Origin of the sequence: Salinirussus salinus, from assembly GCF_009831455.1 — an archaeon.
GTDB lineage: Archaea > Halobacteriota > Halobacteria > Halobacteriales > Haloarculaceae > Salinirussus > Salinirussus salinus.
The window spans coordinates 710,293-766,311 of sequence record NZ_WOWO01000003.1 but is presented as its reverse complement, the minus strand read 5'-3'; the positions used below and the strand labels follow the sequence as shown (position 1 = coordinate 766,311).

General features: G+C 60.2%; 59 protein-coding genes and 2 pseudogenes (2 of these 61 cut by a window edge). 30 read left to right on the top strand and 31 right to left on the bottom strand.

Annotated elements, in window-relative coordinates:
• From GN153_RS13840 to GN153_RS17715, 16 genes and pseudogenes are all read right to left on the bottom strand, one after another.
• A protein-coding gene (locus GN153_RS13840; RefSeq protein ID WP_159903771.1) for a type B DNA-directed DNA polymerase crosses the window boundary here: on the bottom strand, positions 1–1,449 show its 5' portion. Its footprint begins 684 nt before the window's first position; the window shows 1,449 of its 2,133 coding nt (coding positions 1–1,449); its start codon is at positions 1,447–1,449; its stop codon lies off the left edge, out of view.
• Positions 1,450–1,720: 271 nt separating this feature from the next.
• Positions 1,721–2,416, bottom strand: a complete 696-nt coding sequence (locus tag GN153_RS13835) for a hypothetical protein (protein WP_159903769.1) — start codon at positions 2,414–2,416, stop codon at positions 1,721–1,723.
• Positions 2,416–2,703: a hypothetical protein gene (locus tag GN153_RS13830; RefSeq protein ID WP_159903767.1), complete on the bottom strand. Its 288-nt coding sequence runs from the start codon at positions 2,701–2,703 to the stop codon at positions 2,416–2,418. Before GN153_RS13830 ends, GN153_RS13835 begins: the two co-directional genes overlap by 1 nt.
• Before the next feature lie 213 nt (positions 2,704–2,916).
• The gene (locus GN153_RS13825) at positions 2,917–3,927 is read right to left on the bottom strand and encodes a Cdc6/Cdc18 family protein (RefSeq protein WP_159903765.1); all 1,011 of its coding nucleotides are present in this window, start codon (positions 3,925–3,927) and stop codon (positions 2,917–2,919) included.
• A 213-nt stretch (positions 3,928–4,140) separates the two neighbouring features.
• Positions 4,141–4,329, bottom strand: a complete 189-nt coding sequence (locus GN153_RS13820) for a hypothetical protein (RefSeq protein WP_159903763.1) — start codon at positions 4,327–4,329, stop codon at positions 4,141–4,143.
• A gap of 236 nt (positions 4,330–4,565) precedes the next feature.
• Positions 4,566–4,778, bottom strand: a complete 213-nt coding sequence (locus GN153_RS13815; protein WP_159903761.1) for a YgaP-like transmembrane domain — start codon at positions 4,776–4,778, stop codon at positions 4,566–4,568.
• 99 nt (positions 4,779–4,877) lie between these two features.
• Positions 4,878–5,072: pseudogene (locus GN153_RS17885) on the bottom strand (RNA-guided endonuclease TnpB family protein); the annotation flags it as partial.
• A 136-nt stretch (positions 5,073–5,208) separates the two neighbouring features.
• On the bottom strand, positions 5,209–7,200 hold the full coding sequence (locus tag GN153_RS13805) for a VirB4 family type IV secretion system protein (protein WP_159903759.1): 1,992 nt from the start codon (positions 7,198–7,200) through the stop codon (positions 5,209–5,211).
• Positions 7,197–8,207 (bottom strand): hypothetical protein, encoded by a 1,011-nt coding sequence (locus GN153_RS13800; RefSeq protein ID WP_159903757.1) that lies wholly within the window; start codon positions 8,205–8,207, stop codon positions 7,197–7,199. Before GN153_RS13800 ends, GN153_RS13805 begins: the two co-directional genes overlap by 4 nt.
• A complete protein-coding gene (locus GN153_RS13795) occupies positions 8,204–9,583 on the bottom strand; it encodes a hypothetical protein (RefSeq protein ID WP_236544818.1) in 1,380 nt (459 codons plus the stop codon). The genes GN153_RS13800 and GN153_RS13795 overlap by 4 nt, the downstream gene beginning before the upstream one ends.
• Positions 9,580–11,253, bottom strand: coding sequence for a hypothetical protein (locus GN153_RS13790; RefSeq protein WP_236544817.1), 1,674 nt, complete (start codon positions 11,251–11,253; stop codon positions 9,580–9,582). The genes GN153_RS13795 and GN153_RS13790 overlap by 4 nt, the downstream gene beginning before the upstream one ends.
• Positions 11,254–11,287: 34 nt before the next feature.
• Entirely contained in the window at positions 11,288–11,533 is a 246-nt protein-coding gene (locus GN153_RS13785) for a hypothetical protein (protein WP_236544816.1), read from the bottom strand.
• 329 nt (positions 11,534–11,862) lie between these two features.
• The gene (locus tag GN153_RS13780; protein ID WP_159903755.1) at positions 11,863–12,144 is read right to left on the bottom strand and encodes a hypothetical protein; all 282 of its coding nucleotides are present in this window, start codon (positions 12,142–12,144) and stop codon (positions 11,863–11,865) included.
• A gap of 126 nt (positions 12,145–12,270) precedes the next feature.
• The gene (locus tag GN153_RS13775) at positions 12,271–13,431 is read right to left on the bottom strand and encodes a hypothetical protein (RefSeq protein WP_159903753.1); all 1,161 of its coding nucleotides are present in this window, start codon (positions 13,429–13,431) and stop codon (positions 12,271–12,273) included.
• A gap of 54 nt (positions 13,432–13,485) precedes the next feature.
• The gene (locus tag GN153_RS13770) at positions 13,486–14,421 is read right to left on the bottom strand and encodes a transcription initiation factor IIB (RefSeq protein WP_159903751.1); all 936 of its coding nucleotides are present in this window, start codon (positions 14,419–14,421) and stop codon (positions 13,486–13,488) included.
• 113 nt (positions 14,422–14,534) lie between these two features.
• A complete protein-coding gene (locus GN153_RS17715; RefSeq protein ID WP_236544822.1) occupies positions 14,535–14,696 on the bottom strand; it encodes an SWIM zinc finger family protein in 162 nt (53 codons plus the stop codon).
• Between GN153_RS17715 and GN153_RS17710 the strand changes: the two genes are divergently transcribed.
• On the top strand, positions 14,682–14,825 hold the full coding sequence (locus GN153_RS17710) for a hypothetical protein (RefSeq protein ID WP_236544823.1): 144 nt from the start codon (positions 14,682–14,684) through the stop codon (positions 14,823–14,825). The genes GN153_RS17715 and GN153_RS17710 overlap by 15 nt on opposite strands.
• Before the next feature lie 186 nt (positions 14,826–15,011).
• Here GN153_RS17710 and GN153_RS13760 read toward each other — a convergent pair whose 3' ends face one another.
• Complete coding sequence (locus tag GN153_RS13760) at positions 15,012–15,425, bottom strand: winged helix-turn-helix domain-containing protein (protein ID WP_159903747.1); 414 nt, start codon at positions 15,423–15,425, stop codon at positions 15,012–15,014.
• Positions 15,426–15,683: 258 nt separating this feature from the next.
• Here GN153_RS13760 and GN153_RS13755 point away from each other — a divergent pair, with 258 nt between their 5' ends.
• Positions 15,684–17,048 (top strand): restriction endonuclease, encoded by a 1,365-nt coding sequence (locus GN153_RS13755; RefSeq protein ID WP_159903745.1) that lies wholly within the window; start codon positions 15,684–15,686, stop codon positions 17,046–17,048.
• Between the two features lie 12 nt (positions 17,049–17,060).
• On the opposite strand, the gene GN153_RS13750 is transcribed toward GN153_RS13755, so the two are convergent.
• A complete protein-coding gene (locus tag GN153_RS13750; protein WP_159903743.1) occupies positions 17,061–17,630 on the bottom strand; it encodes a hypothetical protein in 570 nt (189 codons plus the stop codon).
• A 365-nt stretch (positions 17,631–17,995) separates the two neighbouring features.
• Here GN153_RS13750 and GN153_RS13745 point away from each other — a divergent pair, with 365 nt between their 5' ends.
• The 11 genes from GN153_RS13745 (at position 17,996) to GN153_RS13695 (ending at position 25,807) form a co-directional block, all read left to right on the top strand.
• Positions 17,996–18,424 carry a CopG family ribbon-helix-helix protein gene (locus GN153_RS13745; protein WP_159903741.1) on the top strand — a complete coding sequence of 143 codons (429 nt, stop codon included), beginning with the start codon at positions 17,996–17,998 and terminating at the stop codon, positions 18,422–18,424.
• 180 nt (positions 18,425–18,604) lie between these two features.
• Complete coding sequence (locus GN153_RS13740; protein ID WP_159903739.1) at positions 18,605–19,630, top strand: ABC transporter substrate-binding protein; 1,026 nt, start codon at positions 18,605–18,607, stop codon at positions 19,628–19,630.
• Positions 19,630–20,472, top strand: coding sequence for an ABC transporter permease (locus GN153_RS13735; RefSeq protein WP_159903737.1), 843 nt, complete (start codon positions 19,630–19,632; stop codon positions 20,470–20,472). The genes GN153_RS13740 and GN153_RS13735 overlap by 1 nt, the downstream gene beginning before the upstream one ends.
• A complete protein-coding gene (locus GN153_RS13730) occupies positions 20,469–21,251 on the top strand; it encodes an ABC transporter ATP-binding protein (RefSeq protein ID WP_201287906.1) in 783 nt (260 codons plus the stop codon). Before GN153_RS13735 ends, GN153_RS13730 begins: the two co-directional genes overlap by 4 nt.
• Positions 21,252–21,348: 97 nt before the next feature.
• On the top strand, positions 21,349–21,756 hold the full coding sequence (locus tag GN153_RS13725; protein ID WP_159903733.1) for a CopG family ribbon-helix-helix protein: 408 nt from the start codon (positions 21,349–21,351) through the stop codon (positions 21,754–21,756).
• A 115-nt stretch (positions 21,757–21,871) separates the two neighbouring features.
• Positions 21,872–22,552, top strand: a complete 681-nt coding sequence (locus tag GN153_RS13720; protein ID WP_159903731.1) for an energy-coupling factor ABC transporter permease — start codon at positions 21,872–21,874, stop codon at positions 22,550–22,552.
• Positions 22,552–22,872, top strand: coding sequence for a cobalamin transport operon protein (locus GN153_RS13715; protein WP_159903729.1), 321 nt, complete (start codon positions 22,552–22,554; stop codon positions 22,870–22,872). Before GN153_RS13720 ends, GN153_RS13715 begins: the two co-directional genes overlap by 1 nt.
• Position 22,873: 1 nt before the next feature.
• The gene (locus GN153_RS13710; protein WP_159903727.1) at positions 22,874–23,686 is read left to right on the top strand and encodes an energy-coupling factor transporter transmembrane component T family protein; all 813 of its coding nucleotides are present in this window, start codon (positions 22,874–22,876) and stop codon (positions 23,684–23,686) included.
• 68 nt (positions 23,687–23,754) lie between these two features.
• Complete coding sequence (locus tag GN153_RS13705) at positions 23,755–24,558, top strand: energy-coupling factor ABC transporter ATP-binding protein (protein WP_159903822.1); 804 nt, start codon at positions 23,755–23,757, stop codon at positions 24,556–24,558.
• The gene (locus tag GN153_RS13700; RefSeq protein ID WP_159903725.1) at positions 24,539–25,252 is read left to right on the top strand and encodes a DUF1405 domain-containing protein; all 714 of its coding nucleotides are present in this window, start codon (positions 24,539–24,541) and stop codon (positions 25,250–25,252) included. Before GN153_RS13705 ends, GN153_RS13700 begins: the two co-directional genes overlap by 20 nt.
• A gap of 165 nt (positions 25,253–25,417) precedes the next feature.
• Positions 25,418–25,807 (top strand): CopG family ribbon-helix-helix protein, encoded by a 390-nt coding sequence (locus tag GN153_RS13695; RefSeq protein ID WP_159903723.1) that lies wholly within the window; start codon positions 25,418–25,420, stop codon positions 25,805–25,807.
• A gap of 20 nt (positions 25,808–25,827) precedes the next feature.
• Here the strand turns inward: GN153_RS13695 and GN153_RS13690 are convergent, their stop codons facing one another.
• Positions 25,828–26,115 (bottom strand): amphi-Trp domain-containing protein, encoded by a 288-nt coding sequence (locus GN153_RS13690; protein WP_159903721.1) that lies wholly within the window; start codon positions 26,113–26,115, stop codon positions 25,828–25,830.
• Between the two features lie 116 nt (positions 26,116–26,231).
• The gene (locus GN153_RS13685; protein WP_159903719.1) at positions 26,232–26,663 is read right to left on the bottom strand and encodes a CopG family ribbon-helix-helix protein; all 432 of its coding nucleotides are present in this window, start codon (positions 26,661–26,663) and stop codon (positions 26,232–26,234) included.
• A gap of 98 nt (positions 26,664–26,761) precedes the next feature.
• On the opposite strand from GN153_RS13685, the gene GN153_RS13680 reads away from it, so the two are divergent.
• The 10 genes from GN153_RS13680 (at position 26,762) to GN153_RS13635 (ending at position 35,979) form a co-directional block, all read left to right on the top strand.
• Positions 26,762–27,979, top strand: coding sequence for a GTP-binding protein (locus tag GN153_RS13680; protein ID WP_159903717.1), 1,218 nt, complete (start codon positions 26,762–26,764; stop codon positions 27,977–27,979).
• On the top strand, positions 27,979–29,301 hold the full coding sequence (locus GN153_RS13675) for a GTP-binding protein (protein ID WP_159903715.1): 1,323 nt from the start codon (positions 27,979–27,981) through the stop codon (positions 29,299–29,301). Before GN153_RS13680 ends, GN153_RS13675 begins: the two co-directional genes overlap by 1 nt.
• Positions 29,298–29,891, top strand: a complete 594-nt coding sequence (locus tag GN153_RS13670) for a MogA/MoaB family molybdenum cofactor biosynthesis protein (RefSeq protein ID WP_159903713.1) — start codon at positions 29,298–29,300, stop codon at positions 29,889–29,891. The genes GN153_RS13675 and GN153_RS13670 overlap by 4 nt, the downstream gene beginning before the upstream one ends.
• 54 nt (positions 29,892–29,945) lie before the next feature.
• Entirely contained in the window at positions 29,946–30,266 is a 321-nt protein-coding gene (locus GN153_RS13665; protein ID WP_159903711.1) for an ASCH domain-containing protein, read from the top strand.
• Between the two features lie 415 nt (positions 30,267–30,681).
• On the top strand, positions 30,682–32,259 hold the full coding sequence (locus GN153_RS13660; RefSeq protein WP_159903709.1) for a metal ABC transporter substrate-binding protein: 1,578 nt from the start codon (positions 30,682–30,684) through the stop codon (positions 32,257–32,259).
• Positions 32,256–32,477, top strand: a complete 222-nt coding sequence (locus GN153_RS13655; protein WP_094495650.1) for a DUF7511 domain-containing protein — start codon at positions 32,256–32,258, stop codon at positions 32,475–32,477. Before GN153_RS13660 ends, GN153_RS13655 begins: the two co-directional genes overlap by 4 nt.
• Positions 32,474–33,247, top strand: a complete 774-nt coding sequence (locus GN153_RS13650; RefSeq protein ID WP_159903707.1) for a metal ABC transporter ATP-binding protein — start codon at positions 32,474–32,476, stop codon at positions 33,245–33,247. The genes GN153_RS13655 and GN153_RS13650 overlap by 4 nt, the downstream gene beginning before the upstream one ends.
• 5 nt (positions 33,248–33,252) lie before the next feature.
• The gene (locus tag GN153_RS13645; RefSeq protein WP_159903705.1) at positions 33,253–34,305 is read left to right on the top strand and encodes a metal ABC transporter permease; all 1,053 of its coding nucleotides are present in this window, start codon (positions 33,253–33,255) and stop codon (positions 34,303–34,305) included.
• Entirely contained in the window at positions 34,302–35,594 is a 1,293-nt protein-coding gene (locus tag GN153_RS13640) for an FAD/NAD(P)-binding protein (RefSeq protein WP_201287905.1), read from the top strand. Before GN153_RS13645 ends, GN153_RS13640 begins: the two co-directional genes overlap by 4 nt.
• A 1-nt stretch (position 35,595) precedes the next feature.
• Positions 35,596–35,979, top strand: coding sequence for a DUF7124 domain-containing protein (locus GN153_RS13635; protein WP_159903703.1), 384 nt, complete (start codon positions 35,596–35,598; stop codon positions 35,977–35,979).
• A gap of 42 nt (positions 35,980–36,021) precedes the next feature.
• On the opposite strand, the gene GN153_RS17585 is transcribed toward GN153_RS13635, so the two are convergent.
• The 9 genes from GN153_RS17585 to GN153_RS13595 form a co-directional block, all read right to left on the bottom strand.
• On the bottom strand, positions 36,022–36,174 hold the full coding sequence (locus GN153_RS17585) for a C2H2-type zinc finger protein (RefSeq protein ID WP_201287904.1): 153 nt from the start codon (positions 36,172–36,174) through the stop codon (positions 36,022–36,024).
• Positions 36,175–36,334: 160 nt separating this feature from the next.
• Entirely contained in the window at positions 36,335–37,042 is a 708-nt protein-coding gene (locus GN153_RS13630; protein WP_159903701.1) for an NAD(P)/FAD-dependent oxidoreductase, read from the bottom strand.
• 11 nt (positions 37,043–37,053) lie between these two features.
• Complete coding sequence (locus GN153_RS13625) at positions 37,054–38,808, bottom strand: ABC transporter ATP-binding protein (protein ID WP_159903699.1); 1,755 nt, start codon at positions 38,806–38,808, stop codon at positions 37,054–37,056.
• 4 nt (positions 38,809–38,812) lie between these two features.
• Positions 38,813–39,700: a nickel transporter permease gene (gene nikC, locus GN153_RS13620; RefSeq protein WP_368372791.1), complete on the bottom strand. Its 888-nt coding sequence runs from the start codon at positions 39,698–39,700 to the stop codon at positions 38,813–38,815.
• Positions 39,697–40,644, bottom strand: coding sequence for a nickel ABC transporter permease (gene nikB, locus GN153_RS13615; RefSeq protein WP_159903695.1), 948 nt, complete (start codon positions 40,642–40,644; stop codon positions 39,697–39,699). The genes nikC and nikB overlap by 4 nt, the downstream gene beginning before the upstream one ends.
• A 3-nt stretch (positions 40,645–40,647) precedes the next feature.
• Complete coding sequence (locus tag GN153_RS13610) at positions 40,648–42,171, bottom strand: ABC transporter substrate-binding protein (protein WP_159903693.1); 1,524 nt, start codon at positions 42,169–42,171, stop codon at positions 40,648–40,650.
• Between the two features lie 171 nt (positions 42,172–42,342).
• A complete protein-coding gene (locus tag GN153_RS13605; protein ID WP_201287903.1) occupies positions 42,343–43,050 on the bottom strand; it encodes a hypothetical protein in 708 nt (235 codons plus the stop codon).
• 56 nt (positions 43,051–43,106) lie between these two features.
• Positions 43,107–43,367: a hypothetical protein gene (locus GN153_RS13600; RefSeq protein ID WP_159903689.1), complete on the bottom strand. Its 261-nt coding sequence runs from the start codon at positions 43,365–43,367 to the stop codon at positions 43,107–43,109.
• A 2-nt stretch (positions 43,368–43,369) separates the two neighbouring features.
• Positions 43,370–44,638 carry a GTP-binding protein gene (locus GN153_RS13595; protein WP_159903687.1) on the bottom strand — a complete coding sequence of 423 codons (1,269 nt, stop codon included), beginning with the start codon at positions 44,636–44,638 and terminating at the stop codon, positions 43,370–43,372.
• A gap of 52 nt (positions 44,639–44,690) precedes the next feature.
• Between GN153_RS13595 and GN153_RS13590 the strand changes: the two genes are divergently transcribed.
• Genes GN153_RS13590 through GN153_RS13575 form a run of 4 tightly spaced genes read left to right on the top strand, consistent with a single transcriptional unit; the run spans position 44,691 to position 48,155 of the window.
• Positions 44,691–45,851: an NAD(P)/FAD-dependent oxidoreductase gene (locus GN153_RS13590; RefSeq protein ID WP_394350933.1), complete on the top strand. Its 1,161-nt coding sequence runs from the start codon at positions 44,691–44,693 to the stop codon at positions 45,849–45,851.
• 2 nt (positions 45,852–45,853) lie between these two features.
• Positions 45,854–46,039, top strand: a complete 186-nt coding sequence (locus GN153_RS13585) for a 30S ribosomal protein S14 (RefSeq protein WP_159903683.1) — start codon at positions 45,854–45,856, stop codon at positions 46,037–46,039.
• Positions 46,032–47,741, top strand: coding sequence for a nucleoside recognition domain-containing protein (locus GN153_RS13580; RefSeq protein ID WP_159903681.1), 1,710 nt, complete (start codon positions 46,032–46,034; stop codon positions 47,739–47,741). The genes GN153_RS13585 and GN153_RS13580 overlap by 8 nt, the downstream gene beginning before the upstream one ends.
• Before the next feature lie 3 nt (positions 47,742–47,744).
• Positions 47,745–48,155: a DUF7124 domain-containing protein gene (locus tag GN153_RS13575; RefSeq protein ID WP_159903679.1), complete on the top strand. Its 411-nt coding sequence runs from the start codon at positions 47,745–47,747 to the stop codon at positions 48,153–48,155.
• 66 nt (positions 48,156–48,221) lie between these two features.
• Here the strand turns inward: GN153_RS13575 and GN153_RS13570 are convergent, their stop codons facing one another.
• Positions 48,222–48,599 carry a cupin domain-containing protein gene (locus GN153_RS13570; RefSeq protein WP_159903677.1) on the bottom strand — a complete coding sequence of 126 codons (378 nt, stop codon included), beginning with the start codon at positions 48,597–48,599 and terminating at the stop codon, positions 48,222–48,224.
• 198 nt (positions 48,600–48,797) lie between these two features.
• On the opposite strand from GN153_RS13570, the pseudogene GN153_RS13565 reads away from it, so the two are divergent.
• The 3 genes and pseudogenes from GN153_RS13565 to GN153_RS13555 all read left to right on the top strand — a co-directional run.
• Positions 48,798–49,844, top strand: a pseudogene (locus GN153_RS13565) (transposase); the annotation flags it as partial.
• 46 nt (positions 49,845–49,890) lie between these two features.
• Positions 49,891–50,891, top strand: a protein-coding gene (locus tag GN153_RS13560) for an IS630 family transposase (RefSeq protein ID WP_159903675.1) whose coding sequence is annotated in 2 segments (ribosomal slippage) — positions 49,891–50,383 and positions 50,383–50,891 — 1,002 coding nt in all. Because the reading frame shifts where the segments join, the coding sequence is not laid out codon by codon here.
• A 667-nt stretch (positions 50,892–51,558) separates the two neighbouring features.
• Complete coding sequence (locus GN153_RS13555) at positions 51,559–55,317, top strand: ATP-binding protein (RefSeq protein ID WP_201287901.1); 3,759 nt, start codon at positions 51,559–51,561, stop codon at positions 55,315–55,317.
• Positions 55,318–55,320: 3 nt separating this feature from the next.
• Here the strand turns inward: GN153_RS13555 and GN153_RS13550 are convergent, their stop codons facing one another.
• Positions 55,321–56,019: the 3' portion of a Cdc6/Cdc18 family protein gene (locus tag GN153_RS13550; RefSeq protein ID WP_159903673.1), read on the bottom strand. Its footprint extends 99 nt past the window's final position; only the last 699 of its 798 coding nucleotides appear in the window; the start codon falls outside the window, past its right edge — the gene reads right to left on this strand; its stop codon occupies positions 55,321–55,323.

Here is a 56,019-nt window from a genome sequence, read left to right as displayed (position 1 = left end):
CACGGGCTGAACCCACAGACTATCCACAATTCCATGAACCACCCGCCACCCACCCTCCTCGAGTCGCTCCTTTGCATCCAGCAGGATCTCCCGCGCGAAGGCGTTGATCGCTTCATGGCACTCGATGCGACCGAATTTCGCGTTCCGATACCCCTGATAGCCGAAACAGGAGACGAGGATCCACTTCAGTGCATCCGAGCGGGCTTCCAGGCGCTCGCGTTCGTCGGGATCCTCGGTGGTCGCGAGGTCGTCCTTAATCGACGCCCGGTCGCTGATGATAGGCTCTAAGACATCGGGGATGAAGCCCGGGCGGTCACAGATGCTGTACCCGATGCCCGGCACGTCAGCGGTCTCATGACAGTCACAGCAGACTGTCTCCGGGCTGATGTTGTACTCGACCATGATATTGGGATAGAGGGAGCCGAAATCTACCTCGACGACGTCCTCGTGGATGCCAACATCTGGGGCGAAGGTGAACCCGCCGCGGTCGGCGGTATGGAGCGTTTCAACACGCTTGAACGCCTCTGGGTCCCACTTATTCCAGGGGATAAGAATGCCCCGTTCGAGCGCCTCACGGACCTGGATGGCGGTGAGGATCGTGCCGATACTGCCCCAGGCAGTCTCTTGCAGCGGGCGCCACGACCGCTCGACCAGGTCAAGGAGACCGGGGATCCCAGATTCGTTTAGGAGAAAGCTGTTCGCCCGGTCGATGGTTGCCCGGCCGGGTACCCGGTAGCGGGCGGGTGAGTGGCCGACCTGGCCGTAGCTCTCGTAGGTGTTTGACCCAGCCAGCTGCTTGTAGCCGGGGACACGACCCAGCTGGAATGCATCGATACCGTGCTCGGTTGCTTGCTGGTAACAGAAGGGGATCACCTGGGCAGTCGAACAACAAAGGACGTCGGGGTCGCGCTCGGCGAGGCGTCGATTGAGTGTCTCCAAGACGGAGCCGGGGGCATCCCCGAGCGAGTCTCCGTCAGCGGTGAGTGCGGTAATATCACCATCTCGGAGTGCTGTCTCTGGGACAGCCAGGTCAAGGACGTCCAAGTCCCGCGCCGGGACGGGCCTGGTTCCGGTCTCGACACAATAGCGGAATTGTGGTGCAAGGTCGACGTTATAGAGACGAAAGGTCCCAGGAGCGACGTCCGCCGGTTCGTGTTGGTGGCGGATCTCCTGGGCCAGCGCCCGGACCTCCGTCGCTCGCTCCAGGTCGACCCGGAGGACGGACGTCCGCTCCCGGGCCGCAAGCGAGGGATACCACTCCTCGAAGCCAGTGCTCGTCACCTTCGGGTCGGTCCGAAGCCTGGTCCGAAGTCTGTCGAGCGCATCGGTGGGCCCATCGACGTAGCAGGCCGGTGTGTAGTCGTCGGTCGTCCGCTGCTCGACACCATCCGCCGTCGCGTGCCACTCCCGGACGGTCCCATCGTCAAACTCGCAGGTGAGCAGCGGCATGATTACCGTCGGCCCCCGTCCGTCGACTCGTCCACTTGCTCTCGGAGCTGGCGGAGTTCGTGCTCATGGGCCAGCAGGATCGACAGGAGTACCGCTACCTCGGGGTTGGTGGCGTTGTGATACCCGGCCGCGTCAGCGTGGGCCCGGGCATGGTCGAATAACCGATCAAAGTCTGCGGTGTATTCTCGCCGGAGTCCACGTCGGAACCCCTGATGGTGCTCGGCGAACCGGTCGAGGAAGTCCCGGTAGGTAGGGTTGGTCCGCCCCATCGTTAGCCCTCTACCGCGAAGCGCGTGGTCTGGGGATCCAGAGTGATCCCCGACGTCTCGTCGACGGCGCCGACCAGCTCGACCCAGTAGGGGATGGTCGTCTGCCAGGCCCCATCCTGCCAGTAGACGGTCGTCTCGACATCATCACCCTCGAAGCGATAGCCCATGCCCGTCTGCTCACACTGAATCCGCTGGTCGGCGTGTGCCTGGAGCTGGTCGGCAAGTGCGTCAGCTGGCCCGGCGTCGGTCACCAGCACGGGGATGTCGTAGGCGTCGGCGACCGCCGCGAGCGCCTCAAGCACACTCTCGACGAGTGGCTCGGCCTCGTGGTCGGGCATGTCATCGTCGCGGTACAGCGACGCGAGATTCGGGATGATCAGCCCGCCCGTCCGAGGGCTGACGGTGTTGACGATGCGCTCGATCAGCGAGACGTGCTGGTAGGCGGTAAACGCCCGGGCGATCCGGAGCTGGTCGACAGTCGTCTCGTCTGGTGCGATGGTGTGAAGCGTGTACGTCGACGCCGTGTTCCGGGCGTCGAGCCAGTAAATCGGCCCGGCCCAGTCCATCGCGTCCTGCAGGGCGACATGATGAAGCGCCGTCGACCGCGGCCCAGGAGTCTCGAGAAGCGTCAGGCCCGGGTCGAGTGCCGGGGTGTGTTCGCCCAGCGGACTGTCGGGGGTCATACGTTCGGCGGCCATCAGTCCGCCACCTCCAGCTCAACCACCCGGATCATCTCCTGGACCCACGCAGGAAGGTCTGGATCCGTCGCAACGCCCGCGATGGCATTGGTCGTCGGGAACTCGGCCTGCCGCCCGTCGTGGACGCCAAACGCCCACCATTCGGCTTTGTCCGGGTAGTACAACTCGAGACGACCGTCGTACTCTGTGCCCGGCGCATCAGTCCACACGGAGATGTGGACCCGGTTTCCGTCAATTTTCCTGGTCGTCCGGTTCGCCTGGCCACTTGTGCGGTGGAGTGTTGGCATGGCTGGGACGATGGACGCCCCTGTAAAAGCTCAGGCGCGCACGTTTCCGCCAGAGACCGATGTCGTCCCTACGCCCTGAAATCGGGCGATTCAGTCGAAATTGCCGGTTCCGGTAGAGTTCCGCTAGACTTCCGGTAGCGTTCCGAAACCGGGTACAGCCCTGCTCTGGTGGGGCCCCAGCGCAGGGCAGGATTTGCCGAGCTTGACCATCGCTCAGTCGGCTCGCTCGGTGGTCATGTAAGTCGTCCAGCGGCCGTCGCCGTCACTCACAATAAGACTGTATTGCTCAAGCGCATTGAGATACTCACGACGTCGACGCCTCGACCGGGGTTCCTGTATCCGACGCTCGTACTCATCATGCAGTGTGCCTGCAGGGATCTCGTCGTGGGCCTGAATGATATTGTACAGCGTCCGTTGGTGGGTGCCAAGCGACCGGACCCGCTGTTGGCGAACGTCAGCTCGGGCGTCGCCGCGAACTGTCTTCACAAGATCCCGGTCGATAGCCAGCCCATCAGCCGCGGCCCGGCGGGCGGCCCGGCGAAGGACGGCAATCCCATCGCGAGCGTTGCCGGCAGCAAGGTCAGCGATATAGTCGATTGCCTCGTCTGTGATCCGGTCGCGATCCAGCCCGTGGTCGACGCGATACTCTAAGATATCGACCATCTGGGCGTGGCTGTACGCGCTCAGCCGAAGCGTGCCGAAGGACCGCAGGCGACTCCGGGTTTGTGACTGGAGATCGGCGGCACTGAATAGGTCATCTTCGCTGATCGAGATGGCGACAATCGTGACGCCATCGATGGCGTATAACGCCCGTAGGAGGCTGAAATCATCCAGGACATTGCACTCGTCGATGATCGCAAGGATTTGATCGTCGGCCTCACGGAGCAGATCCAGATAGTAGCTTCGGGGCGTCCCATCCGGACGGCGGGCGCCCAAGTTGGCATCACGAACGAGTGTCGAGAGCACCGCCGTGGGCGTTGGGTCCGAGATACAGTTAACATACCCCCGACGAAGCGTGAGCGTTTCTTGTTCGAGTTGGTCGGCGACGTATTTCGCAAGCGTGGTCTTCCCGCTCCCACTGGGGCCAAAAATAAAGACGTCCTCGCCCGATAGCCCGCGGGCAATCGGTTTCAGACTGGAAGCGAGTGCGTCGATCTGCCCCTCTCGATGGCGAAGGTCGTGGGGGATGTAATCCTCTTGAAGCGCGCGGGCGTCGGTGATCATGCACGTAGTTGGTGATTGTTTCCCGGTAAATGGTCGCCAGGTAGAGTGAAAGTAAAATCACCAGAACGCAGCGGTTGGTTGGCTCTATCCCAGCAAGCCTACCCAGCCGGTGGCGATAGTACCGGCTGACCGAAGTACAACCCAACATCCCCCCGCCAGCTGTGAGATCACATCCTGGGTGCCGTTTCGACGCCGCTCCACAAGACCGGATGCTTACTCGATCTCCTCGAGAACCGTGTTAAGGAAGATTGCGAAACTCTCAGTCCGATAGTGGATAGTCTCCTTCGTTGGGTGCGAACTGTCACGGGCGCCCTTGTACTTTGATTCAGTGAGAAGCCCGTCAACGCGGCCGTTCACATCACGGATTGCAGCTTCAAGTTCTGTCTCAGTATACTGCTCCATTGTCGGCGCTACCCCCGCGGCTTCCTGCGCGGCTAACCAGCTGTCGAATACCTTCTCGATCGTCGACGCTGCTGAACGAATGTCGAGCTCGTTGTGCTGCTCAATTGTCGGCGCTTCCCCAAGTCACTCAGCAGCTTCCTGGAGGCCGTCGATGCGCGCTTCGGGGGTTTGCAGGTCAGCCATCACTCAGGTCCAGATTCGCAATTATCGAGTTTTGAGGTCCGCGCCCTGTCAGTCTATTCGCTTGTCGTATCGATTTCGAGCGTCTCGTTCAGGCCACAGAAACAGGTCGTTGCATTGAATCCGAACCCGAGAGCACCGAGCCCCGCGAGGAGGCCAATCATCGTTTTTCCACGCTTGAGGGCACGTATCGTGACGATGGTCAATACGACAGCTAACACTGCACGGGCAAGGCGATCACGGCCGCCAACATTTTGTTCAATATCCATATCAACACATTGTACGTCAGGTCTTTGGCTCTATGGAAACTCTCAATCGTTGCTGACATTTCCTCCGCCTTCGGGCGGAGAAATCCAGAGCGTTGGATATTATGGTTTGCAGTCTCCGTGTTCTCTCGGTGTGAACCGGCCGCTCTCACGGTCGAACAGAGAGACTCCGGGCTGTGCCAACCAGCCGTTACTCATATTCCCGGTCGGAGGACTCTAAGTTATCTTTCGCCGGGTGTTCACCGCACCGTTCACGTCTGCGTTCATCGTCGTCTCGTACGACGAACAGACATACAGTCGAGTGGCCCGTGAGTCCGCAGTCGTCATACCGTCCGTTCACCGACTAGTGGCAAATAGCCTAGTGCTGGTACTGACGCGGTTGGTGCCGCCTACAGAGGACCCCTTCGGTGGAGCCGCCTTTGCCCCGTGAAGACTACCCATCGATCACCCGCGCTTCGGCATCGCTGGCCCGGATCCGGACGGGGAACCACCCCTCCTGGTCGATCCCCACAAGCGCCTCCGCGTAGCCGTCTTCCTCTTCGCCGGCCTTCGCGGTCGTCACCCAGTCGACCTGCCTGTCGTTCAGGTCGAACCACCGGGCGATCTTCTCTTCTTCCTCGTTGATCCGGTGCAGCACCGACACCGAGCACAGGTTCGCGATCGTCTGCGCCTCCGGTGTGAGCGTGAACTCCCCGCCGGTCTGGGTGATGAACTCCAGACTCAGGTCGAAGTGGCGGCTATGCCGGACGGCCGTCTCCAGGAAGTCCAGAGAGACGGCATCGTTCATCAGATAATGGGCCTCGTCGATACAGAAGACGACCTTCTTGTCGGTCTGCTTGGCCCGCTCGTAGACACTGTTGAACAGCACCTGCATCATGAGACTCGTCTCCGCCCGCCCCTGGGTGCCCTCCTCCTGATGCAAATCCAGGTAGAGTGCCTTCGAGTCAAGATTGAATTCCGATTGCCGGGCGAGATTTGCCAGTTCGCCGTCCTCACGGAAGGACGGGCGCAGGTCCTTCAACAACGACTGTGCGTCAGTCCGCACGGCCTCCTGTTCGCCAGTGGTGGCGTACCCGAACGACTCCGGATCCTCAACCATCCCCTCCAGAACATCGATAACATCCTGGATAGTCGGAGACTCTCGGCTGTGGGTCGTCGGGTCACGAGTGATCCCCTGAGCATTGTAGGCCTCCTGAACGGCCCGGCGTAGCGTCTGACTGCGCTCGCCGAGGGAATGGTCGGCAACCTGGTCGAAAAAGGTCGCGAAGAACGTCATCACCCAGGAAATCTGCTCTCCCCATGGGTCGATGTCATCCGCTGCAGAGAGCACGTCTTCGGGCGTCTGCTTGAGTTCTAGGGGGTTCAGTCCCTGGCGTCCGCCGACTGTGACACACTCGGCGTTCAGCGCTTCGGCTACGCTGGTGAACCCGCGCATCGGGTCAAGCATGATGATGACCGTCTCCCCGTCGAACATCGCCCGCCGGAGCAGCCGAAGCTTCGTCGCGAAGGATTTGCCTGCCCCGAGCCGGCCGATCACCATCGCACAGTAGCCGGTTTCACGCCGGAACCGGTCGAGGATAAGCGGGCTCGCGTTCAGCGCGTAGGTCCCATACTCGATGCCCGGCTCGGCGAAGGCGCCGGCGACAAACGGGAACATCGCACCTACGGCGCCACCGAGCATTGGTGTCCGGCTGTTGAGCGCCTCGACGCCACGGTCCCGTGCGACTGGGCTGGCGGCTGTGAACGCTTGAAGTTGTGCCAGGCGGGGAACGATCGGCGTCAGGTTGGTTGGCGCCTGGCGCAGCCGGGTGGTCACGGCCTCGGTGGGGAGGGTCTCCCGTTCGTCGTCCCGGAGTGTCAGATACATCGAGACGTCGAAGGCCTGCATCGCGGTGTTCCGCAACACATCGTACATCTCCTGGTGGTCCTCAAGATCACGCTGAACGCCACGCGCGCTCGCCCGGTGTTTCTCCTGGAGATACTCGTAGTCCGCCTCTAGATCCTCGATCTTGTTCTCCAGGGAGTTCAGTGTCGCCTGGGTATCCCGGGGGTCGATGTGGATGCTGATGTCGGTCTGCCGTGTCTCGGCTGCGGCATATAGCGGCTCGAGAAAGCCGTCGCTCGGTGCGTCCGGGAACTCCCCGACCCAGATGGTCTGGGCTTGGCCGCCTTCCGTCTGGAGTCTCCCTGGCTGCTCTGTGATCGTCGACGGCGAGACGACAGTCTGGTGGATGTCGGGGATATCACGGAGAGCCTCCTCGTCCCGTTCGTAGTCGACGGCGACGGTCGATTCCGCCGATGCGTCCGACATCTCCTCCGGACCCGTATCTTTGTCTTCCTCGTCGGCACCGCTAGCGTCCTCTGTTGGTTCGGATTCGGTGCCGTTCTCGCTCGGATCTCTCCGGGGCAGTAAGTCACGGATCATGAGTGTACAATCTGTGTCGTACGAAGGACATCCTCAGGCGTCCCGTACGCGCGGTCGGTGCCGGTCCAGTATTCGGCGACGAGCTGGGTGAGGTCGGTCGCGGGCACACGGTGGGTATCACAGCCCTGAATGTCGCGCATCCCGCGAGCGACGCGTTCGCGGCGGTCGGCGAGCTCCGCCACCATTGCGGCCCGCTCTTCCGACTGAGAGGGAGCGGTCCAGACCTCAACCAGCAGGCCAACCACCGGCAGTCCAGTCAGCCGGTCGAGCAGGCTGGCGCGCTCGTATCGAACCTCGTCGGGACCCACGGGAACCAAGATGTAGTGGTCCCGGATCGTCATCTGGCGCTGGGCGAGTTCCTGTTCGTACCACGCCGTGTACTCCTCAATGAGCGTCCGGAGCTGGTCGTTCTCGGCAACATCAGGGTCGGTCAGTCGCTCTCCGTAGTGGCCGATGTATTCCTCGGCCGGGAACGACCGCGTCGTCGAGTAGATCTGGATCGGGAACTCCAGGGTCGTGTTGACGAAATCAGCGAAGGCGTCGCTGGCCTGATGCCACTCCTCGTCGGTCGCCAGCGCCATCGTCGGTGGGTCGACTCGGACCGCGCCGACAAGCGTGCCGTCGGGCCGCTCAATGGCGTCGTGTTCGGGGTAGACCCGTTCGACGTGAGTGTACTCTTTGGCTTGCTCGTGGGTGAGTTCGGCGTCGCTACGCTGGAAGCCGATGAACAGCCGGATCCACTCCAGGCTGGTGACATAGGCCGGCGTGAGGTAGACGAACACTGCGCCGATGGCGATGGCCACCGCTGCCAGCGGGAGCGTGAGCGTCGAGACGGGAACCCCATAGATGGACAGCGACGGCGGCAGAACGACTTGCGTGACGAGGATCACCACCACGCCAGGGAGGCCCGCGACGGCGAGGTCAGTCAGTGAGTATGTCCCGAGTAGTTGGGTGTCCGTCCCGAGCGCCTTCGGCACTCGCTTTGCGGAGTCTGGCGTTCCACTCATGAGCGGTCCTCCGCATCCTCGATGTCGCTCGAGTCACTGGACTGGTCGGACCGTGGGTCGCGGAGCGGGTCGCGGTTCGTCCGACCGGCCTCGTCGCCGAAGCCATCGCGTCCGTCCACGTTGCCTGGCTCAACCCGCGAAGCAGGTGCGTCCCTGCGACCGCCGTCTTCACCGTCGGTACGCTCGCTCACAGGAAGCAGCGTACCCCGGATACGCGAACTTGCCGACCGGAGGCGTCGTCCGGTTGCGTGGGCACGCGATTCCCCGGAGTCGAGGACGTACTGGCCGCTGCCGGTCACTGCGGGCTCGTTACGCAGCCCGCGGGCGAGATTGCGTCCGCCCCGCCGCCCCGTCTGGAGTCGGTCACGTCCCCCCGCGACCCGCCGCTGAGCGCGCTGGGCAGACATGTACTTGGAGGCCCGGTCAGCCATGAAGAACAGCGCCCCAGCCTGCCAGAACAAAATAAACGGCGACAAGACCGCCAACAGCGGAATTACGAGCGCCGTCAACCAGGCGCCGAATTCTCCGGCCGACGGCCCCACGCTCGTGCCGAGGAGGTCACCCAGCCGGAAGAGTAGGGCCACCGGGACAGTCATGAACAGGAACGGGACGTAGAAACCAGCCAGTTTCTTCATGAACGCTGAGGCTAGCCGGAACGGACCGACTCCGGGGATCCAGAACACGATCAGCAGCGGCATCAACAGGACGAACAGGTACAGCGCGAGATGGCGCGCGAGGTAGATCAGCCCGATGAGGATGAACAGGACGAAGTTCGCTGTCAGTGCGACGACCGTCCCGAGCACGCCCATCCCCGAGAACGAGAGCGTCTGGAAGACAGTGATATCCGAGACTGCGGGGACGAGAAATCGCGCCAGTGTGTCCATGAACCGCAAGGAGAGCGCGGCGATCCACCACCACGAGAGCAGTCCGAGCAGGCCGGCGAAGGCCCGCTTTTTCAGCTTCGACCGGTGGTAGCTGCTGAAGAGGTGGCTGGTCGACTCAAGGAAGATGACCAAGCCGATGACCAACCCGAACAGCGTCAGGCTCAGCGGAAAAAACGTCTGCCAGTAGTACTCGTAGATCGCCGGCCACGCGTCGTTCGCGGGGGCGCTGAAGACGGCATCCGGATGCGGTGTCCCGACGACCGTCTGGAGGACGGCGTCACCGTGCTCTTCGATAACCCCGCGGATCGGGCTGAACAACAGCCGGAGGACCTCTTGGATCGCGCCTGTGATGATGTCACCGAGCCCACTTTCGACGAGTGGAGCATTGGCGTGGGAGTCGCCGAACCGGAGCACAACGGTAGCAGTCACGATGAACGTAGCCGCGGCTCGGGTAGCCAAGTCACTACACCGGCCCATCCGTCCGTCTCTCATAGTCCCCTCCAGGGTGGCCAGATGTGCCATCGGGTGACCCGGTCGATGAGGTAGACCGCCAGTAGGAACAGTGCGACCGGGATGAGCAGCCGGAAGAGCCGGCCGATCAGCGCCAGCGCGCTCCCTTGTAGGGTGACGGTAGCAGTCGCGCTGGTGTACCCCACCTGTGTGCTCCACCAGTTGCCCGGCTCGTACCGGGCCGAGACGCCACCGAGCGGGCGGTCGACAGTGACGGTGACCGTCCCGTTCAGCGTGGTGTTTGCACGCTGGCCGCCGATAACCAAGTAGCCGCCTCGCTGGACAGTTGCGATCGCTGCCCCCGTCCGATTGTCCTGCAAGTGAGCGCGAACGGTGACGGTTTCGCCAGTCTGGTTAAGGACTGCTAAGGTGAGGTTGCTTTCATGGATCGGAACGCGCGAGAACCCGTCGGTGGACTGGGTGACCGTCACGCCGCGTACCAATCCCTGGGCTCGGATGGTCTCCAATTGTTCGTCTGTGGCGACGCGGGTGGCGATCCCGTAGCTGGCTGTGTACGGTTCCTCCATTCGATCCAGCCGAATGTCGTCGGGCAGCGTCGGTGGAGTAACCGTCTCGCCGTAGGCGCCGAGAATCGTGACGTTGCGTACCGGCGAGGCTGTCGGCCCGGTCTCGATCGGGTACGCATTGACTTGAAGTGGGTGAAGCGGGGAGTGCGTTGTCTGGTTCCCATCGCTGGTGTTGTAGACAAGGTGATCCCACGCCGTATCACGGGCCGAATAGAACCGCCAGACACCCCGGACCTCTCCGTTCGGTACGCTATATCCCAGCCAGGGCTGGTTCTTGTAGACGACAACGCCGAGGTCACCGTTTGGATACCTGGCGATGAAGCCGGAGACGGTCAGAACATACTCCGTGACTTGCTGTGAATCTGTGACCGTCGCCTGCTCTGTGAACTGCTTGGTATCCTCTGTTGCCCAGCCGGTACAGCCTCCCGACTCGTTCCGGGAGGTACATCTTTGTCTACGTCGCTCTACTTTGGCTGAAACCGTCGCACGTAACTCGAGTTTGTGGTCCGTCCCCAGGTTGTTCTCCAAGTTGTAGGCCAACGTCGGTGTGTGCGCGCCATCCCGACGAGTCTCTGGAGTCCCGCTGACCAGCAGCGTCGTGCCCTTGATATCGTGGTCAGCGACCGCCCACACAGTCCGACGGTCACCGGAGCTGTTGGTCTCCGGAAGCGCTACCCGGTAGTCTACCACCCCACGCAGCGTCCCGTTCGAGGCAACGTAGTAGGGTTGCTTCGTCGGGGAGATCCGGGCTCGGGTCGACGGTTGAATCGCGAAGATCTCTGCGTACGCATCCTTGATGAACTGCTTGTCAGTCAGCGTCGCGTTCGGCGGATGGATCGAGACCGACGCGTTCGTGTCCGGGAAGTCTCGGTGGTCACCACGGTTCCACTTTGCAACAGCCGTTGGTGAGGAATTATAGGGGATGTCCGTCCCGGCTGCGAGTTGCTCGCGGGCCGAGCCGTTGGGGATGGTCGCGTTCTCCCCGACTGCGTCCTCGTCTTTCGACCACAGCCCGTGGAAACTCTCGTTGGAGACGTTGTGATCGGTGCTGTTGGGAGGATGTGCGGCTGTCGGCTCTGCTCCGGTCGCGGTGACCAGGGCCGCGACGAGCGTCACGACCAGCACGAGACTGCATCGACCGCCCAACGTCCAGGCGCTGTCAGAACCCACAGCTGGTCCCTCCGACGACGACGTTGTTGAGGATGAACTGGACGATCTCCGTCCCGAGCGGGGCGACGATCACCCCCCAGAGCAGTCCTTGCATCTGGACGGCGCGCAGCCCCTTCTTCCGGTCCGACCGGCGCACCACCGGCATCGCCACGGTCGCGCCGAGTGCAAGGACGCCGCCGACGAGTGGGCCACCAAACTGGATGATGGTGAAGAGGTTCTGGATCGTCCCAGCCATCTCAGTGTCACAGAATGCCGTCCCGGGACCGGATCCGCTCTGCGCGCTGACTGTGCCCGTAGACAGTATGAGCAGCGCAACGACCAGGACCGCAGTCAGGATGTACCGCTTGGGGAGCCGAGCTGAGCTGAATTTGAGGGCCGTACATCGAAGCGAGCGGGTACCATCATGAGCCATCATCTGAACTACGTCGACCGGACCGAGATAAATAGTTAGAATTTTGGTATTTTTCTAGAGCGATGAGAAGATCTTGTAAGTGATTACAAGCGGCGAAGTGCTGAGATTTTCAGCTATGTCGCCAGGAGGATTACCAGAAGAAGTGCGCGCGGTCAGGCAGTAAGCGGGAGAACGACGAGCATCGGCTGCTCACCATCATCGATATAGAACTGTTTCACCTTGGCAACATCGTCGAACGCCTCCGCCTCGACAGGGACAGTCAGCAGTCGAGATGTATCGCGGTCGTGTATCGAATAGAAACCGAGCTCCTCGAGAATATCAGACTCGGTCGCAGTGAGTTGTTTTATTTCGTGGAGTTGGCCATCGAGCGTCGCGGGGGACTCCTCGTCACCGTCAGCCGACGGAGACTCGGTATTCTGGGGCGGTTGAGACATGATACACCTAGACTGGATGGATAGCTGCACAAAATGCTGATGGCCGATCTACATGTTCCGGGCAACCAACTGGTCGTCCCAGTCTTGGAGAGGGAAGAATACTGACGGGCTGAAGAAGTCTGTTCCCTACTGTTCGGCCTGTGCGAACCGCTCTCGCAACGTGGCTTCGCGCTCTTCGAACTGGTCGGCCTTGGCCCGGACGTCCTGACTCACCTGTTCGATCTGCGCCAGCGCCGCCTGGCTTTCCAGACCCGTCTGACCGTCGCCGTCGGTCTCTGCCTCGGCACGCTCTTCGTAGGTCTGTTCGACCTGGTCGACGGTCGCTTCGGGATTGAACAGGATGTCGTTGGCCGTGCGAACGTACTGGTCCAAGGACGAGCCCTCCTTCCCGCGGAAGTGATGTGTCAGCGCGTACGTCGCTCCGGAATGCAGCGTCCACATGTCGATCTCGAAGGGGTCTGTGGCGTTCGACCGGGCATCGCGTGCGGCCTGCTCCGCGAGATAGGAGGGAAACTCCAGCAATTCGTAGAACTCCGTCACGTCGAAGGGCACGTCGGTGAACGCGACGGTGATGTCGCTGGCATCTTCGATGAACGCGAGGAGGTCATCAGCCACCAGCCCCAACTGGCCCAACCGGTCTTCCCACCAGGCCCGGAAGTCACCGACGTCGCCGACGTGCTTGATTGTCTCGCGATCCGTCAGCTGGCGGATCGAGTTCGCACACCGGGTGTCACGCGCGAAACCCTCGACGTAGACCGCATGGCCGCCGAAGAAATCGTACCCCGACGTGATGCCCATCGTAATCGGGGAGTCGCGCTCGGGGAGGTCAACCGACAGCCCGTCGAACATCAGGTCCATATGGACCTCGCCGCCGCCGCGGTAGGTCCGGATCTCGCCGAAAACCACCTCGTCGAGTGGCTTGCCGTCGATAGCTTCCTCGCGGAGGACATCCTCCAGAGGCGCGTAGACGTCGGTCGGATTGATAATCGCGTAACTGTCCGTCGGGACGTGAAACAGCGGGTCCGCGTCGGGTTCGCTATCGCCCGCCTGGGCGCGCAGCCGACCCGGTTCGACGACGGCGTTGAACCGCTCGGTGGAAACCCACTCTTCGGTGTAGGGATTACGGTAGGCGACCCGCGTCTCTGTCGCTTGTGGGAGACTGCGGATCGCCTCCGCGAACGAGGTCACGTCGTCGGTTGCGACCTGCTGGGCGAACCAGCGTGGCAGTTCTGTGTCAGTGCGTCCGTCGACACCTGCGAATACGCAGGTCTGGTCGGGATCAGTCATCGATACTCCACGGGCACGAGTGCGCCCGCATCCCTCCCGGGCGCATCACAAACACTACCGTTGCTCGCGGAGTTCCCAGAACCGCTCGCGAAGCGTCATCGCCGACACGTCCGCCAGGTTTGCGAGTTCCTCTTGCGTGTAGTCCTGCCCGTACTCCCGGCCGGCGAGGTACAGGCAGGCTGCCGCGACGCCTTTCGGGTCACGTCCGTTGGCGATCCCCGTCTCCTCGGCGTGATGCGCGAGTTCGAGCGCTCGGTGGTGGACGTTGTCAGACGCCTCGCACTTCGAAGCCAGCGCCGGGATGTACTCTTGGGGTCGGATCACCGCCGTCTCCAGCGCTAATTCCCGGTTGATCACGCCGTATCCGAGTTCGACCTTGGCGCGGTCACAGGGGGCGACGGCGGCGATCTCCTCAACAGTCCGAGGATGGCCCTGCACTCGACAGGCCGCATACAGACTGCCAGCGGCCATCGTTTCGATCGACCGGCCGCGGATGAGGTTCTCGGCCTGTGCTTCGCGGTAGATGGCCGCAGCCTCCTCCTCGACCGCTTCCGGTAACTCGAGTGCGCTGGCCAACCGAGCGAGTTCCCCGCAGGCGTGGGCGAGATTGCGTTCGGCCTTGCTCCGGTACCGCCCGCGCCTGTGCTCGCGTCGCCACCGGCTCACTCGGCGTCGTTTCTCTGTGGAGAGTTGGTTACCCTTGGCATCGCGTTTGTAGCCGATCTCCGTCGAGAGGCCGCGGTCGTGCCGCGCCAACGTGAGCGGGGCGCCAGTCCGCTCTGCTGGCTCGTCCGTCGTGTCATCGTCGAACCGGCGCGTCTCCGGCCCGCGGTCAAGCTGGTGCTGACCGACGATGAGTCCACAGTCAACACACCGGGTTTCCCCGTCCTCGGTCATGAGAGCACCGCTGCATTCGGGGCACTCCTCAGTAGGGATTGTTTTGCCGCTCGCTTCGTCGTAGCCGTTCGCGTAGGGTCCTCGAAACGACATGGGAATTCGCGAGGCGCCCGTCTGGACTGCCCCGCGCCCCTCCCGGGGCACACAGAAACCAGCTGCTCGCGAATGACGACGGTCGTCAGTAGTCCGCGTAGCCCGCTCCCCTGCTACTCTACCTGTGGGCGTGACCGTACCTCAGTGAGTGTTTGCATCGTGGCGGCCGCGTCCAGGAGCCTGGGTCGGATCGCGACGGCGAGACGGTGTTTGCACGCCTTGGCCGCGCGAGTGTCGAACGGACACGTGCAGGCGACCGGGTGCTCGTCATCGATGCGGACGCGGTACTCGTGGGCTGCTGGGTCAACGTGGCTCGCATTCCGGACGCGAATGTCGCCGTCGACCAGCGAGAACTCGAAAGCCTCGTACTGGGCGCGTTTGAGGAGGCGCGGCGTACAGTCTAATTGCGTCAGTGGATGGGTGGAATCAGGCATCGCTTGCTCAGGGCCCAGTGGCCCTCAGGCTCTCGGGGGGCCGACAAACACACCGTGGCCCACTCCGGGACGGGAGGTAGTTGAGCCACAAACCGGGTGCGTATCGACCAGTACGGGATGCGTCGAAAAGAGCCGGGTCGGGTGTCGTCAGGTCAGTCAGGCATCGTCCGGTCGTGGCGCACTCTCGTATTTGACCATTTTGTCGGGCTTGTCAGAGATGGTCTCGTAGATCTGCTGGAGTGTCTCTTCGGCCGCAAGCAGGTTGTGATCCTCGAGGAATTCGCGGCCCTCGTCAGTGAGACCGTAGAATTTCCAGGGGTAGCCCTGCTGACGGTCCTCGTCATCGAGAGCGGTCTCTTTGACGATGCCAGCATCAATGAGCTTCTGGATGTGCTTGTAAACGGTGGCGTCGCTGACGCTCGGGTTGAGTTCCTCGAGTTCGTACATCGAGGGCAACTGCTCAGGGTGCTGGAGGATGTTGTTGATGAGCGCGAACCGCGTCTGCTGGGTGATAAAATGGACGAGTTCACGGGTTTCTGTCTCCCCAGCAGCCTCAAGACCGGTGTTCATACACTTGGTACACTCTCAAGCATCGTGTAGTTTACTCCTGAGTAAATTACTCTAAGATGGAACAGTTGGAGTGGAGTCAGCAATTCACACAGTCATTTCCCTTGTTAGATCGGGACTGGACCCGTGTATGACTGAAGCGGTGCTCGTCAACGTGAGCGAGAACCGCCCGTAACACAGGAGCGCATCGCGCCGTCCTCCGTCTGAGTTGGGTACAGCAACGTATTTGATAGTGGCAAGATACGTTCGAATGAGAGCAGGATGGCTGTTTTAGACGAACTCTCGGGGTTCGAGTTCGAGGACCTGATGGAAGACGTCTTTCGGAACCTCGGGTACGAGAACGTCCGTCAGGCCGAGCGGACGGCAGATGAGGGACGGGACATCCTGATGGAGGAAGTCGTCGATGGTACGCGACGGGGAATCGTCGTCGAGTGCAAGCACACGGAGACGGTGGGTCGTCCAGTGGTGCAGAAACTGCACTCGGCGATTGCGACCTTCGAGTTCGACGGCCCCAGGCGCGGCATGGTCGTCACGACCGGTCGGTTCACTGGACCTGCCGAAGAGTACGCCCAGCGCCTCCAACAGAACGGCGACCCTCACCCCATCGAACTGGTCGACGGCGAAGACCTCCGGGAGATCGCCGACGAGATAGGCCTCGACCTCTACAACGGGCGTATCGAGATTCTCTGCGACGAGACCCTGCGGCCGTACGACCCGGCCGCCGGTGTTGACGCACCAGTCCAGGAGGCGTTTCGCGATATCGAGAACATTGACGCTGCCGACCTGCCGGCGCCACACTCGCAAGTCACGTTCCGCCCGGTGGTCGCGATCACTGCCGATACCAACGCCGTCTTCGAGACGTCCGTCGGCGTCATCCATCGGATCAACGACCGCACACGGTTCGTCGTCCACGCCGAGCGTGGGCACCCCCAGGTCGCCGACGAGAAGGTCGCATCCCTGGTCACCGAAAACCTCCACGCGGCGGTCGACTTGGATCTCGACCAGTTCGGGGAGGCATTCGACGACCTCAAGAAGCGCCGCTTCGGCCAGACCCAGACCGAGTACAAGGACTGGGCCGTTGAGCGGCTCCAGGACCACCACACGACGACGGTGACCTACACTGGCGACAATAACGTCACGTACAACAAGACGTGCGAGCCGAATCTCTCGGACATCTCGGTCCAATCCATCGAGTCCGTCTACCTTCCAGAGGTGCGCCAGACGACCGAATTACAGCAGTACTCGTATCCCTACGAATACTATACAGCGGGCCCGTCACGGGTGACCGTCGAGGATGGGATCCACCGCTGTGTGCACTGTGAGACGAGCGGCGTCGGCGAGACGTACACCTACTGTCCTAATTGCGGGGCGGTCGCCTGCGACAGCCACATCAAAACCGAACGGCTCGAAGGTGAGCCAGTCTGTACGGGCTGTGCAGTTACCGAACGCTTCGCGCTGAAGACGAAGTACTTCTACGACGAGGAAAATCTCGAAGCGTTCCGCGAGGAGTATGCGGAAATGCCGATCCACGAGAAGGCGATGGAAAACAAGCCGCTGGTCGGTGGTGGCTTGGTCGCGACGCTACTGCTCATCGTTGGTCTGCTCGTCGTCAGTGGCGTTATCTGACTCCCTACACGCTCATGCCGACTCCGCCGCGAGTTCCGTGAGTGCGTCGTCAAGTGGCCCCTGGAACTGCCAACTGGCTCGCTCGAAGGCCTCTCCCGTGAGCCCACCCCAGCGAGGAAAGCCGGCGTGCTCACTGATCTTGACGGTCCACTCAGTCGGTTCATCGAACGCCTCGCGTGTCGGGATGTCGACGACGTAGAGATAGTCCTCGTCGCCGTGGATCCCGTCAGCAGGATTCTCGACGCCGTGGCCCAGCAGGAACAGCGGCTGGTCGAGGTGCTCCATGTTGGCCGGCTCGAGGAGGTCGGCTGGCTGGGTTGCGTCGATGGTTCGCTCCAGCTGGCCGTCCAGATACAGGCCGACCGTAGAGAGCTTGTCGATGAACACGAACACGGCTGCCGTGTAGCTTGGCCCACGCTCGGCGCGAGTTGCATCAAGGAGGCTCTTCAATTGTGCGAGGTCCCGAAGGACGCTCGCTGGATAGCCGTCAGAATGTCGGTACACCTGCGCGACACAGTCGTCGTCTTGAGCGCCGTCATTGTCGGCACGCTGAACGAATCGGAGTTGACTTCGTGTGGACATCGCTCACCGCCGACGCGTGTGCGCCGGCACCCATCGCCGGCGCCGAATAAACCCGTTCGATCCGAAAGTCGGGGTGTCCACCGACCAGCACACATATGTGGCTCAGTATTCAGCGAGGCTATGGTTCCACAACCTCGGAGGATGGATTTGATGCGTGCCTTCTGTCTTCTCCGCTCCAACAAGATACGTCACAAGCTTCCGACTAACCCTGATATTCGCTTCAGCAACACTCGACAATTTCGAAGTAACTCGGTGTCTCTTAGAGTGCCGGTATCCCACTATCCTGAGAGGGCATATCCATAATCACTGTAATGTCACAGCTGAAAATGATAATCCTTAATATTTCTCGCAGTCCATATTGTTATATGAGTGTGGTCAGCGTCTCGATGCCGGAGGAATTGCTTAACCGAATCGACCAGTTCGCTGACGACCACGGCTATACTGGTCGCAGTGAGGTACTTCGTGAAGCAAGCCGGAATCTCCTCGGTGAGTTCGAGGATAAGAAACTCGAAGACCGAGACTTGATGGGCGTCGTCACGGTGGTTTTCGACTACGAAACGACGAGCGTCGAGGAGAAGATGATGCACCTCCGCCACGAGCATGAGGACATCGTCGCATCGAACTTCCACAGCCACGTCGGCGGCCATCATTGCATGGAACTGTTCGTACTCGAAGGGTCGCTCGAAGAAATCTCGACGTTCGTCGGGAAGATCCGAGCGACGAAGGACACGCTCACGATCGACTACTCAGTGCTACCCGTCGACGACTTCGGCCCGCTAGCCGATATGAACTGATACTGTTCTGCCCCTTCCGGCGAGCCGACATCCCACTCGCTCTCTGCGGTCGCTCGCGGGATTCTCGCTGAATTCACGCTGACTCTAGCAACATCTCCGAACCCTATCCTCTATCAGTATTAACTCTCTTTGCTAGAATCATAGGTATTATTAGAACTGATTCTAGAGTTAGTAACACTGATGGTTCAAATCTCGCGCCGAAGTCTACTCCAGAAGGCAGGCGCAACCACGATTGCTGCGACGGGAATTGCTGGCTGTCTCGGTCAGGGAGGTGCATCACTTGATTCCGTCACGGTCGCGTACGTCCCGATTTACCCGAACATGCAACACTACGTGATGGAGCAAGAGGGGTACTACGAGGACGTTCCGTCAGATGTCTCAATAGAGCGGTTCAGCTCCGGCCCCAGTGTTGTCAAGGCGTTCGCGAGTGGGGACGTCGACGTTGCGCTTTTCGGGATCACTCCTGCAATGGTCCTCGTTGACAAAGGGACCAACGCCGGTATCCTCGCGGCGAATTCGAGAAATGGCTTCAAGATCATGGGGACGACCGAACTCGCCGATCTCTACGAACAGGAAGGGGCTGCCACGTTCGAGCGCTTCGAAGAAGAGCACGGGCGGAAGGTCCGGTTTGGAGCACCGCCGGACGGGAGCGTCCCCGACATCGTTCTCCGGTACTGGATTCAGGAGGACCTCGACGTCGGTGAGATGGACTCCACCATCAACAAGTCCAAGGTCCCGCCCGCGAAGGCGGTCCAGACCATCCAGTCGGGCGACATCGACGCGACGATCATCCAGGAACCGTTCGCGACGATCATCAGCCAAGCTGACGGGTTCGAGGAACTCGCCTGGTCCGGGAACATCCTGGACAACCACCCCGTCACGGTGCTGTTCGCGAACCAGCGAGTGCTCGACGACGATGAGGTCGCCCAATCGCTCGTCGAACAGCACGTCGCGGCGACCGAGTTCACGGGGAACTCCCCGGATGCCGCCGCCAGCCACGCTGCCTCGGTCATCGGCTCCGGCGTGAGTGAAGACCTCGCGACGGCCGCCATGGATTCGAAGGCGTCGGAGTTCATCTCGGATCCCCACGCGATCACCGATCAGGCCGCGACGATGGGAGAGTTCGTCGCCAACGTCGGCAATATCGAGGATCCGGTCGCAACTGAAAATCTGTTCGCGTTCGACCCCTACGACGCAATACAGTAATGAGCACGCAGACCGACACCAGTTCGAACGCGCTGACGGCCGAAACCTTCGAGGGGGACCTGCAGCGGTATCTTCGCGGCCTCGGCGGTCTCGTTGTGTTCCTGCTCGTCTGGTGGGTTGGCGCGATGACGACCCAGCCGTCGTATCTGGTGCCGGGTCCCCTCGAGTCAGTGTACGCGTTTATAGAGCTGTTTGCGACCTCGACGACGATCGTGGTCCCCGTTCTGGGGTCGAGTCTGGTACTCCCGACTGGACTCGCACACCTCGCACAGACGCTGTTCCACTACGTTCCCGGCCTCCTCCTCGGTGCGGGCTGTGGGATCGGACTCGGACTGGCGATGGGTTGGAACGGGGTACTCGACGACTGGCTCCGGCCGCTCGTCCGGGTGCTGCGACCGATTCCACCGCTGGCGTGGGTCGTCTTCGCCATCGTCTGGTTCGGCATCCACCACACTGGCGCGGCGTTCATCGTCTTCGTCGGCGCGTTCTGGATCAACTTCTACGGCGCCTACGGTGGCGTGGAGGGCGTTTCGACCGAACTGACCGATGCCGCATCGACGCTCGGAGTCGAGCGCGACCTCTCGATGCTGAAACTCGTCGCGCTCCCGAGTGCGGCACCCCAAGTGCTGACTGGGTTCCGGACGAGCATCGGTCGGTGCTGGATGATCGTGGTCGGCGCCGAGCTGTTCGGTGCCCCCGGCGTCGGCTACGAAATCATCAACGCCTCGAACAACCTCGCGATGGCGACCAGCGTCGCGTACATGTTCCTGATCAGCCTGGCGTTCCTCTGTATGGACGTCGGGTTTCGACTCGTCGAACGGAGGGTGCTCGCGTGGCGATGACCGAGCGTTCGTCCTCCGAGCGGGAGGAAAGCACGAAGATCAACGTTCGGAACGTCAGCAAGGCCTACGAGGAGACACGAGCGCTCGAAGACGTCTCGTTCTCGGTGTCGGAGGGCGAGTTTTGCTGTGTCGTCGGGCCGTCTGGCTGTGGAAAGACCACCATGCTGCGGGCGATCGCCGGCCTCGACGGTCCGGACAGTGGTGCGGTTCTGGTCGGCGGCGACCCGGTCACGGGTCCAGGTCTGGACCGAGGCATGGTCTTTCAGGAGTACGCGTTGTTTCCGTGGCGAACTGTCCGCGGGAACGTCCGGTTCGGTCTCGACCGACCCGCCTGTGAGTGTGCGGACTGTGAAGCACGGGTCCGGGAACTGGTCGATCTCGTCGGACTCGACGGATTCGAGGATTCTTATCCAAAGGAGCTGTCGGGCGGCATGAAACAGCGTGTCGGAATCGCTCGCGCTCTCGCTCCCGACCCGGAGATCCTGTTGATGGACGAACCGTTCGCCAGCGTCGACGCTCGGACGCGCGATCGACTGCACGCCGAATTACTGGACATCTGGGCCCAGACCGAGCAGACCGTCGTATTCGTTACGCACGACATCGACGAAGCGGTGACTCTGGCCGACCGGGTCATCGTTATGGATGCCGATCCCGGTAGCGTCCAGTCGTCTTTCCCCATCGATCTCGACCGTCCGCGTGATAGGACGGCACACGACTTCGTTGACCACGTCGCACAGATCCGGGACGAACTCGGGTGTCACGACGAACAACACCTCTAACCCCCATTGGCATAAATTATTAACAATGGCTTGAATAAACCACTATTACTATTATCTTAGAGTAGAATCTTAACATATGCCTATCGTGAGTTCTTCGATGCCGGAGCGACTTCGGGACGACCTCGACAGGTTTGCCGACGAACACGGGTACGGAGGACGGAGTGAAGTCATTCGTGAGGCGTGCCGGTCGTTGCTGGAACAGTACGAGGAGACGGACTACGAGGGGCGACGCGTCGTCGGGACTGTCACGGCCGTTTTTGGGTACGACGACCCCGAGATCGAGAGCAGGATGATGGACATTCGCCACGAATTCGAAGCGTCGATCCGCTCGAACTCGCATAATTGTCTCACGGGCAACACTGGCTGTATCGAGTCGTTCGTCGTCGAAGCCGAGTACGATGTCCTCTTGCGATTCGTCGGAACCGTTCGAGGCGCTGATGAGTCCGTCTCGGTGGAGTACACTGTTCTCCCGGTCGACGTAGCCCCGGCTAACGTCGTCGAGTAATCGCTTCACTCTCGGAGGTTGGCAACTCAACCTGGTGCGTAATGCACTAGTTGTTATCTCTCCTACAGTGGTAAGGCAACTTTATTATATTTGGATGCTAGATTCACAATCAGTCATGGCACACATCCACCTCGGCGAAGGCTCGTTCCCACTGTGGGCACTGGTCCTCTGGACCGTGCTCGGGACCGGACTGATCACTGCGGTACTGTACCGGGTGCGGAGCGGCAAGATCCAGCCCAACCAGATCGCACTCGCGGGCATCGGTGCCGCCGCGAGTTTCGCGATCTTCCAGTTGAACATCCCCGTCTGGGGCGGGGTCCACATGAACCTCACCGCGCTCGTGGGTATCATCGCCGGGCCCGCCCTGGGCGGGCTCATCGCGCTCGTGGTCAACGTCTTCTCGGCCGCACTGGGCCACGGCGCGGTCGGACTCCTCGGTGCGAACGTGATGATCAACGCCGGCGAGGCGATCGTCGCGTACTACGTGTTCAAGACCCTGATCGGGATGAACTGGGACACCTTCCCCGCGACGGCGACGGCCGCAATCGTCGGGCTCTCCTCGGGCGCGGTCCTGATGGGCGGGATCATCGTCCTCAGCGGCGTCAACGGGAGTGCACTCCCGCGGGCCGACCTCGCGATCGCCGTCGCCGGACTCGTCGGGATCAACGTCGGCGTCGCGGTGATCGAGGGGCTCCTGACCGGGTTCGTCGTCCAGTTTTTGGCCTCGGTGCGGCCCGACCTCGTCGGTCTCGGCGACCGGTCCGGCCGGGACGAGCCAGCGGGGGTGTCCGCCTGATGGATCGCTGGAAGCAGTACGGCGGCCTCGTCGGCGTCGTCGCCGTCGCGACCGCGGTCGGCCTGTGGGCGTTCGGGGCGACCGGCGGTGCCCTCCCGTGGGCGAAGCGCTCGGCGAAGACCCTCCAGCGCGGTCTCGCCGACGGCGGCGGCGCCATCCTCGACCTCGGCCGCGGGATCGTTATCGCCGGCCCGATCCGCAAGGGTGGTCTCGTCACCGAGTACGCGGCCATCGCGGGAGCACTCCTGGTGTTCGGGCTGGCGCTGTACGTCTACGTCGACCGGGTCCGCGACGGCGAGGACCCCGACCACGCCCCGTAAGATGACCGCGCTGTCGAACCACGTCCCGGACCCGCGACTGATCACGGCCTACGCGGAGCACCGGGAGGGACCGCTCCACCGGGTCAACCCCTGGACGAAACTGGGGATCGTCGGCGCACTCGTCCTCGCGGTCACGACCCTGGACCGCCTGGCGTTGCTCGCCGGCCTGTACGCCGCCGTCCTCGGGGTCTACGGGGTGTCGGGGCTCCCGTACCGACGACTGGTTGCCTGGTACACGCTGCCGATGCTGTTCGTCGTCTCCGTCGCCGGCCCACTGGCCTTCCTCGAGCCGGGCGTGGCGATCGGTGGGGCACTCCCGACGCCGCTCGGCGACCTCTCGGTGACGTGGGCGGGCGCGACCCTGTTCGCGGAACTGACCTGCCGGTCGCTGGTGGTCGTCACGTTCGCGCTGACGGCGTCGATGACGACGAAGTACACTCACGTCGCCTACGTTCTCGGTCGAGTGCTGCCCCGGCCGCTGGACCAGATCGCCTTGCTCACCTACCGGTTCACGTTCGTGATGATCGAGACCCTCGAGGACCTGGTCAAGGGTGCGCTCTCCCGGGGTGCGAACCTCTCGGAGTTCTGGTCGAACAAGCGCTTGTACGCCCGGATCCTGGGGACGACGATGCTGTCGGCGATCGAACGATCCGAGCGCCTCGTCACGTCGATGGAGGCACGCGGGTACGACGGCGACATCACGGTGTACGGCGACGTGGGACGGCCACCGGCCCGCGAACTGGCCGTCCTCGTCGTCTCCTACGCCGCCGTGATCGGGTACTCGGCAGTCGCGGTCTACGGGGTGAGCCCGTGACCCGGGAGACGTCCCCGCTCGTGGACCTCCGGTGTGAGGCTCACACCTATCCCGACGGCACGGTCGGGATGCACGACGTGGAGTTCTCGGTGTACCCCGACGAAGTCGTCGCACTCGTCGGCCCCAACGGCGCCGGGAAGTCCACGCTGCTGGAACACCTCAACGCGACGCTGGTACCCGACGAGGGCGAACTGGTCGTCGAGGGAACGCCGATCACGGAGGGCAACGAGTCCACCGCACGCCGAGCGGTCGGGTTCGTCTTCCAGGACGCCGATACGCAACTGGTCGCCCCCACAGTGCTCGACGACGTGATGTTCGGCCTCCAGAACTACGGGGTCGCCGTCGAGGACGCGAGAGAGCGTGCGAGGGAGGCGCTGGCGACCGTCGACGCCGCCCACCTCGAAGAGCGGATCCCCCACTACCTGAGCGGTGGCGAGAAGCGCCTCGTCGGTCTCGCGGGAGTTCTCGTCCTCAACCCGAGCGTGATCGTCCTGGACGAACCCCTCGCGGGTTTAGACCCCGAGCGCTCGCGCCTGGTCGCCGACCGGATCGAACAGATACACGAGGACGGGATCAGCGTCGTCCTGTCGACGCACGACCTGGAGTTCGCCGCCGAGGTCGCCGACAGGGTCTGTGTGATGACCGACGGGAACGTCGTCGGGAGCGGGACGCCCCGAGAGGTGTTCTACGACGACGCGCTGTTGGCGGACGCGAACCTGCACCCACCGAGTGCAGTGCGTGTGGCTCGCGATGCAGGGCTGGGGACGACCGCACAGCCAGTGACGGAAGCGGATCTGGTGGCGCTCCTCACAGAAGCCGACAACCTGGGACCCACACAGACACCCTCTCCAGATGGGCGCGGACACGACTGAGCGCCTCCCTCGGTATCTCACGCCACTTCCTCGGCGGATCGAGACCGTTGCCCTGCAGTACGCGTGGGTAATCGTTGCGATCAATATCGCGGGAACGGCATTCGGCTTCTGGTACTATATCCCCCAGTTCCAACTCGAGCCGGTCGTCGCGTGGCCGGTCGTCCCGGACAGTCCGACGGCCACGCTGTTCATCGCCTGCTCGCTGGCGCTGTACAAACTCGGCCGGTCGAACGAGTACCTGAACGTGTTGGCGTTTTTCGGTTGTATCAAGCTCGGCCTCTGGACGCCGTTCGTCCTGACGGTGTTCGCAGACGCGTTTCTCGCGACGGTTACGCCACCACCGCAGGTCGTTCCACTGCTCGGACGAGAACTCGCCTCGAAGGCGATGTACGCCTTCCTGTTCGTCTCACACTTGGGGATGGTCGTCCAAGCGTTCCTCATCCATCGCTACTGTGATTTTCCGGGTCGAGCGATTCTCGTTGCCGTAATCTGGTACGGATTCAACGACCTTGTCGACTACTTCGTCCCGATTGTCGGGACACCGCATCACACCCTGTTGCCGGTCGAACCGATTGTGAACGGCACCGTCCAGCACGTCTCCCCGGCACACGAGATTGCAGCTGCGGGCGCTGTTGCGCTGACGATACTGGCGACAATACTCGCCGTTGCGACTCGACGAGTGAAAACAATATGAACTAACAGGCCTGAATCACCCTGAAGACTGCCTTTCGCCGCCAGATCGTTACAGCTCGGGGTGTTCGAACACCGGAAAATAATTCACTCTACCGTCGGCCACTATCATAATATAGCGGATTCAATTGCTAACAACTCATAAGTGTGGAGTACAGATTAACACCAAATGCGCACGAGCTTCAACATCCCCGACGACCTCCTCTCCGAATTCGATGAGACGTGGCAGGCAGAGGGATTAGATTCACGTTCGCGAGGCGTCCGCGAAGCGATGCAGGAGTATATTGAGGTACACACCAGACTGGAGGATATCGAAGGCGACGTCGTCGTTATCATCGCTTTCGATTACGAACACGAAGCGGTTATCGAAGAGATTCACGACGTACAACATCAGTTTCAGGACGTCATCACGACCACGAATCATATCCATGAAGGAGAATGGTGTCTCGAGACACTCTTCTGCAGCGGACCGGCACCGCGTGTCCGGGACCTCACCTATCGCTTGCGCGATTTCGATGCGGTGAGTCGGGTCAAACTGATGCTCCTCGCGGAGCACTAGGCTGTACTCACGGCTGGTTCTCACTCGATTTCCAGCTGACTGCTCCCACCATCTCCATCAGCGCCGTTCTCGTCCCATTCGAGTTCGAACTCGATACTCAATTCACCGGGTCCATCTGTCGGCCCCTCACGTTCGGCTTTGACCTCGAACGTCGGGCGAGCTGGCGGTTCCATAGTCACGGAATCGGATCCCGATTTCAGAGTGATTCCGTCTCCTTGTTCTAATTTATCGGCTACACGGCGAAGATACGCTGCGATTTCCTCTCGACTCTGGTCGCTTTCCGATTTGAACAGGACCTCTTCGGGCATATGGACACAGATGCCGCCCATGCAGATAACTGCACCCTCTGTCCGAACTGCTGCTGCCCTATCTCACGAATACAAGCACGCGGCGCCTACGCGTTCCTGTGGATTTCAACTTGCCTTCACGACTCGATGTGCTGATCAATGGGATCTCTTCCGAATGAGGTAATCGAGTAATCCACCGCTTGGACATCCGGTACTGCCCGGACGGTATTGACGAAGCCAGATAGTGCCTCCGTGGTCCCTTCAAGGACGAACAACTCCATACAGTACTGGTCCTGGACGTGTGCATGGGTAGTTGCGGAGACGATAGCATCGTATTCGTGGCGCACTCCCGTGAGACGCTGCTGGACGGCAGGTTGACAGTACTCGAAGACCACCGATACTGTACACATCTGCTTCTGTCCGTCGATATTTTGCCCCTGAAACTCTTCGAGTAGCGTCCGTGTGCCTTCGCGGACGACCTCGCTTCGGCCACTGTACCCGTGTTCGTCGGCGAACTCGTCGATGCGTTCGAGTAACGTTTCGGGCATCGAGATGCTAACGACGCTCATATGCTAAAACTCTATTCTAAGTTATTAGTATCTGTTATGACTATGGAGGCTACACCGTAATAATTAGTATTTTAGTATAGTAGATTCATAACTCGCGTATGCCGTTCAACAACGACCCGATCCCGGTGACAATTCTCAGCGGAAGCCTCGGTGCCGGCAAGACGACGACGCTCAACCACATTCTCAGTAGCGAGCAGGAACTGAACGCTGCCATCTTAGTCAACGATATGGGCGAAGTGAACGTCGACGCCGACCTCGTCGAACGCGAGTCGGATCTCACCCAGAACGACGACGAGATCATCGAGATGTCGAACGGGTGTATCTGCTGTCGGCTCCGTGGCGACATGCTCGACGAAGTGGGACGATTGGCCGAAGAGCGAGACTTCGAATACCTCCTCGTGGAATCGTCTGGAATCAGCGAACCGATTCCGGTCGCCCAGACGTTCGCCCGCGGATTCGAGGACGCGGAGTTCGACCCTACGGGCGTCTACGAACTCGACACGATGGTCAGTGTCGTCGACGCCCACAGCTTCTGGCAGGGTTTCGACTCCGGAGAGGTGCTCACTGACGATGAAATGGAGCCGCAGGGCAATCGTGTCCCCGAAGAAGCCCTCATGGACCAGATCGAGTTCTGCGACGTCCTCCTGTTGAACAAGTGCGACCTCGTCCCGGATGACGAACTCGAGGAGATGGAGGCCGTCTTGAAGACGCTACAGCCGCGAGCGAAGATCATCCGGACCGAACACGGCGCCGTCGATCCCGAGGAGATCCTGAACACTGGCCGATTCGACTTCGAGGCGGCGAGCCAGTCCGCCGGGTGGAAGCGTGAACTCCAGCACGGACATCATCACGAGTCAGCCGCCGACGAACACGGCGTCACCTCGTTCGTCTTCGACGCCGACCGTCCGTTCCATCCCGAGCGGATCGCTCGTCTCTTCGCCGATCTCCCCGACGGTATCGTTCGCGCGAAGGGCTTTTTCTGGTCCGCCGGTCGCGAAGACATCGCGATGGGGCTCGACAAAGCAGGCCAGTCGGTCCGGGCCGGTCCGAAAGGGACGTGGATCGCCACGCTCCCAAAGGCCCAACAGGAGCGCTACTTCGCCGCCCGCCCCGGCATCAAAGAGGACTGGGATGACCAGTGGGGCGACCGCGGATCTGAACTCGTGTTCATCGGCCGCGAATTCGATCAGGAGACACTAATCGAGCGACTGGAAGACTGTGTCCTCTCAGACGCAGAAATGGCCGAGGACTGGAACGAGTATCCGGATCCGTTCACCGCCGACGAACAGCGCGAACTCGCACTGGCTGACGACTGATGGCCGTCGACGAGCAACCCCCGGTCACGATCCTCAGTGGCGGGCTCGGCGCCGGAAAGACGACCCTGCTCAACCACCTCCTCACGGTTGGCGGCGAGGAGTACGATATCGCCGTTCTCGTCAACGACGTCGGCGAGGTGAATGTCGACGCCGACCTCATCGAGAATGGCTCCGAACTCTCGATGGAAGACGGCGGTGTCACGGAGCTGTCGAACGGCTGTATCTGCTGTGGGCTGCAAAACGAACTCGATCAGGAACTGAGACGCTTCGCGTTCGACGAGGAGTTCGACTATCTGGTCATCGAAGCCTCGGGTATCAGTGATCCGGTCCCCATCGCCCAGCGGTTCGTCTCGCCCGCACGTGCGTCGGCACTGTACGATCTCGATACGACCGTCACGGTGGTCGACGCCGCACAGTTCCATCAGGCGTTCGTCGATGGCCGCCCACTCAAGTCGACAGACGACGACGCCCGACCGCTATCGGACCTACTCGCCGAGCAAGTCGAGTTCTGCGACGTACTCGTCCTCAACAAGTGCGACCTCGTCTCCGAGACAGAGCTTGAAGCGGTCGAACGCGTCGTCCGAACACTCCATCCCGGGGTCGACGTCATCCGAACGACCGAAAGCACCGTCGACCCGAAACGAGTTCTCGGAACGGGTCGATTCGATCAAGACGAGGCAAGTAACTCTGCCCGGTGGAAACAGGCACTCTCGACCGCCCACGGAGACGGCACAGACGTCGATTCAGATGAGCACCACGAGAGCCAGACGGAGACGGACGACCACAGTCACGAACATGGCGACGACCACGACCATAGCCACGACGAAGCGCACGACCATCGTCACCCACCAGAGGAGTTCGGTGTCGACTCGTTCGTCTACGAGCGCCACCGGCCGTTCCATCCCGAACGCTTCAGCGAGTGGCTCCGTTCGTTCCCCGATTCCGTCGTCAGAGCCAAGGGCCACCTGTGGGTCGCTGGCCGCGAGCGCTACGCCCTCGACCTGAGCCAGGCGGGAACACAGACCCACGTCGAGGTCAACGGGCGGTGGGCAGTCACACTCCCCGAGTTCCAGCGCGAGTCCTACCGCGAATCGCGGTCGGACCTCCACTGGGACGAACAGTGGGGGGACCGCGAAGTGAAACTCGTCTTCATCGGGGCTGGGATGGACGAATCCAGCATCGTGGATACGCTCGACGACTGCCTCGTTTCGGAGACCGGGATGGAAGACGACTGGGAGGCGTTCGAGAATCCGTTCCCGGGGACGATGGAGTGGTCGCAGTCCCCGATGGAACAACGCCTCGTGGTAGGTGACCGATCGTGATCCAGAATGACCGCGAACTTCCTCCAGTAGCGGACCGACGGACGACGGATACCGACGGTCACGACTGTATCGACCCGCTGGGCGTGGCCATCGTAACCGTGTCCTCGTCCCGCGGAGATGGCGTCGAAAAGACGCCACCCGATCCCAGTGGCGACGCCATTGCAGGTATCCTCGTCGAAGCGGGTCACGTCGTCACGTCACGCCGGATGGTTCCGGACGACTACGTCCGGATCAAGACCACAGTGAGCGAGTGCCTCGATCGGCCGGACGTCGACCTCGTCGTCACCACGGGCGGGACGGGCGTCACCATCGACGACGTCACTCCGGACGCGGTGAGCGAGCTCTTCGACCGCGAACTGCCGGGCTTCGGCGAGGCGTTCAGATGGCTCTCGTGGGAGGAGGTACGAACGCGTATCGTCTCGACCCGTGCGACAGCGGGTATCGCCCGCGACGTACCAGTGTTCGTCCTACCGGGAAGTGTGAACGCCGTCGAGCTCGCCACGGCGGAGATTATCAGCGAGGAAGCCCCGCATCTTGCCGGACTCGCAACTCGACACGCGAACGAGAACGTCGACAGTGAACAGCACTGATGACCACCGAACGACAAGAAGTCAGCATCCGATGAAACTGGAGAGACGAACCCGATGACCTCGATCGAAGCGAACGAACTGCTTCCGGCTGAACGGATTCGACGAGCGGCCGTCGCCGGAGACGTTACCCAACTGCATCGTGGCGACAAACACGCCTCCGAAGGTGACCGCTTCGAGATCGATGATGTCGTCTTCGAAGTGACCACCGTACGAGAGGAGCGACTAGGGGACCTGACAGACGAGGACGCCCGAGCCGAAGGGTCACCGGATCTCGACGCATACAAGGAGCGGATCGAGCGGACCCACGACGTGACGTGGGACGACGACGATACTGCTGTCCTCCACCGATTCGAGAGAGTCGATCAAGACGGGTGAGTTGGGTCATCCGTCGGCCGACGGGCTCCGTGCCAGCACTGGCGGCGCAAAGCGCGTTGCTCAGGCGGTGACACCGAGGGCTTCTAGTTCTTCGGTGGAGTATTCAGCGCGAAGTTCTTCCGTCGAGTGGTCTTCGAGGACCTCCGCTCGCTCTTCGTCACTCATCTCGGCCGGGTCGCTGAAGCAGTGACACATTGCAACCGTATCTGGGTGCCACAACTACTAAACGCCTGTTAGCACGCTTCTCTGGCTTATGTAATACGGAATCTGAGGTAGCAACGATTAGCAATTCCAGGCTCCGCGTTAGTTACCCCAATGTAAGTTACTAAGACTACCTATTACTTAGTGAGAGGTTATTAACTAAACTGTCTAAAATCATAGCTCTTATTATCTAGGATAGTAGTGTTAACAATAGATGTCGCGATACACCCGCCGACGACTCATCGCAACTGGACTCGGTACGGCAACCATCGGCGCGCTCGCGGGATGTACGTCGAGCAACGACGACTCCGGCGCGACGGAGAGCGCCGGGCCGGAAGCCCAGTCTTCGTTCTTCGTATTCGGGGACTTGGCCAGTCAGGTTGCAGGCGACACTGCGACCGCAGAGACGCTCGTCCCGATCGGCCAACACGGCCACGGGTGGGAGCCTGGCTCCAAAATACAGGGAACGATCCTCGAATCGGATCTCTTCCTCTACGGGATGGAGGGATTCCAGCCGTGGGCTGACGACCTCGTGACGAGTCTCCGTGACGACGACGCCGATGTCGACATCGTCGCTGCCGGTGCTGGTATCGACCTCATCGAAGGCGGACACGACCACGGTCACGAAGAAGACCACGAGGGGGAACACGAGGAAGGCCACGACGGCGAAGGAGAACACGGCCACGACGAACACGGAGAGGGAGACCACGAGGAGCACCACGGCGAATCGGCCCCGTGGGAGTGGGCTGGTCTCTACCACCTCGAAGCTGGCACCTACACGTACACGTTCCACGAGGGCCCTGATCCGAAGATGCAGCTAGCCGTTATCGCAACCGAAGAGGGCGGCGACCACGGCATTCACCACGTCGAGGAGACCGCAACCACCCTCTACGGCGACCACGACACGCACACACCGGGAGAAGGCGGAGAGACACTCACGCCGTCCAGTGAGTCACTCTACCACCTCCAGTTCGCGGATTCCGGCGAGACGACGTTCTCCCTCGATATCGAAACGGAGGGCCACTACGTCCTCTTCGCCCAGCACGCTCCCGCGGAGTTCGACGCGACGCTCACCAACGGCAGTGGGTCGGCCATCGAACCCGAAGTGACCGAGACTGCCGGCGAACACGGACACGAGGGCGATGGCGAGCACGAAGGTGAACACGACCACGAGAGTGGAGAGGAACACGAAGACGAGCACGAGGGAGAAAGCGAACACGAAGGCGAGGAGGGACACAACCACGACCACTCCGGCGGAACGGACCCGCACTTCTGGCTAGACCCGGAGCGAGCGAAGCAGGCGGTCGACAACATCCGGAGCGGGTTCGTCGACGTCGACAGCGACAATGCCAGTGCCTACGCCGAGAACGCCGAGTCGTACCGTAATCGTCTGGACGAACTCGACGAGTCGTTCCAGTCCGCGCTTGAGGGCGCCTCGAAAGACGTCGTGTTCGTCGCTGGTCACAACGCCTTCCAGTATCTCGGCCAGCGCTACGGATTCGAAGTACAGACGCTGACGGGACTGTCACCGGACGACCAGCCGACGCCGAAGGACATCGAGCGGGCCCAGGAGATCATTGCCGAGCACGACCTCCAGTACGTCTGTGCGGATCCGCTCGAATCCCAGACCGCGGCGAACCAGCTCGTCGAAGAAACCGACGCCACCGAAGTCCTGCCGCTGACGCCGATTCCCGGACAGACCCAGGAGTGGGCCGATGAGGACTGGGGCTATGTCGAGATCATGGAAAACATCAATCTCGAGACGCTGAAGCAGGCCCTCGACGCAGAATGAGCGACACCACGTCTGGCGACACGGAACCGGAGTGGGACGGGAACGCCGAGCCCGGTCCGTCCGAGAGCCCTCGTTCGGGATTGATGGCACTGGTCGTCGGCCCTGCGGAGAGACCCGTCTGTACGATCTATCCGCCGGACGTGGCTGTTCCGTATCGGACGACGACCTGGATTACGGCGTACGGGAACTCGTTCGTCGACCTCGACGACTACCGATGACGACAGCAACGACGGAGAGGGAACGGGCGGGAGACCCTCTCATCAGCGTCGACGACGTCACATTCGGCTACGGAGAGATCCCGGTTCTCGAGTCGGTGTCGATCGACGTCGAACCCGGATCCTTCCTCGGACTGGTCGGGCCGAACGGCAGCGGCAAGAGCACGCTGCTTGACCTGATGCTCGGTCTCCGACGGCCCGACAGTGGAACGGTTTCGCTGTTCGGCGAACCCGCCCACGAGTTCGACGCCGGTGAGCGAATCGGATACGTCGCACAGGACGCGACGAAGGCGGCGCGCGATATGCCGGTCACGGTTCGAGAAGTTGTCGAGATGGGGCGATACCCGCGGCGGCTCTTCGGCCGATTCTCGACAGCGGACCGGCGAGCGGTCGAGGAGGCGCTGGAACAGGTCGGAATCGCAGATCTCGCGTCTCGTCGAGTCGGCCGACTGTCTGGTGGCCAACGACAACGGGTCTTCATCGCCCGTGCCCTCGCCTCGGAGGCCGACCTGCTCGCACTCGACGAACCGACGGTCGGCGTCGATGCCGAATCCAGAGAGGAGTTCTACAGCCTCCTGCACGACCTGAATGCGACCGGGCTGACCGTCATCCTCATCGAACACGATATCGGCGTCGTCACCACCTACGCGACGGATATCGCGTGTCTCAACCGCGAACTGTACTTCGACGGTGACCCCAGTACGTTCGTCGAAACGGACGCCCTCGCGCAAGCGTACGGGACCGATCAGCACGTCCTCCACCACGACCACTGACCATGATGCAATCCTCCTCTCTTGACGCAGGCGTGCCGTTCGACGAAGTGACCGCTGTCCTATGGATCGGTGGCATACTCATCGACGGCGTCGAGTGGTTCCTCGACCACATCTTCGGTCCCGGAATGGACGTGTTGGCCGACCTGCTCGGCACACCGATGCTTGGATATCCCTACATGCAGCGAGCCTACCTCGCTGCGGTGTGTATCGCTGTCATCGGGCCGATCGTCGGGACGTTCCTCGTCCATCGAGAGATGGCGATGATCGGCGACACCCTCGCACACACAGCCTTCGCCGGCGTCGCCGTCGGACTGTTCCTCAATTCGGCCCTCTCGCTCACGCTGTCCCCGCTGCTCACCGCGTTCGTGGTCGCAGTCGTCACGGCGCTGCTCGTGGAGTTGCTCGTCGAACACGCCGGGGCGTACAGCGACACCTCGCTGGCGATCGTCCTGACGGGCGGGTTCGCCGTCGGCAGTATTCTCATCACCGCAACCGACGGTGGCATTGCGGTCGGCATCGACGCCTACCTCTTCGGCAGTCTGGCGACCGTCTCGACGGAGAACGTCGGGATTCTCGTGTTGATGAGCGTCATCGTCGGCAGCCTCGTCACGCTTGCGTATCGGCCACTCCTGTACGTCACGTTCGATGCGACGGCCGCCCGCGCGGCGCGACTGAATGTCCGCCTGTACAAACGCCTCATGGTCGTGCTCACGGCGATGGTCGTCGTTAGCGCGATGCAGATTATGGGCGTCATTCTGGTCGCTGCGATGCTTGTCGTTCCGGTCGCCGCCGCGGCGCAGGTCGCCGGGAGTTTCAAGCAGTCTATCTTGTTGGCGGTCCTTGCTGCCGAGTTCGCGGCGATAGCCGGTGTGACACTATCGTACGTCTATGGAATTGCGGCCGGTGGCTCGATTGTCGTCGCGGCGATTGCTGTGTACGCTGTCGCCCTCGGCTTCCAGGGGCTGGCGCATCGTCTCCCAACCGTTCAACGGCTCCGAAGCCAACGGCCCGGACAGACCCGAGAAGGACTCGAAGCCGACGGAGGCGAGCGAGAGTGACCGTCGACGGACTGGACACCGATCACACGATGAGCGGGCCACAGTCCTACGAGTACGTGATCATCGGTGGCGGTATTCACGGAACGTGCCTGGCGAACTATCTCCTCACCGAGGGAGCGTACAGACACCAGGACCTCTGTCTCGTCGAACCTCGCGAGCAGTTACTCGCGTCGTTCGAGACCAAGGCTCGTCAGTGCGGAATGCGAACGCTCCGGTCGACGTTCGTCCACCATATCGGCACAGAGCCGTTCTCGCTTGAATCGTTCGCGGAGGGGGCAGGTCGGGAGGCCGAACTCGTCTCGACGGAAAACTATCCGAATCGACCGACGCTGGAACTCTTTCTCGACCACGCTCGAAACGTCATTGACCGGCGTGGTATCCACGAGTGTCACCTCCAGTCGAGGGCGACGGGAGTTACCAGGACTGGGGCAGGCGACCGACTCGAAGTACAGACGAATGCTGGGTCGCTCGAAGCTCGCCACGTCGTGTTAGCCATCGGACTCGGTGGCTCGCGAACGCTCCCCACGTGGGGGACGTCACTCCCGGACGACGCCCCGCTCGTTCACGTCTGGGACGACGAGTTCGACCCGACGACAGCAGCGGAATTTTCGGGGCCGACGTTCGTCGTTGGGGGCGGTATCACCGCTGGGCAACTTGCCTGCTGCCTCTCGGAACACACAGACGTGACACTCCTTTCGCGTCACGACCTCGATATCGAACTGACCGAAGCCGACCCGTACTGGATCAACTGGCGACACATCGAACAGGAGATTCACACGCTCCCGCCGGGGTCGAAGGCCCGTCTTGACCGGATTCGGGCCGCCCGCAACGACGCGACGATTCCGCCGTACGTCGAGCGTCGACTGGACGAAGCCCGTGACTGTGACGATCTCGAAATCCGACGCGGCGAGATCGCGTCTGCATACGCGACAGACGAGGGATTACTGGTGCGGTTCGACGACGGCACGACCGCAACGAATGCACAAGTTGTCCTCACGACCGGACTCGATCCAGTCCCAGAGCACCCATTAGTCGGATCCGTCGCCGAGTCGTTGTCACTCGAGCGCGGGGCTGGCGGCTTTCCCGTCCTCGACGACCGGACGCTCGCGTGGCGAGGGACCGATGGCAGCCGTTCTGCGGTGTACGTTTCGGGAGCGCTCGCAGAACCCAGCGTCGGTCCTTTCGCCCGGAATATCGTCGGTGCTCGTCGAGTCGCAGAACGGCTCCTCGCATCAGGAGCCGGGGCCGGTTCACGGGGAGCACCGTCGGCCCCCAGAGGAAGGTCCTAAGATGCCTTCGAACGACCTCACGCTCGCCTTCTCGTTACAGGCACTCGAGAAGCTCGCACGACCGAAACGAGCATTCGAAGACGCCGCAACGTGGACCAGCTACATCGGGATCGTCTCCTCGGAGTCGTCCTTCGTCGAACGACGGCGAGTACGAGAGGCGGGATACCCCCAGGACTTCTTATCGGGTCCGCGTTCAATCGAAGAGGCACTCTCGAGTCTTCGAAATCACTTCGAGACGGAACGGTACGTGTTCGTCGGGACGGACGAGACCGACGGGATCGTAGAGACAGTGCCTGAGTGGTCCTTCCAATCACTGACCGACGCTGCAACGGCTGCGGACTGGCGGCTTGAGAGTGCGTCAACAGTTGATGACGATTGGCCCTGACAGAGAAGGGGAGTTCCAGCGAACTCTCGGCGAGCTATTCGCTCAGTGGTTCTCGTGGATGTGGTCGCGCAGCGCGTCGGTCTCCTCGAACTTCTCGTCGCACTCGGCACACGTGTTGTGGTGAAGCGCGACGTGCTGGGTCACGCCAGCAGCGCTCTGGAACTGTGCATCGCAACTGGAGCAGGTGTACGACATTACATTAACAACTGAGGCCCTGAGTCACTAAAAGGGTTATTAAAAATGAGGTCAGTAGAATTGCTACGCAGTATTAATTCGCTCACCAGAATAACTAACCGCCCACCAGACGGTTCTACATAATACGTTCCGAGAGAATGCGTCGGCGTCGGCTTGTAGTTTACCTCGACTCGAAGAACGTTCGCATATATTCGTTTGCGTACTCGACACGGTGTCGTCGTTCGCTATGGTCGATCTCTTCGACCCCGACCGGCACCTCGCGGTCGTATTGTTCGTAGTAGCCTTCGGGTGCGACCCAATCGTTGTAGAATTCGGGGTCGATTTCTTCGACGATCTCGAGTGCCACGCGGGCACCGTCGCCTGCGTTGACGATCGCCTGGTGGTGGGTGTCGGTGATCCGGCCAGCGGCGTACACGCCGTCGACGTTGGTCTCCCCTCTGTCGTCGGTCGGAACCACGGAAACGGAACCACAACCGGATTCGGGCACCGTCTCGACGTCCAGCGCTTCGAGATAGTCGCTATCGGACCAGGAAGCCGCAAGCAGTCGATCGGTGGTGATCGACCCTTGGTCGAGAGAAAGGACGAAGGCGTCTTCGCCCTCCGCTGCTGATGATACCGACTCCTCGACCATTGTACAGCCCGCCTCGCGAGCATGTCGCTTGACGAGCTCCAACAACGACCTGGGTTCGATTCCCGCCGGGAAGCCGAGATAGTTCTCAACGAACGCACATTTCTGGAGCGTAGAGCGGCCGTTCGATACGACGACGGTGTCGAGCCCAGCCCGGCTACAGAATACACCGGCCGAACAGCCCGCTGGACCGCCGCCAACGATCGCTACGTCGTATTTCGTGGATGTCTTCTCTGTCATTAGTGAATGGATTACAGTGATGATGCGTTGTCCGAAGTGATTCCAGCCGACAGCACGCCTGTTTCGGCGGCTGCGGGGAGATTCGGAACTGCATCGAGCAACGCACGTGTTCCTGGGTGTTCCGGTGCCGACAAGACCTCGTCTGCGGGACCTCTCTCGACAATTGCACCTTTGTCCAGGACGACGATGCGGTCGGCGAGTTGACCGACTATCCCGAGGTCGTGAGAGACGACGACGGTGGCGTCGGGCCCCTCGCTGCTGGTCTGCAACTCTCCGAGCAACGATACAACCGCAGCGCGCGTCGTGGCATCCAGCGCCGACATTGGTTCGTCCAACAGCAGGATCTCCGGATCGTCTGCGATTGCGCGTGCCAGTGCCGCGCGCTGGGCCTGCCCACCGGACACCGCGTCGGGCCTCGACGCCGCGACGGACGGAGAGATCTCGACCAGCGAACACAGCTCGGAGATGCGCTCGTCGATACGGTCGTCCGCCCACCCACGCCGTGACAGCGGCTCAGCAATCGACCGACGGAGTGGCCACCGCGGATTCAAGCTCGATTTCGGCTGCTGGAAGACGACACCGACTCGGCCCAGTGTTTCGACATCTCGGGAGGACACTGTCCCGACCGACCGGCCGTCGATTCGCACATCACCGCTCGTCGGTTCGGTCAGGCCAGCGATACACTCGACAACAGTTGACTTCCCGGAGCCACTGGAGCCGACAACGCCCAGTGTTTCACCTTTCCGAACGTCGATTGAGACGTCGTCGAGGGCGGTCAGATACGACCTATCCTTCAGCAGACGATCCACGATCGCATCGTCGACCGGATAGCGCTTCGTGAGTCCACACACCGAGACAATCGTCTCGTCGGTCGTCGGTCGTGGGCCCGGCGACGCGCCACAGCCGTCCACCGACACTGGCTGCCGGTCCGGGAGCGTGAGCCTTCTCGCTGCACTGACGAGCGATTCGGTGGCGGTGTGGTCGGGCTTCGAAAGTAGCTCCTCTACCGGTCCGCTGTCGACGGTTCGTCCGTCTGCGAGAACGCTGATGTTGTCGCAATGTTCACTTGCAAGCCCGAGGTCGTGCGTGACCAACAACACCCCGAGGTCACGCGTCTCAGAGAGATTTTCGAGCAGCGCAAGTACGCGTGCCTGTGTTGTCGCGTCGAGACCACTCGCCGGTTCATCGGCGACGAGGATATCTGGTTCACCGGCCAGCGCCGTCGCGAGAAACGCACGCTGACATTGCCCACCACTCAACTCCGACGGGTACGCATCCAGACACGCCCCCGGGTCGTCGATACCGACTTCTTCCAGAAGCGCAATCGCCCGATCACGGTGTCGTGGAAAACTGCGCCGCCGAAAGCGGCGAGAGACTGACTCGAGCAAGGAGCCACCGGTGACTGGGGTACCGCCCGCACGGATTGCTTCTACCAACTGCTCACCGACAGTGTATATAGGATCAAACGCCGTCGTTGGGTCCTGGAACGCGAATCCGACGCGAGAACCGCGGATGGCCCGCCACTCCTCGGTGGAGGCCGTGGTGAGGTCTCGGTCGTCCAGTAGTATCGAGCCAGACTGGATGGTCGCGGGTTCGTGGATGCCGGCGACGGCACGGGCGAGCGTTGACTTTCCAGCCCCGCTCTCGCCGACGAGCGCGACGAGGTCCCCACGTTCGACCGTGAGGTTCGCATCATCGACAGCGGTTTGCTGGCGGCTATCACTACTGTACGTGATTGTCAGATTGGTGATGTCGAGTCGTGCCATCGTATCAACGTCCCCTTTTTGTTCTTCCGTCCGGGTCGAGGGCGTCGCGGAGCCCATCGCCCAGAAGCGTGAATCCTAGTACTGTTAGCACAATTGCAATTCCAGGAACGTTCACGAGCCACCACGCAGTCTGCAGGTAGTGGCGGCCGGAGGCGATCATGGTCCCCCATTCGGGTGTCGGCGGCTGTGCGCCGAGCCCGAGGAAAGATAGCCCCGCCGTCGCGAGGACGACCGTTCCCACGTCCAGGGCCGCGAGGACGATTGTCGGGCCGAGCACGTTCGGCAGGACGTGCTCAAGGACGACGCGGTGGCGGGGCGTTCCGGACAGACGAGCGGCCGCAACGTAGTCACGCTCGCGAACGGACAGTACCTCCGACCGGACGACCCGTGCGTAGGTCCCCCAGCCGACGACCGCCAGTGCGAGCAACACGTTCGTGAGACTGGGACCAGCGATACCGGCGATGACCAGTGCCAGGACGATGCCGGGAAACGCGAACAGAAGGTCGACGAACCGCATCATGAGTTCGTCGATCCACTCCCCGTTATAACCGGCCACGAGCCCGATACCGACGCCGATGAGAAACCTGACGCCTGTGACGGTGATAGCGATACCCAATGAGAACCGCGCTCCGTGGACGACACGGGAGAACACGTCCCGACCGAGTCGATCGGTTCCGAACGGGTGCGCTGGCGAGGGAGATTGCAGTCGACTCGTGAGGTCCTGTGCCAGTGGGTCGGTCGCGAGCAGTTCCGGACCCAGCAGTGCGACGGCGGTAAGCGTCATCACGAGCAGCGCGCCAACAGCCGTCTGTGGCTTCCGAAGCGCCCGTCGTAACCGGCGTGTACGTGAGCGAGACGACGTCTCGTCACCAGCCCCTGTGAAGAAACTCACGCTGGGTCACCCCCAACGTCGATTCGTGGGTCAATCAGCCCATACGCGAGGTCAGTCACGGTGTTGACCGACACGAACAGGACTCCGGCGAGCAGCGTCACGCCTTGGACGACGGGGTAGTTCCGGTCGAAGATCGCATCCACCAGTAAGGTGCCGAGTCCGGGTCGTTGGAAGACTACTTCGACGACGACGGCGCCGTTGAGGACGAATCCCAACTGGAGGCCGACCACGGTGAGTAATGGTAACAGCGCGTTTCGAAGCGCGTGCTTGCCGACGACGAGCCATTCGCGCAGACCGCGAGTCCGCGCGGCAGTAACGAATTCCGCGCCGAGCGTGTCCTGAAGCGTCGCACGGAGCAACCGGGTCTGGACGGCTGCGAGTCCAGTCCCGAGGGTAATCGAGGGGAGGACGAGATGGGCGAGTGTCCCGCTACCGTAGACGGGCGTCAGTCCGAGCTTCAAAGAGAAGGCAAATATCAGGAGGTAACCGAGCCAAAAGTTCGGCATCGCGACGCCGAGAAGTGCGATGGTCTGGCTCAGATGGTCGGCGAGTCCCTGTGGGCGGCGGGCACTGAGGATACCCGTCGGGAGAGATACGGCGAGCGACACCGCGAGCCCCCCAGCAGCTAGTTTGACTGTTACCGGGAGCCGATCCATGAGCAGTTCGCTCACCGACCGCTCGTGGTAGTACGACTGGCCCAAATCCCCCTTCAGGAGGTCACCAAACCAGTGGAGATACTGCCAGTGTATCGGCTCGTCTAAGCCGTGCTTCGCACGGAACGTTTCGATTTGTTCGGTCGTCGGCGATTGGCCAAGCTGTTTTTGCAGTACTAGCTCTGCCGGATCCCCTGGCGCGATGCCGATGAGGCTGTACGTGACAGCGCTGACCAGCACTAGGGTGACCGCCGTCAGCGTCAACCGGCGGAAGAGATACTGCCAGTGCATCCGCTACTCGTTTGCGAACTCCGTCCACCGAGTCATGTGGGGGACGGCGTGCATCTGTGGGCCCGTCGTGTTCGCACGCTGGCCGAACACATACTCCTTATAGTATATCGGGACGAGTACGCCCTCTTCCATGACGCGCTGCTGTACCTCGCGGTAGGCCTCGTGTTTCGTCTCCTCGTCCAGTGCCCGGTCACCCGTTTCGATGAGGTCGTCCACATCCGGCCCAAGGTTGTACAGTCCAGTCCCCTCCGACTCGTGGAGTGCAGCGTTATCGCCGCCTTCGGAGTGGAATTGCAGACGAACGAGGTAGTCCGCGGCCCCGTTGATCGATCCCAGTTCGATCAGTGTGAGGTTCGAGTTGGCTTTCTGCTCTGTTGTGTAGAACGAGCCGCGACCGAACTGGCGGACCGTACTTGAGACGCCGATCTCGGCGAAACGCTCCTGCATCCGTGTCGCGATGAGTTGCATATGCGGTGTGTCGCTACTCACGTGCAGCGCCACGTCTTCGCCGTCGTATGCCGATTGCTCGACCAGTTCACGAGCACGCTCTAAGTTCGGTCCGTACGCAGGGAGATCGTCGTGTGCCGACCACGGAATCATCGGCGGGTACGGGCCTTTCGCCGGTGCACCGATTCCACTCAGGATGGACTCGACGATGGCCTGCTGGTCGACGGCGTAGTTGAGCGCTCTACGGAGGTCAGCGTCGTCAGTCGGCGAGTTGTAAAGGTTGACCATCGCAGATCCGGCACGTGGCTCACGCTTCGTGCGAACCTGGATATCCTCGTTCGCAGAGAGTAGTTCGTAGTCCTGCCGAGGGATCTCGAACGACGCATCGATGTCGCCGGATTGGAGGCTTGTCGACCGCGTCGTCGGATCGGAGATTCCCTCGAAAGTGAGCTCTTCCAGTTGCGGTTCGTCACCCCAGTAGTCCCTGAAGCGAACAGTCTCTAGTGGGCTGTCTGCGTCAACCGCTTCGGCCTCGAACGGTCCAGTGCCGATAGGGCGCTCGTAACTACTTGGATGTTGGATACCGAACAGCGGATGGCTCAGTGTCCCGGCGAGCGCCCCGAACCGTGCGACGGTCTCGATCTGGAGCGTTCGGTCATCCAGTGCGGTAAAACTCTCATCGGTTACCTTCGCCCACCCGAGCGGCCGGTCCGCGAGCAGCGCCGACAGCGATTGAGCGACGGCGTCCGCAGTGAAATCCTCCCCGTTGTGGAACGTCACGTCATCACGAAGTCTGAACTCCCATGTCGTGTCATCGACCGTCTCCCACTCCGTTGCGAGCCACGGCTCTATCTCCGAGAAGTTGTGTGATGAGGCCGTCAATGTCTCGTGCATCGGTGAATAGTACGGCGCCGCACCACCGTACATCGACCAGTCTCCACTGGTAAGGGATTGGCTCAACGCGACCGTCTTCGAGCCGCCGCCGGTTTCAGCGCCGATTGACTGGCAACCGGCGGTCATCGCTACGGCACCACCTGCGACGCCACCGAGTAACTGGCGTCGTGAAAGCGTCTGTTGCATCGTGATTAGCAATCCTAGCTCGGATAGTAATAAGAGTTGTTAATAATTGCCACGAGATTAATACGCCCGCATAGTCTGATCGAGAGTGGGCCTCGACCAATGATTCGACTGTTCGTTGGACAGACAACGCAGTAGGAAAAGAAATCGAGGAGAGGATATAGGCAAACGGAGTCAGGTCCTAGGTGGTCGCGCACGGGCGAGGACGTGTCCGTCGTGACAGCGGCAGTTACACCGGAAGAAGTCTGCAGCGTAGCCTTTTTCGCGGAACGATCGAGCCACTGCTAGAGCCGATGCGTCACTCTCAACCTCGACATTGACAATCGATCGGTGACCACGGTCGAGGGCCGCCATCGCTTCGGCGATGTCAAGCCGTTCGGGCTGGAGCGACTCCAACAGTATCGCCTCAGTCGTCCACTCTTCTAACTTTGGAACCGTTTCATCAGATATCGCCGCTGCGAGGGTGGTGTCTTCGTAGAAGTATTCCGCGAGTTCGGGTCCGTCGAGATCTCTGAGTCTGTCACGGTAGCGCTCCTCGAAGCGATTGACGACGAGAAACACGTCGGAGTCGAGCTGGTCTATCACGCGCTCGTAGGCAGCCACACAGTCCAGCATCACGGGCGTCACAACGAGGAAGACAGTATCGAGTGCCTCACCGGCAGTTTCGAGAGAATCCGTTCCCGGGGAGTGATCGACGACTGTCCAGTGGACGCCCAACGGGCCGACGTTCTCAGGCGAGGCCGATGGCTGTTCGAAAAACGTCGCGGCTTCCCCGACGGTTGCGACGTCGGTCCGCTCGGAGAGTCGATTCGCGACCATCGTGGCGACGGTCGTTTTGCCAGCGCCTTCGGGTCCAACGAACCCGATTCGCTGACGATCCACGTGGCGAGTATCATTCTCGAGTGGAGTCTCTGTCGGTGCGGTATTCGATCCGGAACTCATAGCTGTGCTTGCTCTCTGATGGCGGGGTCGACCGCAGTGTTCTCGGAAATCGTTTCGAGCGCTTCCGTCGCGCGGAGTTCTTTGAGTTCCCTAACAGCCGCCCGCCGGAGGGGGCCAGCGATGCCGTTGGTCTGCGTGAGTGTGCTGAGTTGATCGACGGCACCTATCCGTCTCAGCTCACTGACCGCCTCTCGGCGCGTCTCACGGGAGGCAGACTTTGCGACGGACTGCTGGAATAGGCTTCGTTTGCTCGGCATGGTCAATCAGCCAACCCCACTTCTTCCGGGTCGTCAGCATCTGTCGCTTCCGTCTGTTCGTCCGCTGCTTCGAGGTCGAATGTCGGGAAACGGTCTTCGAACGCATTCCAGTCGGCGTCCATCTCTTCGTCGGTCAGTGTAGCTGCATCGAGATCCGTTCGGAGCGCGTCGTGGTCCATGTCGGTACCGATAAGAACGAGTCGGGTTCCTCTGTCACCCCACTCCTCGTCCCACACCTCCTCTAGCTGGGGATTGGCCTCGAAGTAGGCCTCACGCTCTTCAGTCGGAAGCGCCGCAATCCATCCGCCCGCGGGTGCAATTCGGATAGATTGGCCAGCAGCATCTATCCCGAGTGCCATATCTTCACGTCCCGCGAGCCAGAAGTGGCCCTTCGACCGGACCACATTCGTCGGAAACTCGTCCAGCAACTCGGCGAATCGTTCGGGGTGGAACGGTCGGCGAGATTCGAAAACGAACGAGGTGACGCCGTGTTCCTCCTCGGCAGACTCGTGTGGTTCCTGCAGTTCTTGCATCCAGCCCGTGGACTGACTCGCTGCTTCGAAATCGAACCGACCGGTATCGACGATTGCCTCCGGATCGACGGCGCCGTGTTCGGTTCGGATGATCTCCGCGCGCGGTTGCAGCACTTCGATCATCGCTTCGATCTCGTCGAGCGTCTCCTCGTCGACAAGGTCACACTTGTTCAACAGGAGGACGTCGCAGAACTCGATCTGTTCGACCAAGAGGCTTCCAAGGTCCTTCTCGGTGTCGCCGTCCATCAGCGATTCCTTCGAGTCGAACGTCGTCCAGAACTGGTGGGCGTCGACGACGGTGACCGTGGTGTCGAGGTCATAGTAATCCATCACCTCGATGCCGGTCTCCTCGTAGAACTCCGTGGGGTCGAGGTCGCCCTGGTCGAATCCCATGGTGAGCGTCTGGGCGACGGGCAACGGTTCGGCGACGCCGGTCGATTCGATGACCAGGTAGTCGAACTCGCGAGCTTGTGCGAGCTTCGCGAGCGCGTCCAGCAGGTCGCCGCGTAGCTCACAGCAGATACAGCCGTTCGACAGTTCGATCAGGTCCTCGTCGTCTTCCGAGATGTCCGAGTGTTCGGCGACGCGCTCGGCGTCGACGTTCACCTCGCCCATGTCGTTGACGAGGACCGCGACGTCCAGGTCGGTTCGCGTGTTCAGGAGGTTGTTCAGCACGGTCGTCTTGCCCGCGCCGAGGTTGCCGCTCAGCACGGTGACAGGAATAGTCTCTCGACTCATCTGTTATTAAGGCTAGAGCGTATATTATTTATAATTGGCTATCTACTACCCTATGTTGTTAACAGTGACATTCGAAGAAGCCCGTAAACACGAGTCGCTCGACGTAGCGATTGTCGGGGCAGGTGCCGCAGGCGTCGGTCTTGGGGCCGTCCTCGCGGATCTGGGTCTCGACTCCTACGCCATCCTCGAGCGAGGCGAAGTCGGGGCGTCGTTCCAACAGTGGCCAGAAGAAATGCGCCTCATCACGCCATCGTTTCCCAGCAACAGCTTCGGCTGCCGCGACCTCAACGCTGTCACCACTGACACCTCACCCGCATTTGCACTCGACCGTGAACACCCGACCGGCGGAGAGTACGCCGAATATCTCCAGGGAGTCGTCGAGTTTCACGACTTACCCGTCCGGACCGGTGTCAAGGTGGAATCGGTACAACGACACGACGACGGATTCATACTCCACACGTCTACTGGCGTCATCCAGAGCAGGTTCGTCATCTGGGCGGCCGGACAGTTCGGGCAACCAAACGACGATGCGTTCCCCGGTGCGAGCCACTGCGTCCACAACTCCCGAGTGGAGTCCTGGAGCGCGTTCGCCAGCGAGTGTGTCGAGGACCCCATCGTCATCGTCGGCGGGTACGAGAGCGGTATCGACGCGGCACTCGCACTCGCCGACCTGGGTCACGAAGTGCTCGTCGTCGACGAGGACGGGCCGTGGCAGTTCCGGGGACCAGATCCGAGCGAAGTACTCTCTCCGTATACCAGCCAGCGGCTGCGGGAAGCCCTCGAACACGACGCACCGATCGCTCTCGAAGACGGAATCCGAGTCGAGCGCGTCGACGTCGAGGAGGGGACGTTCGACGTAATCGTGACCGACGGCGCGTCGTTTAGGACACGGAATCGGCCAGTGCTCGCGACTGGATTCGAGAGCGGACTCGGCCTCGTCGACGAACACTTCGAGTTCGAGAATGGCCAGCCCCGGCTGACCGACCAAGACGAGTCGACCATCAGTCCTGGCCTGTTTCTCGCCGGTCCACAGGTCACGCACAACGGCCAGCAGTTCTGCTTCATCTACAAGTTCAGGCAGCGCTTCGCTGTCGTGGCTGACGAAATCGCCTCCAGACTCGACGTCGACCGCACTCCCCTCGACGAGTACCGTGAGAAGAGCATGTTTCTCGAGGATTTGTCCTGCTGCGAACCCGATATGTGCGACTGCTAATCATGACACGAGAGACTCCCCAGAAAGACAGTGGAACCGAGCAGTCAAACGATTCGAGAGACGACGACCGACACGTCTGCCGGATGACGGGACGCGAACAGGGCCTCGTCGGTAAGTACGACATCTGGCTCTGCCGGCAATCGTTTCGAGAACTGGCTCCGAAGATGGGGTTCAAAAAATATGACTGACACACCGGGCCTCACAGGTAACGTCCCATCGACGGACGACGACGGAAAGGAAACCGTCGTGGTCGTCGGGAAAGAGAGCGTCGGGAAATCGGAACTCGTCGCTGGCCTCTCCGGGACGACGCCGACGACTGGGAACTTCCGCGGAACGACCGTCGATATCGAGCGATACGAGTCCGAGGAGTTCGTCTTCGTCGACACACCTGGTATCCTGCTCGGGACGGACACCGAGACCACCCGAACGGCGATCAGCGCCGTCGAAGCAACCGAGACCGTGTTACTCGTCGTTCGCGCGACGAACATCGACGACGATCTCGAAGATTTGCTGCCGCTGGTGCAGGGAAAGGTCGGTGCCATCGCAGTGACGTTCTGGGACAAAGTGGAGAACCCGACCGAAGCACGCAGTGAACTGAACGCGCTCGCCGACGATCTCGGAGTTCCGCTCGCTCCAGTGGACGCGCGAAACGTCTCCCGCGTCGCAACCGACGGCGGCGGCACTGCAATCGACGGAACCGACCACAAGCAGCTCGTCAACGCGCTCCGCGACGCCGACGAGTTCCCGGGACGGGTTCACCGACAGACAGGGATTCATCTCGACCCGCCGGAGACGATTATCGAACATCCGCTTCTCGGCCCGTTCGTCAGTATCGTCTTGCTCCTGTTGCCAGCCGCGGTCGCAGTTCACTTCGCAAACGCTGTGGCTGCCGAACTCTCTCCCCGAGTGAGTTCCCTCTTGGAACCCGCAGTCCAGTGGGCCAACGATCTTCCAGGACCCCTCGCTGCAGTGTTGGGTGGGGACTACGGCCTGCTCTCGATGGGGCCGTTCCTGTTCGTCTGGGCTGGCCCGACGATTCTCATCTTTGCGGTCTTCATGGCCGTCTACAAGAAGAGCGGGCTCGTCACGCGAATCACGGCGTCACTCCACCCATACCTTCGGCGCGTGGGCCTCACCGGCCGGGATCTCGTTCGAGTGGTCATGGGATTCGGTTGTAACGTCCCGGCGGTCACCAGCACTCGGGGATGTTCGGACTGTACGCGGCGGACGACCGTCTCGGCGATTGGGTTTGGCTCGGCCTGCTCGTACCAGTTCCCAGCGACGCTCGCTGTGTTCGCAGCCGTCGAGATGCCATGGCTCGTTCTCCCGTACGTCGGGATTCTCACGGTTACGACACTCGTCTATGCGCGCCTGATTGCACCCGAGCGTGCTCGAACGGCGTCACTCGCCACCGAGAATCGTGCGTTCCTCCAGTGGCCCAACTGGCAGTCTGTGTGGCGCGAGACCAGAACCGTGGTTCGGAGTTTCTTCCTGAAGGCGCTCCCTGTCTTCGCCGGGATCGTCCTCGTCGCATCACTGCTGGACTACTTTGGAGTCCTGGATGTGATGGGTGAGGCTCTCGGACCAGTGATGGGACTGTTCAACCTCCCCGGTAAGACAGCACTTGTCGTCGTGATGGGGTCGATCCGGAAGGACGGTCTGCTCCTGTTACAGTCGGATGGCCTCAGTGCGACGCTGTCCGCAATGAGCCCCATACAGGTACTGACCGCCGTCTACCTAGCCGGGGTGCTACTTCCGTGCCTGGTGACGGCGATTACGGTCGCGAAGGAGCTCTCCCCGAGGTACGCCGGTCGGATGCTGCTCCGGCAGGCAGCAGCTGCCATCGGTTTCTCGCTACTCATCGGATGGGGTGGTGCCGTCCTCTTCTAATCGATGACCACCGACACCATGACGCTCGCGTTCGAGCTTGCGGCGCTTCGGCAGGTTCGTGAGCCACAGGCGGTTGTGGTCGATGCACGCCGATGGGCGCAGAACGTCGGTCTCGTCTCGATCGATTCCTGCGCCGCTCACGCCTTTAGTGCCAAGCACCTCATTCGTCGAGACTTCCAAGTAGCGCCGACCACCTCGAACTTCCGGCACCTCTCTAGCCGGGTCACGACCGAGAGACACGTTCTGGTCGGAGAGGCTCCTGACCGTCCAGATTACCTTCCTCAGCAGCACTGGGAGTATTTCGCTCTCGCGGACGCTGCGAGTGCTGCCAGCTGGGAGCTCGACAACGAGGAGACCACGTCACGGAAGCAGGTGACCTCCTGGTTGGCTCGTGTATTCAGGAGTAACGGGTGAGAGATACCGTTAGGAGAGGGCCTCAAGCGTAGAGATAGCCGAGTATCAGATATCTATCGTCCGAATCTATCCCTGGAATCCAGTGAGGTTCCAAGCATCATCTGAACTCCCGGAGGAATCGAATTCGGGGGCGCTAATCAGGACGAAGGCACTTTCGTCCTCACCGTTCCTGATCTGCCTCGTTGCCTCGGGCGCAATCCAGACAGCATCTCCTTCTTCAACAGGAACCGATTCTTGATCAACTCGAACTTCGGCAGTCCCACTGACCAACACGTAGACTTCCTCGTGCTCGTCATCGACGTGGTCGTGTGGTTCGCTGTTCCACCCTGGTGGACATCGGGAAAAGGTTACGCCGACCTGTCGACAGCCGAGCGGTTCACTCAGGAAGTGTTTCGCATCTGAAACCTGTTCGACGTCCTCGTAATTCACCTTCCGATAGCTCATATCAGAAGTTCCGAGATGAAGGTATTAATACTCTATGTCTAATTAGCTATTATTGATAACAGTGGGAGTAATAGTAACATTCGATTTTCTAGTAGTCCGAGATCGTCGTGTAGACGAGCAGTATCTAAATCCGCGGGTAGCGCCACAGAACAGACGTTTCCGCGGCCACTTTTGTCGAACCAATCTCATCGAGAATTAATGGCGGAGTCACTGGACCCGCTTTCTGACCGTGCCTGCCGGATGACCGACGCCTACAACACAGGAATCGAAATCACTGAACAGTTGCGAGAAGGTGACTCCCTGCTATTGAGCGTTGCAGATAGTTCAATCCAGACGGAATATCTCGACGATAGCTATCCAGAGTGGCATCCTGCTCCACACTCCTTTCTCGGAATGGTTCGGCTCCTCATCTACCGAGAGGCCACAGGTGAGAGCTATCGAGCGCTGGCTCGGTACCAAGAACTCGCCGAGCCACTCGATTTGGAACACATCCCCGATGAATCCGTGTTGTCCCGAACGTGGCGGAAACGCTTCGACGACGGCGTTCGGGAGTTTGTCCAGATTGCTTCGCACTTCGTCATTAAACAATCTCACGACCGCGGGTTTTCAGCTCCCGCTGTCCGGCCGAAAGCAGAGATCGTCGACGAAGTGGACCCCTCCACTGATGATGAGACGGCTGGGTGTGAATTCTCCGACAAGCAAATCTACCGGACGACTCGACTCACTCGTGATCACGGCTTCGATGAGTTTGATTCCGGTCGCGCTGCGAACACGACCTACGAAGACACGCAGTTCTTCGAATTGCAGACGTTCATGGGAATGGTTAACTGCGGGACACCGCAAGGAGCGGCTCGATTTCAGTATCGACACGGCTCGGACAGCAGTCCACACGGCGATACGCATCTTAGAACGATCAAACAGTTTTCGCCAGAGGAACTTATCGATGGATTCGATGCAGTGGCCGATCGGCTGCTCTCGGTCATCGAATCCGAAGCATCGTTCCGTCGGCCCGTGACAGCTGCGATCGACATCACAACCGTCCCGTACTATGGCGATGTCGAGGGAATGGCGATGGTCAGCGGACTCAATCATGAAGAGCGAGCTTTCAAATTCGCTACCCTGTCGATTGTTGGGCTGAACATCCCACTCATCCTGGCCGTCGAACCTGTCCGAGAGAGTTCAGCGTGGGACGGGAACCCGCCGAACCAGATTCACCGTGTCGTCCGACGATTAGTGCGGCGAGCTATAGTATCCGTTAGAACTTTCCGCTCAGAGATTGTTACTGTGATTAATGGACCATCTCGACGAGATCTCCGTCGAAGAACTCCAAGACGCCCTCGACAAGGTTGAGGGAAACAAGCCGACACAACGGTTGTTAGCGGCGATCGCGTACAAGAACGGCGTGACGCAGACCGAACTCGCAGAGTGGCACGACACCGGTCGAAGAACGATCTACAGCTGGCTGATGCGACTTGATACGGACGAACCGCTTGAGCAAGCCGTCTCTGATGCTCATCGATCCGGGAGAAAACGAAAGCTTTCAGAATCACAGCAAGAAGAGTTCGAACAGGCCGTTCACGAACCACCCGAAGAAGTCGAGATCGACGCGCCGGCGTGGACGCCGGCGCTCGTTCAGGAGTTTCTCGAAGAATCCTACGGCGTCGAGTACTCCTATCCGAGTTGTCGGCGGTTGCTGAAAGAAGCTGGATTGAGTTATCAAAAACCGCGTCGTACAGCCGCCGAAGCCGAGGAATCCGACAAAGCGGAGTTCCACGACGAGATCAAAAAAAGCGAGCGGAGATGGACGCCAAAGTAGTCTGCATCGACCAAACCAAGAAATCGGTGCAGGTCGAGCCGCGTGCCGCGTGGTTTCCGCGCGGCGCGCGGCCGACCGTCGAACTGTCAGGCCAACGAGACTGGACGTGTCTACTTGGCGCAGTCACCGAAAACGGTGACTGCTTTTTCTCCCGATTTACCGAATACGTCACCGCCGATCACGCAAAACATTTCATTCTCGCATTATGCGAAGAATTCGAAGAAGACTTGATCGTCGTGCTGGACGGAGCGCCGTACTTCCAGGCGTCGGCCGTCACGGACCTGGCGGCCCGTGACGACCTCGCCTTCGTCACGTTGCCAGCGTATTCGCCGGAACTCAACCCTGTCGAAGAGTGCTGGCGACAACTCCAAAACGCCCTCAGCAACCGGTTCTTCGACTCGCTTGAGCAACTGACCACCGCGATCGATACTTCTCTCGATCAACTTTCGCTTCCAAAAGTGAGCAATTATTTCTAACGTCTGCTATAGCTCGAGAGCATCGTGGCGATGGTGAACCCGACCCCGATCGGTTTTCAAAACTCCGATTTGGCATTACTTGCGGACTCTGGACCGAGGTTTTGATCCGCTATCACGGCCAGTAAAACCGGGAGCAAGTCGCTTGTCGGTTTTGAACCGCTATCCCGGAGTTTTGATTTCTGACGCGATTGTGACCATTAGACGGCTCGTCGTTCACGCGATTCTGCTCACATCGACCCACTGGAAGTTGCCGTTCCGACCGGCCAGCACTGTCGGGTAGCCTTTCAACACTGAACGTTGTGGATCACGGTAAAGACGGTAAACCTCCTGAGAATAGGACGCGCAAGCCTAGGCCGGGATTTGAACCCGGGCTCTCGTCCTTACCAAGACGTTGATATGTTTCGTGGCCTGAAAACGGCATTTTGACCGTCTTCAGACGACACGTATTCTCTCTGTATTTCAGACCACGTCGCCGTCTTGGACTTTGCTGTATTCCCGGTAGCTGGCCGGTCTCTTCGTCAACTTAGTATTATCGCGCACCTCCTTGAAACACCGGGCAAGCAGTCTTTCGGCCTGATACACGCTACTAGCTACATACTGATCCAACCTGTGAGGGTAAACCCGACTGAGCCCCACTGTTAAATCACTCACATCCATACCCCCGACTATGGTTGAACCAGTCTCTATCGGAGCAAGTATCCTCGCTTCCTCCACGGCGAACTATGTCTACAGTAAAGGAAAACAGATGCACTTCCTGAACGAAGCGGTCGAGAACGCGGCATCTCAGGTAGCCGAGAACCACGAGGGACTGGACTCCGACGTTTTCATACATATTTTCCAGAAAGACGAGGTTATCGAGCTTGTAGAAGAGTTCGACGACGGAAACAATTTGATCACGCCTGAAGACATCGCCAGTTCATTCGAAGACGATCTGCTTGGTGAAGAAGTAGAAGCACCTCCAGAAGAACTAATTCTAGAGTTTCTGAATAAGTTGGAGATTGAAATTAGCCAGGATCAGGAGATAGGTAACAAGCTACGCACGATTTATTTACAGCGGATCCACCAGTACTCCGAGGATCTGGACGAAGGCCAGGAAGAGATCCTGCGTGGGATCCAAGAGATCGAGGCAAGGATTCCAACAGACAAAGGGTACGATATTTTTCAACCGATCCACCAGAGATTTGAGAAGGAACTCGATGGTGAGGACCCCGCCAACCGATATGATCTCCCCCTCTTCGGACGTGAAGAGGAACTGGACAAAGTCCGAGACTTTGCAGAAGCCGATGAAGACGTACTCATACTCGCTGGACGTGCTGGAATCGGGAAGACACGTCTCGCGGTCGAAGGTAGTCTACTTTTAGAAACTGAACACCCGAACTGGCAAGTTTACTGGACAGATATCGACGCCGGAAACATCGACGATGGTCTTGAAGACCTCGACCTGGAGGAACGAAATACAATTCTTTTCGTTGACGATGCGCGAAATACGGGTCAGATAAGGCGTTTATTCGACCTGGTGGATCAGCATCAGCCCCGACTCAAACTGATTTTCGCGGAGAGATCACACTTCACCTCTACATTACAAAGCCACGGAAACCGGCTAAGAGGTGTTGAAACAGACATAGTCGAGCTCCCTAGGCTAGATACTGACGACGTACATCAAGTCTTGCAGGAGTACTATGGAATCACTGATCCATCTACGCTTGAGCGGATTACAGCGATCAGTGAAGGCATCCCTCTCTACGCACATCTCCTCGCTGAACAACGCTCTAGAGGAGAACAAGCCGACTCTATGGCGCAGGATGAAGTGTTAGAGGAGGTATTCGAGGACGTCCTCAAAGATATCCAGCGACTGGATACCGTTGGAGACTCGCAAGACCTGGAAACCTACGTAAAATACCTTGCAGCAGTTGGAGAACTCGATACTAACAACGATGAGCAGATACAGCGATTCCGAGATGTACTAAACATCGACAGTACAACGGAGGAAAACCTTCGAGAAACGCTGACTGAGCACATCGGAATGGTTACCGAACGCGGTGGAACCCTTACCATCCAACCGGATGCGCTACAAGAATACATAGTCTATGACAGTTTCTTCTCGGATTCTCCACGAGACTATAAAGACAAAATCTACGAGAATTTCAGCGAGTTCACAGGGAAGAACCAGATCAACCAGTTAGCTGTAATCCATCGACGATACGACTGTAGGGACGCTCGGAGAACCATTCGAGAGGCCTTGGATTCAGAATTAGAGCAGCTAAGTGAATATGGCTTCGCAGAAAGGGTGAAACTCCTTCGCAGATTCAAGGTTCTGGGCTCAGTGTATCCACACCACGCTATCGAACTATTCAAAAAATCGTTCCGGGAAGAACTGCCGGAGGACCAGGAAGACGAACCGTTAATTAGGAGTTCGATGTACACGGCATCCCCAGCCGGAGACTTCATAATCGAATCTATCGACCTACTTTCCAACGCTCTACAGGGGGAACCGGAAGAGGCGGCAGTCTGGTTGCTCCGGATCGCAGTAGACTATCCATCACAGTCACAGCTTCGAACCGAAAGCGTAGAACAGAAGCTCAAGCAGGCGATGCGACCCGGTCTCCGTAGATCACCTGCCGCACAGCAAAAGATCTTGAAAGTGATCGGGGAAAACTTTCTCAACGAAGAAATCGAGAAAGAGCTCCGGCTTGACCTCCTTGACATCATAGGTGAAACCTCTAAGATAGAGATACACGACTTCTCCGTTGATCCGGTCGATCACTCCAAGATGCGGTCTTGGCAAGGAGACCTACGAATGACGGAACCACGGATTGAGCTACGGAAGCAAGCCGTCGAACATCTTATCGAGATTATCTGGGAAGACCCTCACCCCGAATTAAGGAGAAAGGCTGCGAAGAAACTGGTGAGCTTCGAGAACTCACAGGCCAGACACCACGGCAAACATCAAGAAGTTATCAGCAACGACGAACTAGTCCGGATTCTCGAATTCGCCTCAGAATACGTCTCACAGGACCAAGACTTGCAGTGTATCGATACCCTGAGCAAGTTAGCTGACCGCGAAAACGCAAAAGAACTCGGCATCGAATCCGAAGTCCAAGAACTCGAAGAGGCGTTAGCGGAGAACGAGAGATTCCGGCTACTCCAGAATATGAGGTACAACCCTCCTACGAAGATGGAAGAACGGGAAGCCGAGATCCGTAGTTTCGCGGAAGACCTGGACGAAGAAGAACTCGAACCATCCGACTTCTCAAATATCGTCTCAGAGCTCACGAACACATCCTTCCACCAGTTCTTCAGAGTCCTGGCAGACGAGCGACCTGAATATGGAGAAAAACTTCTCGAAGCCGATGCCCAAGGGCTCGATTCGTGTAAACCACAGATCCTCGTGGGGATCTGCTCCACTGACCCAGAGAAGGGAAAAGAACTTGTAGAACAGTACACCGAAGAAGAGAGGTTCAACCTGATATCCGCAGGACTCAGTGCCTTAGCCACCCAAGACCTGGACTTCGCCAAAGAAAACGTCAACGAACTACTGGAAGATAGATCCGAGATACCTCCAGAACTTGTGTCCGGCCTCAGTCAAGTAGTACACGGATACTGGGAAGACCACCAAGAATGGACAGAAAACGTCCTCCTCACCCTTCTGCAAGGCGCAGAATCACTTGAACCTCGGTCGATCAAAGCCGTACTCCAGCCCCTTCCATTACACAAAGACGATTCACAAGAAGTGGGCGAGGATATTCTAAAAGAGGTACTGGACTACGCAGAAGACAGAGAAAACTTTGCCAATGAACCTCACGGCCTTAAGCTCGCAATCGAAGAAGTCGCTGAACGAGACCCGGAACAGTTCGTCGACTTCTGCCTCCAGCGACTGGAAAACGGGCACACAGGAACCTCGATCCTTCCGGCTCACATAGATGTAGATACCGAAAGGATGACACAGGCCGAGGGGTACAGTAATGCCGTAGATGAAGTCGCCAGCCGTATCCTCGACGCCGACTACTACAACCCAATAGGATTCTCTGCCCTAACCCGTTGCTTCCCTACAGCAGACCTCGCAGAAAGACTCACACAAGAGATACCGGACTGTTCCGAGGACGAGCTGATGCATATCATCTGGTACGTTAGACAGTACCCAGTCACAGAAGACATCGAAGAGATCTACCTCATAATCATCACAGAAGGAGTTGACGACATCAACAGCTCTGAAACCGTCAAAAACGAGATCCTCACCGGGCTCTCCTCAGATCCTCTGACGACACCAAGTATGGGCGTGGATATGAAAGAAGACGAATTGGAGATGGTGAGAAACTGGCAACGAGACTCTTCACTCTCGTCTTCTATCCACAGGTTTGCGGAAGAAGCAGAAGACTACCTACTCAAAGACGTAGAACAACGCGAAAACCGGTTCAAAGACTTCTAGTATTCATTTACTCGAATCTAACCGAAGCTCTGACAATCCATCTTGATCCGCTTCCCGCCCACCCCTCAATAGTTTCTCCAGTGCTTCTCGACAGTCCCCGCTGTTCTCTGCCACCCGTTCCGCGATCTCTTCGAGGACGTCGTCGGGTACGGTTCCGGGCTTGAATGCTTGCTCTACCCGTTTCGACAGTATCTTTTCGAGCTGCGGTGCGTTGTAGGAGTTGAACTGGAGTGTCTGGCAGTTCAACCGTGATTGGCTCCGTGGATCCAGGTGGACCTTGGAGGGAGGCCGGTTGGAAACCATCACGAGGCCAAGCGAGTTCTCCGCTTCCTGATTCAGCATTTGCAGGTCGTAGATGATCTCCGTCTTCTCCTCTAGCTGGTCGAACTCGTCGATGGCTACAGCTACTCCACGGTTTTTGTCTAGCCATTCCCGAAGCTTGGAAAGTAGTTCATCTACGGGTTTGCCTTTCCGAGGCGCAGGATACCCGAGCTGGATCAGTAACTCGGTCAGAAGTGAGGAGCGGGAGTTGTACTGCCAGGCATTGATGTACACGGATTCTGCACCGGCCTCTGTCTCTAACCGGTCGAAAACGTGCTTCACACAGGTCGTCTTCCCGACTCCGGCCGGGCCGTACACCAACAGGTTCTCCGGAGTCTTTCTCCTCGTCAAAGGCCGGACAGCGTCAGCAATCCTGTTGAT

Bases quoted from the DNA above. Each gene is read 5' to 3' on its own strand.
- GN153_RS13835 (WP_159903769.1), bottom strand. From the start codon at position 2,416: ATGGCCGCCGAACGTATGACCCCCGACAGTCCGCTGGGCGAACACACC.
- GN153_RS13830 (WP_159903767.1), bottom strand. From the start codon at position 2,703: ATGCCAACACTCCACCGCACAAGTGGCCAGGCGAACCGGACGACCAGG.
- GN153_RS13825 (WP_159903765.1), bottom strand. From the start codon at position 3,927: ATGATCACCGACGCCCGCGCGCTTCAAGAGGATTACATCCCCCACGAC.
- GN153_RS13820 (WP_159903763.1), bottom strand. From the start codon at position 4,329: ATGGAGCAGTATACTGAGACAGAACTTGAAGCTGCAATCCGTGATGTG.
- GN153_RS13815 (WP_159903761.1), bottom strand. From the start codon at position 4,778: ATGGATATTGAACAAAATGTTGGCGGCCGTGATCGCCTTGCCCGTGCA.
- GN153_RS13805 (WP_159903759.1), bottom strand. From the start codon at position 7,200: ATGATCCGTGACTTACTGCCCCGGAGAGATCCGAGCGAGAACGGCACC.
- GN153_RS13800 (WP_159903757.1), bottom strand. From the start codon at position 8,207: ATGAGTGGAACGCCAGACTCCGCAAAGCGAGTGCCGAAGGCGCTCGGG.
- GN153_RS13795 (WP_236544818.1), bottom strand. From the start codon at position 9,583: ATGAGAGACGGACGGATGGGCCGGTGTAGTGACTTGGCTACCCGAGCC.
- GN153_RS13785 (WP_236544816.1), bottom strand. From the start codon at position 11,533: ATGGCTGGGACGATCCAGAACCTCTTCACCATCATCCAGTTTGGTGGC.
- GN153_RS13780 (WP_159903755.1), bottom strand. From the start codon at position 12,144: ATGTCTCAACCGCCCCAGAATACCGAGTCTCCGTCGGCTGACGGTGAC.
- GN153_RS13775 (WP_159903753.1), bottom strand. From the start codon at position 13,431: ATGACTGATCCCGACCAGACCTGCGTATTCGCAGGTGTCGACGGACGC.
- GN153_RS13770 (WP_159903751.1), bottom strand. From the start codon at position 14,421: ATGTCGTTTCGAGGACCCTACGCGAACGGCTACGACGAAGCGAGCGGC.
- GN153_RS13760 (WP_159903747.1), bottom strand. From the start codon at position 15,425: ATGAACACCGGTCTTGAGGCTGCTGGGGAGACAGAAACCCGTGAACTC.
- GN153_RS13755 (WP_159903745.1), top strand. From the start codon at position 15,684: ATGGCTGTTTTAGACGAACTCTCGGGGTTCGAGTTCGAGGACCTGATG.
- GN153_RS13750 (WP_159903743.1), bottom strand. From the start codon at position 17,630: ATGTCCACACGAAGTCAACTCCGATTCGTTCAGCGTGCCGACAATGAC.
- GN153_RS13745 (WP_159903741.1), top strand. From the start codon at position 17,996: ATGAGTGTGGTCAGCGTCTCGATGCCGGAGGAATTGCTTAACCGAATC.
- GN153_RS13740 (WP_159903739.1), top strand. From the start codon at position 18,605: ATGGTTCAAATCTCGCGCCGAAGTCTACTCCAGAAGGCAGGCGCAACC.
- GN153_RS13735 (WP_159903737.1), top strand. From the start codon at position 19,630: ATGAGCACGCAGACCGACACCAGTTCGAACGCGCTGACGGCCGAAACC.
- GN153_RS13730 (WP_201287906.1), top strand. From the start codon at position 20,469: ATGACCGAGCGTTCGTCCTCCGAGCGGGAGGAAAGCACGAAGATCAAC.
- GN153_RS13725 (WP_159903733.1), top strand. From the start codon at position 21,349: ATGCCGGAGCGACTTCGGGACGACCTCGACAGGTTTGCCGACGAACAC.
- GN153_RS13720 (WP_159903731.1), top strand. From the start codon at position 21,872: ATGGCACACATCCACCTCGGCGAAGGCTCGTTCCCACTGTGGGCACTG.
- GN153_RS13715 (WP_159903729.1), top strand. From the start codon at position 22,552: ATGGATCGCTGGAAGCAGTACGGCGGCCTCGTCGGCGTCGTCGCCGTC.
- GN153_RS13710 (WP_159903727.1), top strand. From the start codon at position 22,874: ATGACCGCGCTGTCGAACCACGTCCCGGACCCGCGACTGATCACGGCC.
- GN153_RS13705 (WP_159903822.1), top strand. From the start codon at position 23,755: ATGCACGACGTGGAGTTCTCGGTGTACCCCGACGAAGTCGTCGCACTC.
- GN153_RS13700 (WP_159903725.1), top strand. From the start codon at position 24,539: ATGGGCGCGGACACGACTGAGCGCCTCCCTCGGTATCTCACGCCACTT.
- GN153_RS13695 (WP_159903723.1), top strand. From the start codon at position 25,418: ATGCGCACGAGCTTCAACATCCCCGACGACCTCCTCTCCGAATTCGAT.
- GN153_RS13690 (WP_159903721.1), bottom strand. From the start codon at position 26,115: ATGCCCGAAGAGGTCCTGTTCAAATCGGAAAGCGACCAGAGTCGAGAG.
- GN153_RS13685 (WP_159903719.1), bottom strand. From the start codon at position 26,663: ATGAGCGTCGTTAGCATCTCGATGCCCGAAACGTTACTCGAACGCATC.
- GN153_RS13680 (WP_159903717.1), top strand. From the start codon at position 26,762: ATGCCGTTCAACAACGACCCGATCCCGGTGACAATTCTCAGCGGAAGC.
- GN153_RS13675 (WP_159903715.1), top strand. From the start codon at position 27,979: ATGGCCGTCGACGAGCAACCCCCGGTCACGATCCTCAGTGGCGGGCTC.
- GN153_RS13665 (WP_159903711.1), top strand. From the start codon at position 29,946: ATGACCTCGATCGAAGCGAACGAACTGCTTCCGGCTGAACGGATTCGA.
- GN153_RS13660 (WP_159903709.1), top strand. From the start codon at position 30,682: ATGTCGCGATACACCCGCCGACGACTCATCGCAACTGGACTCGGTACG.
- GN153_RS13655 (WP_094495650.1), top strand. From the start codon at position 32,256: ATGAGCGACACCACGTCTGGCGACACGGAACCGGAGTGGGACGGGAAC.
- GN153_RS13650 (WP_159903707.1), top strand. From the start codon at position 32,474: ATGACGACAGCAACGACGGAGAGGGAACGGGCGGGAGACCCTCTCATC.
- GN153_RS13645 (WP_159903705.1), top strand. From the start codon at position 33,253: ATGCAATCCTCCTCTCTTGACGCAGGCGTGCCGTTCGACGAAGTGACC.
- GN153_RS13635 (WP_159903703.1), top strand. From the start codon at position 35,596: ATGCCTTCGAACGACCTCACGCTCGCCTTCTCGTTACAGGCACTCGAG.
- GN153_RS17585 (WP_201287904.1), bottom strand. From the start codon at position 36,174: ATGTCGTACACCTGCTCCAGTTGCGATGCACAGTTCCAGAGCGCTGCT.
- GN153_RS13630 (WP_159903701.1), bottom strand. From the start codon at position 37,042: ATGACAGAGAAGACATCCACGAAATACGACGTAGCGATCGTTGGCGGC.
- GN153_RS13625 (WP_159903699.1), bottom strand. From the start codon at position 38,808: ATGGCACGACTCGACATCACCAATCTGACAATCACGTACAGTAGTGAT.
- nikB (WP_159903695.1), bottom strand. From the start codon at position 40,644: ATGCACTGGCAGTATCTCTTCCGCCGGTTGACGCTGACGGCGGTCACC.
- GN153_RS13610 (WP_159903693.1), bottom strand. From the start codon at position 42,171: ATGCAACAGACGCTTTCACGACGCCAGTTACTCGGTGGCGTCGCAGGT.
- GN153_RS13600 (WP_159903689.1), bottom strand. From the start codon at position 43,367: ATGCCGAGCAAACGAAGCCTATTCCAGCAGTCCGTCGCAAAGTCTGCC.
- GN153_RS13595 (WP_159903687.1), bottom strand. From the start codon at position 44,638: ATGAGTCGAGAGACTATTCCTGTCACCGTGCTGAGCGGCAACCTCGGC.
- GN153_RS13590 (WP_394350933.1), top strand. From the start codon at position 44,691: ATGTTGTTAACAGTGACATTCGAAGAAGCCCGTAAACACGAGTCGCTC.
- GN153_RS13585 (WP_159903683.1), top strand. From the start codon at position 45,854: ATGACACGAGAGACTCCCCAGAAAGACAGTGGAACCGAGCAGTCAAAC.
- GN153_RS13580 (WP_159903681.1), top strand. From the start codon at position 46,032: ATGACTGACACACCGGGCCTCACAGGTAACGTCCCATCGACGGACGAC.
- GN153_RS13575 (WP_159903679.1), top strand. From the start codon at position 47,745: ATGACCACCGACACCATGACGCTCGCGTTCGAGCTTGCGGCGCTTCGG.
- GN153_RS13570 (WP_159903677.1), bottom strand. From the start codon at position 48,599: ATGAGCTATCGGAAGGTGAATTACGAGGACGTCGAACAGGTTTCAGAT.
- GN153_RS13555 (WP_201287901.1), top strand. From the start codon at position 51,559: ATGGTTGAACCAGTCTCTATCGGAGCAAGTATCCTCGCTTCCTCCACG.